The organism is Micavibrio aeruginosavorus EPB, assembly GCF_000348745.1.
Taxonomy (GTDB): domain Bacteria; phylum Pseudomonadota; class Alphaproteobacteria; order Micavibrionales; family Micavibrionaceae; genus Micavibrio; species Micavibrio aeruginosavorus_A.
The window spans coordinates 2,071,300-2,128,195 of record NC_020812.1; the positions used below are offsets into that span (position 1 = coordinate 2,071,300).

The following is a 56,896-nucleotide window of genomic DNA, read 5'->3' on the forward strand; positions in this document are numbered from 1 at the left end:
ACTGACGCAGTCCGAACTGGATGAAATCATCCGCAAGCATATGCGCTTCATCAGCGGCATACGGGGCGGTGCGCGCGCGGTCGTAAAATTCAAAGATTTATCCGGCCTGCATTTCCGCAAGGGCGATTTGTCACAGGCCGATTTCACCGGGTCCATCCTGATCAACGCCAATATGTCGAATGCGACATTCAAGGGTGTGTCGTTTTTTGCCTGTGACATGCGCGGGGCCAATTTGGAAAACGCCTGTTTCGCCCGCGCCGATTTTCGCGGCGCAACGGTCGTTGGCGCGAATTTGACCGGGGCCGATTTTGAAAAGGCCGACATGCGCGAAGGCGTTATTCTGGAACGCAACCCGACCAACAAAACATTGTCGGGCAGCATCAACAATTCCAAAGCCAAAACGATTTTCAGCGGATCGCGTTTGTCGGAAACCAACCTGTCCGGGGCCAGCGCAAATTATGCAGACTTCTCCGACGCCGATTTGTCCGGTGTCATCGTCAACGACGCCGATTTTTCCAACGCGAACTTTGAAGGCGCGAACCTGTCCGGGGCTGATTTTACGGGATCAAACCTGAAAAACGCCAACATGAAATCGTCCATTATTTCCGGCACAAAACTGGACGAAGCCGAAACGGCGGGCACAAATATGACCGACGCCCTGACCGAAGATAAAATGGGCAGCAAGCTGGAAGCGCTTGGCAAAACATTGGAACAATTACTGGAAGAACATACCGCATGGATCGCAACGGCGGGAAAATCGGGCACACGGCTGGATTTATCCGGTTATGATTTGCGCCATGTTTTGAATCTCAAAAAATTCTCGCTCACCGCCGTCAAGGCTGTGGGGGCTAACTTCCTGAATCAGGATTTACAAGGGGCCAGCCTGCAAAGCGCGGTGATGGACCGCGCTGATTTCCGCGACACGAAACTGGCCAATGCCGATTTTCGCGGCACATCGCTGAAGAACGGATTATTTTCCCGCGCCAATCTGGTCGGGGCAAATTTGTCGCCGCTGATCTTCCCCAACCCCGATGGGTCGAAGCGGTTGCAACGCGTCAACCTGTCCGGGGCCAATCTGCGCTATGCGATCCTCAGCAACGCCGTACTGGCTGATTGTCTTCTGGTCGGGGCGGATTTGTCTTACGCCGTTATGCATGATTGTGATTTGCGCAGGGCCGACCTGACGGGCGCGATTCTGGATAATGCCGATTTCCACGGTGCCCTGCTGAACGACGTGATCAGCGACCGCAAACTGGGGTAAAACCCCGGATTTTTCCGATTTTTGGGCTGACTCGTCCCGCCCCAGCCGCTAATCTGCCCCTATGCGCATTCGTCATTTGCCAGAAACACTGGTCAACCAGATCGCCGCCGGTGAAGTCATCGAGCGGCCCGCAGCCGCTGTCAAAGAACTGGTCGAAAATGCCATTGATGCCGGGGCCACATCGGTCACGATTGATTTGCGCGATGGCGGCAAAAGCCTGATCCGCATCAGCGATAACGGCATCGGCATGGCGCATGATGAACTCATCGCCTGCCTCGACCGTCACGCGACATCCAAATTAAAGGGCGACGACCTGCTGAATATTTTCACGCTCGGTTTCCGGGGCGAGGCCTTGCCCTCGATCGGCGCGGTCAGCCGCCTGAGCATCGCCAGCCGCGCGCGCGAAACCCCGAACGAAGCATGGGAAATAAAAGTTGAAGGTGGCCGCAAAGACGCCCCCACCCCACACGCCCACCCCGAAGGCACCCGCGTCGAAGTGCGCGATTTGTTTTACGCCACACCCGCCCGCCTGAAATTCCTGAAAGGCGACAAGGCCGAATATGCCGCAGTGAAGGACACCGTGATGCGCCTGGCCATGGCGTTTCCGGCGGTTGGTTTCCGCCTGACCCACAATGACGCGTTGAGCCTGTCCCTGTCCGCCGCGACACAAGGTGATTTGTGGGATCAGCGCCGTGACCGCCTCTCTGCCCTGCTCGGGGCTGACTTCGCCGCCAATACGGTGGCGATTGAGGCCGAACGCGATGGTGTCCGGCTGGAGGGCTATGCCGGCCTGCCAACATGGTCGCGCGGGACGTCGCAAAACCAATATCTGTTCGTCAATGGCCGCCCGGTGCGCGACAAATTGTTGCAAGGCGCGATGCGCGGGGCTTATGCCGATTTGCTGCCCGGTGATCGCCATGCCGTCGCCGTGCTGTTCCTCGACCTGCCCCCGACCGAAGTCGATATCAACGTCCACCCGGCCAAGGCCGAGGTGCGGTTCCGTGATTCCGCCGGGGTGCGTGGCCTGCTGGTCGGGTCGATCCGCCACACGATGATGCAGAAAGCGGGGCAAGGATCGGCCACGACATTATCCGACCGCACCTTGGCCGCATTACAATCGACCGCCAGTAACACACCGCATACGCCGTCCTATGGCACCGGCAATCTGGCCTATTCCTACACACCCGCCCCGTCTTACGGGCTGGCGGAACGCGCGTATGAAAATTATCGTCCACTCAGCCCCCTGCAACCCGCCGCGCGGTCCGAAACCGCCCCGACCATTGCGGCGCTTCAGGATCAGGATTTCCCGCTGGGCGCGGCGCGCGCGCAGATCCATGAAAATTACATCATTGCCCAGACCGCAAACGGCATGGTGATTATCGACCAGCATGCCGCGCATGAACGCCTGACCTATGAACGGTTCAAGGCGCAGGTCATGGATGCGGGCCGGATTGAATCGCAGGGATTGCTGGTCCCCGAGATCATCACGCTGGATGACACCGACATCGCCCGGTTGATGGACGCGGCGGAGCAACTGGACCAGCTGGGCCTGCGCATCGAACCGTTCGGGCCGGATGCCGTGGCGGTGCAGGCCGTGCCCGCCTTGTTGTCGGGCCGTGCGGAAATTTCCCGCCTGGTGCGCGATATTTGTGACGAACTGGCCGAACAGGGCAGCACCCAAAGCCTGGAAGACCGCATCAATGCCCTGCTCTCCACTATGGCCTGTCACGGGTCCGTGCGGTCGGGGCGGGTTTTGAATGTCGATGAAATGAACGCCCTGCTGCGCCAGATGGAAGCCACGCCCAAATCCGGCCAGTGCAATCATGGCCGACCGACCTATATTACTTTGGGATTAAAAGACATCGAACGATTGTTTGGGAGAACGTGATGAGCGAGATCGACATTCCGGATCAAAACCCGAAACATGACAAACCCGCGCCAAACAAGGACCAAAAAACGGTGACCGCCGTTTATGGCACGTTGTGCGCATCGTTCATTTTGCAACTGACGCCCCATGCGGGCGTGGCGTTGTTCTCTGGACTGTTGTTGTTGTTCACATGGGGCATGATTGGTTTCCTGCGTCGTCATGCGGATCGCGAAAGCCTTCTGGCCAACCATATGAATTTTTTGAATATCACACTGTGGGTGTTTTCTGCCCTGATCTTCGTCGCGGCAGCCATTGGCGGGTATTATATTTACACCCATTACACATTCGCCCAGTTCGGCGATCTGGCCAGCCTGATGGCCGCCGGGGACATGGAGCACCCCATGATCCGCGAACTCAAAAACCTGACGCTGGCCGTTGGGGCTCCGGGCTATCTGTATATCGTCTATCGGCTGGCCAAGGGATTGCGCCGCGCCATGGGCGGGTATCGCATCGCCCACCCGAAAAATCCGTTTTAATGCCCCAATCGATCCAGAAAGTCGCGGGCGGCGTTCAGGTCCGCACGCATGGCCGCGCGCTGTTTTTCCTGATGCGGAGCCGGGCCGTATAATTCTTCGTTATAAATTTCGGCGCGGTATAAATCTTCGACATGCGCGGCGATAAATACATCGTCCGGCGTGACCGCCCCGTCCATAAAAGCCAGCCCCAGCACAACCGACCCCGACACCACGGTGACCAATTGAAAGGCGGTAAATTCGAAGAGGTCCATTCCATCCATCGCGCGGCGGATATATTGATGCGCAGCCTCTGGCTGGCGCACGGCGGCCAAACCCGGCGTCACCGTCAATGTCACACTCGACACACGCGCAAACCAATCGCGCGCCGGGGCCCAGGCCGCGTTCTGTTGCGCGGCCAGTTCCGGCGGATCCTCCGTCTGATAGCACAGCAAATCTGTATCCAGATAGCCGGCCACCATATCCGTCATGGTTTTACGTTCATGCGCCACACGATCCAGCGCCGTGATCAGGATTTGCGTCAACGGCATGGTATCGGGAAGAATGTGATCGCCCTGCGCCGCCCATTCCGCCACAATGCCCTCACCCAATGCGCGCGTTGGGGCCACAACCATCTGCCCCGACGGGGTTTTGACAGGCTTGCCATCAAGACGAATGGAGAACCCACCGCCTTGCTCGGCCTGCGCGGTCACCATTTTATAAAACCGTTTCATGGCGCGGAATCCGTCGGTGCCGACTGTAAAATTTTCAAAAACGCACTGGCGCGCAAGGGAACGGCTTGGCCCGCCGCATCGCCCTCACTCACCTGAACGTGATCCAGCGCAGCATTCCAAAAGGAGGCCGCATTCTGCGCCGCCTTGGTCCCGGGGACAGGCGTCGCCAACGCGGCCAGCGCCGCATACAAATCTGCCAGTTCCGACGCCGCCGCATCCGCACCAGACACCCGCAATGTGCCGTGCACTTTTGCCGCATCCGCCGTCGTGTCACCCACTGTAATATCAGGGGTCATTTTAAATGAACCCAACGTCAATTCCGGTTCGCCCGCCAGACGCAGGCCGCCATTATGCCGCCCAATTTTCATCGCCCCCACGACCGGGTATCCGGTCAAGCCGAATTGCGTAATGTTCAGCACCGCACCACCCAGCAAACCCGTATCAAACCCGGTTTCCAACGATACCGGCCCGATCGATGCCGTCAAAATCGCGTCGTCACGTACCCGCCAGACGGGCTTGGCTTCATTGCCGTCATTGTGCATATCCAGGCGCATTGACACACCGTCATCACCATACATACCCGACACAACCAACGCCGATTGATCCGCATCAATCCCCACACGGTCCAGTGCAATCGCGCGATATCCGGTCGTCGCCTGATCAATACGAACGCCCTGTATATCCAACACGCGGAACCGTGTCCGTGACAGGATCAGGTCGCCGAAGCTGACCTTTAACTTCGCCGAATCCACCGTGGCCACAACAGGACCCGGCATTGGTTTTTCGGTCACGGCATCAACGCGCCCCGGCGCCCGCACGCGGCCCGCGTCAATCACCATGCCCGGAATGGGTTGGTGAAACCGGACGTCAGCCATATCAATTTCAAGAAAGGGAAAAAATGACGCGTTGTTCAACGTGCCGATCCGCACATCGTAACCGCTGGCCTGGGATAAATTCCCCTCCAGACCGACACGCAACATTGCCTTGTCACCGCCCAGCAGATACAGCGCACCAAGGCTGACCCCAATCGCCACGGCAAACACCATGAGCAATCGGAGAAAAAACCGACCCTTTGATCGTTTATTCATCGGAAGCGCTATCCTGTTGGATAATGATTTGGTCGGCGGACGGAACCGGCGTGCTTTGCACCTGCGGCATCACGCTTTCAAACTGCATCGCACCGGTTTTCATGGCGATATCGCACGGGCGGATAAACTGGCACACCTCACGGCCCAATGCGCGATCTTCGACCAAACCCCAAAACGCTGTGCGCTCGGTCAGGTAATCGGTCGATTGCGGGTCCAATGTGCTGACATCCACATCCGGCGGCAACAATGGGACAGGGGCGCAGAGCCCTTCGGCCACGCACGCATCATATTTCGCCGGATCAGACAATTCACCCGATTCAATGCGGCGCGCGGTGGACACCATGCGCACGTGAATGCGCTCAATCTCCTGCATCAGATTGATACCGAATGTCGCATTGATGGCGTCTGTCGTCTTGCATTCTTCGGGAATGGCACGGCCCACATCGGCCGGAGCGCCACATGTTTTTTCGAACGCCAGCAAACCACCCTTCGGGGCTTCCTCAACCGGTTTGTTGGTGGCCAGCACCAGGGCGGTCAAACCACCCAGCAAAACCACGGCCAAACCACCGGCAAGAAACAAATTGCGGGATGGGGACGATAGAAAATCGCTCATTTTTTACACTGCTCTTTAAAATTCATAGGGCCCTGAACAAGATCTTGGATTGAGTATAGCACCAAGGTCGTGAATGCAAAGCCTCAAAGATGAATTTAACCCATTGATATAAAAAGATTAAAACTCGACGTTGGCGAACGGATCGTGGTCGATCTGGGGCCGGAAATCAAAGGCCTTCCAGCTTTTGCGTAAATCATCGGCCAGCGGCGCGGTTACATCAATCATCCCCTTGCGGGTCGGGTGCGGCACAACAATCCGCCAGGCATGCAAATGCAACCGCGGGGCCAAATTCATGTCGTGGATCATGTTGATGCGCGCATCATCTTTTTCCGGATCGGCGTGGCCGTATTTTTCATCACCGATCAGGGGAAAACCACCTTCCGCCGCATGCACGCGGATCTGGTGCGTGCGGCCCGTGCGCGGCCAGAACATCACGAACGCGGCGGCCGGGCCGGCGCGTTCAATCACCTGAAATTCCGTGCGGGAAAATTTTCCGTTTTCGGCATCGACGATCATCATATCCTTGTACGGACCATCGCCCTTGATCAACGGCGCATCGATCACACCGTCATTCATCTGCGGTGCGGGCGCGGTCAGGGCCCAGTAATATTTGCGGATATTGCGCCCCTCAAACGCGCGGCCCAGACGCTTCGCCGTTTCGCGGTCACGCGCCAGCAACAGCACACCGGACGTATCCCGGTCCAGACGGTGGCACAGTTTCGGCTTCACCCCATCGCGATCCGCCAGATGCTCCAGCAGCCCGTCAATATGGCGCGCGATTTTCATACCGCCCTGCACCGCGATGCCCGCGGGCTTGTTCAGCGCGACGACTTCGCCATCATCATAAATCACCATGGACCGGATCAAATCCGCATCACCCGGATGCGGACGGAACCATGTGTCGGTTTTACCAACGGCCGCCCCAGACCCAGCGGGCGGCAAGCGCACCGTTTGCCCGGCGTTCAAACGCGTATCCGTTTTGACACGGCCACCATCGACGCGGATTTGCCCCTTGCGCATCAGCTTCTGCACCAGCGCATAGGGCAGGTCCGGCGCATATTTTTTCAGCCAGCGGTCCAGACGCTGCCCATCATCGCCCATTTCAACGACGATCTGGCGCACGCCGCCCGATTTTTCGTCGGAGGGGGTTTCATCAGCGGATACATCATCCATATCCTGATCGTCGGCAAATTGATCGTCGTCACTCATGACAGAATTCCTCGTACACAGGCCAGCCCGGCGACAAGCCCGGCCAGCGATAAACCAACGGAGAGCGCGACATACAACGCCGCTTGCGTGAATGCGCCACGCTCCCACAACAAAATCGTATCGGCGGAGAAGGCGGAGAATGTCGTAAACCCGCCCAAAACCCCCACCATCAAAAACGCCCGCCATGGTGCGGAGGCTTCGGCAGACAACGCGAACACACCAATCAAAACACCCATCAGCGTCGAGCCGATGACATTGCACGCCAGAATGCCCCACGGAAAACCGGATGGAACAAACGCCGCCACGCCATTATTCAGCAGATGGCGCACCACCGATCCAATCGCACCGCCCGCGGCAATGGCCAGAATGGTTTGCATTATTCATCCCCTTCCGCATTTTTGCGGGCGCGCAATTTGGCCCAGTAATCCACGCGCTTGCGCAATTCACGCTCAAATCCACGCTCGACAGGATTATAGAAGATTTCGCGCGCCATGCCGTCAGGAAAATAGTTCTGGCCGGAAAAAGCATCTGGATCATCGTGGTCATAGGCATAATTCGCCCCGTACCCCAGATTTTTCATCAATTTGGTCGGTGCGTTCAGGATATGCGCCGGGGGTGCCAGTGACCCGGTGTCCCGCGCCACCATCTTGGCGCGGTTATAGCCCTTATACACGGCGTTCGATTTCGGCGCGGTGGCCATATAGACCAAGGCCTGCGCCAATGCCAACTCCCCTTCCGGACTGCCCAGCCGTTCATATGTGTCCCACGCCGCCACGGCCTGGCTCAGCGCACCCGGATCACCCAGGCCAATATCTTCCACCGCCATACGCGTGATGCGGCGCGCGATAAACCGTGGGTCTTCGCCCCCTTCCAGCATGCGGCAGAACCAGTACAGCGCCGCATCCGCATCCGACCCGCGCACGGATTTATGCAGCGCGCTGATCAGATTGTAATGACCATCATCCTTTTTGTCGTACAACGGCGCGCGGCGATTGACGAGCGCGGTCAGCGCGGCAATGTCGAACAGATCGCCGTCCCGTGCCTGCGCGAACACCTGCTCCGCCATGGTTAAGGCATAACGTCCATCCCCATCCGCCATGGCTTTCAACGCGTCGCGTGCGGACGCATCCAACGGCAAGGCCCGCTCCATATGGGTTTCCGCCGCCTGCAACAATTTTTCAATCGCCGCATCGTCCAGACGTTTCAGGACAAAAACCTGACACCGCGACAACAACGCCGCATTCAATTCAAAGGATGGGTTTTCCGTGGTCGCGCCGATCAATGTGATCGTGCCATCCTCCACCACGGGCAGGAACGCATCCTGCTGCGATTTATTGAAGCGATGAATTTCATCGACGAAAAGGAGTGTACCCTTGCCATTCCGGCGGCGCAGGCGCGCAGATTCGAACACGCGCTTTAAATCCGCCACGCCGGAAAAGATCGCCGAAATTTGTTCGAAATGCAGATCAGTATGCCCGGCCAGAATGCGCGCCAGCGTGGTCTTGCCACAGCCCGGCGGCCCCCACAAAATCATCGACACGATCCGGTTGTTGACCACCATCCGGCCAATGGCCCCGTCCGCCCCCGTCAGGTGGTCTTGACCCGCAATCCCCGCCAATTCACGCGGACGCAACAAATCCGCCAAAGGCCGGGGGCCATGGGCTTGGGAATCGTCGGATTCCGGGGTTTCTGCGGGGTCAAACAACGTGGCCATGGGGGCAAAATACGGGGGTTTCGCCCTAAAGACAAGCTCTCATTATTGACATATTCACCGCCCAAATCGCAGGATCAATGACCCGCGTCACCGAATAACAATCTGCTGCGTCCGGCCATTGCGCTCCAGCGTGATGGCCCAAACGCCACCGCGGCCCGGGCGGGACAAGGCCTGCTTCGCATCATCGGTTGTTTCAATAACCCTGCCATTGACCTCAACCACCTTATCACCGGGGCGAACGAAGCGCGTTGCGATCGAGCGTTCCTCTACACCGATCACCACCACGCCGGCATGATCGTCACTGGCATCGCCGAAGCCCAGTTCGGACACCACCGCCGGATTCATGTTGACCAGCGTCGCCCCCGATAACGGGTTTTCACCCTTGATCAATTGCTTTTTGCGCGCCGGCTCATCCGGCGGGGCAATGGCGGCCACTTTTACATCGCGGGTTTTACCCTGACGCAGGATGGTCATATCCGCCTTGCCACCAATCTTGGTCGTGGCCATGCGATATTTCATTTCCGACGGATCGGCGATTGTGTGGCCATTCACGGCCACGATCAAATCGCCAGCCTTCACTCCGGCCTTATGCAGCGGACTGGCCGCGTGCAATTTGGCCACCAGAACGCCCGCCGGACGATCAAGGCCGAGGGATTCAGCAATATCAGCCGTTACACTCTGCGCCGTAATGCCCAGCCATGGGCGCACCACACTGCGGCGCCCATCGACGGCATTTTCTTCGGCGTCCATCACACTCATCACCATTTCGGATGGAACGGCAAAGCCGATCCCCAGCGACCCGCCGTCACGCGAATAAATGGCCGTGTTAATGCCAATCACGCCGCCATCCATCGCCACCAGCGGCCCACCGGAATTGCCGGGGTTAATGGCCGCATCGGTCTGGATAAAGAAATTAAAATCATTGATATTCAGGCTGGACCGCGCCAAGGCGGAAATAATCCCGCTGGTCACCGTCTGGCCGACACCGAACGGATTGCCGATGGCCAAAACAAGATCCCCCACCTGGGCCGTTTCACTGGCCCGCAACGGTGCGAAGGGCAGTTTTTCACCCTCTGCATCGACGCGCAAAACCGCAATGTCGGATGGTTCGTCGCGCACGCTGACCCGGGCCGGAAATTCCCGGCCATCCGCCAACACAACACGAATTTCATCCGCACCATCGATCACATGGACGTTGGTAATCACCACCCCATCCGCATCAACGATGACACCAGAACCCAGAGCATTTTCGACCTTCTGCCGCGTCAATCCCCCGCCAGAGTACGGAAACGCATCACCAAAAAACTGTTCGAAAAACGGATCGCTCATGAACGGATGGGCGCGGCGGGTGATGGTGCGACTGGTATAAATATTCACCACCGCCGGGGCCACCTTCTGCACCAGTGGCGCAAAGGACAGGTTCGCCTGCGCCTGTGATTGCGGGACAGCACGCGGCATATCCTGTGCCAAAGCCGGGGCGGACAGGCAAAGAACGGCCAATAAAGATGCAATAAAACGGGTCATAACCCTATTATTTAGAATGATCGGGGGCCCGTCTCAAGGGGGTCCTTGTCATCAGGAGCGTATAAACAGAACGGCGCGCGGGCACCTCCAAGATTCTGTAAAGAAGCGCCGAAAACGCCACACTGGCCAGAACCACAGCCATGGCCAGAAGCGGAAAGAATTTTGCATACATTTCTTCCGACAGCACCGCGTGGGCCACCAGCAGAACAACAACCATCACCGGGTAGTGCACCATATACAACGCATAGGAAATGTCCCCCAGCCAGACTGGAAAACTGCGCGCCAGCCAGGTCGCCGGCCTTTGACCCGTCGCATCCTGGGGCATCCGCGACATATCCGCACCCAAACGGATCATCCAACAAAAAATTGGGATCAAAATAATATCGGGCGTCCGCACGTGCATCAGCGCAATGGCCAGACAAGCCGCCGCGAAAAGTTGCACCCCGGCGGCCCCTAAAACAGGGCGTGTCGCAGACCAGCGGTACAAAGCGATGCCCAAAATAAAATCCGGCATAACCCGAAGGATCGAACAATCAAAACTGTATGTCGTAAAGGGCCGCGTTGGATCCATACTAAAAGACATCAGCCACACATAGGCGTACAACCCGGCGACAACAAGCAACGCACGCCCAGGGCGCAGCCCCATCATAAGAGGCAGGAGCCAAGGAAAGCACAGATATGCAAACCATTCCGCCGCAATCGACCAGGACGGCACATTAAAGGTCAAACCACCATCCATGCCCCAGCTTTGGATCATTAAAAAATTATTCAGCAAAGACAGAAACGGAAACTCACCAGGCCAAGGCCCCACAGGACCAAAACGAAACGGTGTCAACGCGACGCCAACCATAAACAGCAATGTCACGAAATGCAGCGGATAGATCCGCGCAAAACGACGCGCAATAAAATCCCCCGCCCGCATTTTGCCCGCTTGCCATTGCGGGGCATAAACATGCGTCAGGATAAAGCCGCTGAGAATAAAAAAGAAATCAACCGCCAGATATCCCTCATGCAGGAAACCCGTATAGGCCAACAGATCAAAGGGCGCGAAATAGCGAAAATGATGAATCACCACGACCATGGCCGCAAAAAATCGCAGGCTGGTCAATATTGGCAAATCTTTCGGATAGGCCGGGGCGCTGGTCATACCACCATGATACATGAATCCGCCCCAAAGCCCCGCCCCAAAAATCACAAGAAAAAAGGCCACCGAAACGGTGGCCTTTGTTTCCTTAAAACTGAAAACGGGATTATTCCGCGTCTTTTTCAGCTTCTTTTTTCTTTGCCGGGGCTTTTTTAGCAGCCGGTTTCTTTTCAGCGGCGTCTTTTTTCGGCGCAGCTTTCTTCGCAGCCAGCTTTTTAGCGGCCGGTTTTGCAGACGGGGCCTTTTTCGCCTTGGCTTCTTTCAGCTCGCCTTCTTCGCCAACTTCGTATTCGCTTGCAACGTCTTCACCCAGCATGGTCGGACCGCTGTCCTGACCTTTTGCGGATACGTCACGATCAACGAATTCGATCACAGCCATCGGAGCGGCGTCGCCATAACGGAAGCCGGCTTTCATGATGCGGATGTAACCACCGTTACGGTCTTTGTAACGATCGGCCAGAACGTCGAACAATTTACCAACTTGTACTTCGTCGCGCATGATTGCGATGGCGCGGCGACGGTTGGCCAGGCCACCTTTTTTCGCCAGCGTTACCAATTTCTCGGTGAACGGGCGCAGTTCCTTGGCTTTCGGCAGAGTCGTCGTGATCTGCTCATGCTTCACCAGTGCGGCCGACATGTTTGCGAATGTGGCTTTGCGGTGCTGGGATTTACGGCCCAATTTACGCTGTTTAATACCGTGTTTCATTTACTTCACTCCAACGTCTGCGGTCTTCCTCGGAAGAACCATTGTGTTTTCCATCGACATGCCAAAAACAAAAAGCATTGAAGACAGAGGCGGGCACCATGCCCGTTTAATGCAGGATGCCGATATCACAAGGACGCGGCATCCCACAAATTCAGATTAGAACGGCTCGTCAACTTTACGGGCCAGGTCTTCGATGTTCTCTGGCGGCCAGCCCTCAACCTGCATACCCAAATGCAGGCCCATGATGGTCAGCACTTCCTTGATCTCGTTCAGCGACTTGCGGCCAAAGTTCGGCGTACGCAGCATGTCGGCTTCGGATTTCTGAACCAGGTCACCGATGTAAACAATGTTGTCGTTCTTCAAGCAGTTTGCAGAGCGAACGGACAGTTCCAGTTCGTCAACTTTGCGCAGCAGGTTTTTGTTGAACGGCAGTTCGTGTGCTTCTTCACGGGACTCGGCTGCTTTCGGCTCTTCAAAGTTGATGAAGACTTGCAGTTGGTCCTGCATGATGCGTGCGGCATAGGCCACTGCATCTTCCGGAGAGATCACGCCGTTGGTTTCAATGTTCAGCGTCAGTTTGTCAAAGTCGGTGATTTGACCAACGCGGGCATTTTCAACGTCGTAGGATACTTTGCGAACCGGGGAGAACACGGAGTCAACCGGGATCAGGCCAACCGGCGCTTCTTCCGGACGGTTCAGCGCAGCCGGGCGGTAACCCTTGCCGGTGTTGACCGTCATTTCCATGTTCAGTTTCGCGCCCTTGTCCAGCGTGCAGATCACGAGGTCCGGGTTCATGATTTCGATGTCAGCGCCAGCTTCGATCATGCCGGCGGTCACTTCGCACGGGCCTTCAGCGTGCAAACGCATTTTCTTCGGGCCTTCAACGTGCATACGCACAGCGATTGCTTTGATGTTCAGAACGATGTCCGTTACATCTTCGCGAACGCCTTCGATGGAGGAGAACTCGTGCAGAACGCCATCAATCTGCACAGCGGTCACAGCCGCACCTTGCAGAGAGGACAGCAGAATACGGCGCAGGGCGTTGCCCAACGTCAGACCAAAACCACGCTCCAGCGGCTCGGCCACGATTTTGCCGATCGAACGGGCATCAGAGCCATGTTCGATGTCAATTTTCGACGGTTTAATCAGTTCCTGCCAGTTTTTCTGTATCAAGGTGAATCCCCTTTATCTCAACAGTCTTTCAGAATCATATCGTAACGCAAAGAGAAGACCCGGCCCCCGCGAAGCGCAGGGACCGGACCCAAATTTTATTAAACGCGACGACGCTTGCGCGGGCGAACGCCGTTGTGCGGGATCGGCGTAATGTCCTTGATCGAACGAATGGTGAAGCCAATCGACTGCAAAGCGCGCAGTGCGGATTCACGACCCGAACCCGGGCCCTTCACTTCAACATCCAGTTCTTTCATCCCGTGTTCCTGTGCCTTGCGGCCAGCTTGTTCAGCGGCAACCTGTGCAGCATACGGGGTGGATTTACGAGACCCTTTGAAACCCATCGTCCCCGAAGAGCACCAGGACACGGTGTTACCCTGTGCGTCGGTGATGGTGATGATGGTGTTGTTGAACGTCGAGTTCACGTGGACAACGCCAGAGGTGATGTTCTTACGTTCCTTACGGCGCATACGAACGCCAGCTTTTTCAGCCTTAGCCATGATCTTATGCCTCCGTTACTTATTTCTTGGTTGCTTGTTTCTTACCTGCGATCGGCTTCGCCGGACCTTTGCGCGTGCGCGCGTTGGTCTTCGTGCGTTGGCCGCGAACAGGCAAGTTACGACGATGACGCAGGCCGCGATAGCAAGCCATGTCCATCAGACGTTTAATGTTCAGGGAAATTTCACGGCGCAGGTCACCCTCGATCAGGAAACCACCGTTTTCAATTTCTTTACGGATGAGGTTCAATTCATCTTCGGTCAGTTCGTGCATGCGACGCTGAACATCGAGGCCCAGTTTTTCGCACATTTTGAACGCCGTCGTACGGCCGATCCCGTGAATATAAGTCAACGCGATTGGAACGCGTTTCTTATCGGGAACGTTGACACCAGCAATACGTGCCACTTTCTTTCTCCTTTGATTGTCGATTTCAAACCGAACCGTAAAATCCGCGAGGCCAAAACCAAGGGGACGCCGGTTCGTATACCAACCTCAAGCCGCTGATTTACAACGGAATTGAGAGTCCTTCCCACAGGGAAAGACGGGCGGAGTATAGCCATTTCCGCACCCGCGTCAATAGAAAAAGCTGTGGAAAACTGCGGTTTTTACGGCCTTTTATTGGAAAACAGATTCCCGGCAAAACCCGGTCGCCAAAACCGTCAAAAAGCGATCCAAAACCGACCTTTTGGCCCGAATCTTCTATTTATGGAAATTGTTAGGGTAAATTCAGAACCAGCTGATCACAATAGGAGCGATAGACCGCCCCCATTAACATGGCATGGGCGTTATGAACGCGCGCATGCACGTCCCGCCCCGGCTGCCGCTGCGCCTGAAAATGCGCCACCCCATCATCCCGAACCTGAGTCAGGGCCCGGGTCAATGTCGGCACATCGTGGGCCTGGCCCAGACCACCCAGAGCAATCCCCAGATTGGCCGAAACGACGATTGAAAAACTGCGCGCCAGGCTTTTGGGGTAATGGGCAATCCTGTGCAAATCCACCGGAGTCAGGGGCGCACCGTCCCGCGCCTCGATCGCCATAACATAGGCCTGCAATTCATTCGGATTGACCGCGGCCGCCACCGCGTTGAAAATCGGAGCCAAATCGGCATCATCCATCATGATTGGATCGTAGTCTTTGGCTTGGACCAATTGCGTCATTTCAAACCTCATCAAAAAATCAATCTGTGAAATAAAAAAGAGCCCCCGGATTGATCATCAGGAGGCCCTTAAAAAATTATTTTACGGGTGCTGAGCCGATGGCGCACTGGGCGCGGCCCCTGCCCCACTGCCGACCAGGATTTTATCAATCGCGGCTTCCACAACATCAATGCTGGCCATACCGTCAACAGAACGGAGCAAGCTCTTCCCCTGATAGAACGGAATGATCGGTGCCGTTTTGTTGCGGAATTCCTGCAAACGCTTACGCAGCGTTGCTTCGTTATCGTCACTGCGCACCGGCTCACCGCGCGATTGCATATCGGCGACGCGCTTGTTCAGGCGATCAACCAGAATGGCTTCATCAACCTGCAATTCAATTGCGGCCAGCAACGGGTGTCCCTTTTTCGCCAGCATCGTTTCCAACGCTGCGGCTTGCGCCACCGTGCGCGGGAAGCCGTCGAAAATCACACCCTTGGCACAATCGGCCTGTTGGATACGGTTTTCGATCATCGCGATGATGATGTCATCCGACACCAGTCCACCGGCATCCATAACGGCTTTCGCCTGCTTGCCCAAATCGGTGCCTGCGGCCACTTCGGCGCGCAACATGTCACCGGTGGAGAGCTGCTTCAGACCGTATTTGTCTTCCAGCTTTTTTGCCTGCGTGCCTTTGCCTGCGCCCGGTGGGCCCAGAAGAATCAGGTTCATCATCGACGACGGCCTCCTAATTTCGCTTTCTTCAACAACCCTTCATATTGATGGGCAATCATGTGGGAGTGGATTTGCGCAACCGTGTCCATCGTCACCGACACAACGATCAGCAAGCTGGTCCCGCCCAGATAGAACGGCATCCCGGCACGCGCCACCAGCACTTCCGGCAGCAGACAGATCAGGCACAGATACGCCGCACCGACCAACGTAATACGGGTCAGAACGTAATCCAGATAATCCGCCGTGGCCTTGCCCGGACGAATACCCGGAATGAAACCACCATATTTGCGCAACATGTCCGCATTCTCGGTCGGATTGAAAACAATCGCGGTGTAGAAGAAGCAGAAGAATGCAATCAGCAGACCATACAGCAACATATAAATCGGCGAACCGTGTTGCAGCCACTGCGCCAATGTCGCCGTGAAGTCATTGCCCGATGCACCGGAGAAACCAACGATGGTCAACGGCAACAGCAACAGGGACGACGCGAAGATCGGCGGGATAACACCGGCGGTGTTCAGCTTCAGCGGGATGTGGTTTTGTTCACCCGCCATCATGCCGTTGCCAATCTGGCGTTTCGGATATTGCACCAGAACACGGCGCTGTGCGCGCTCCATGAACACGATGAAGGTGATCACGGCAACAACCATCGCCGCCATAACGAAGAGCTCAACAAAGCTGAACGTGCCCTGACGACCCAGTTCCAGCGTGCTGGCAATCGCACGCGGCAATTCCGCCACGATACCGGCGAAGATGATCAGCGAGATACCGTTACCAATACCACGCGCAGTAATTTGTTCACCCAGCCACATCAGGAACACGGTACCACCGACAATGGTGATAACGGTCGAGATACGGAAGAACATGCCCGGATCAATCACGGCGGAGCCGCTGGCACCCTGCATGCTTTCAAGACCGACAGCCAGACCATAGGCCTGCACCGTTGCCAGCATCACCGTCAGGAAGCGGGTATATTGGTTGATCTTGGCGCGGCCGCTTTCGCCTTCTTTCTTCATCGCTTCCAGCTTCGGCGACATGGACGACGCCAACTGCATGATAATCGAAGCCGAAATGTACGGCATAATGTTCAACGCAAAAATCGTCATACGCTGGAGCGCACCACCGGAGAACATGTTGAACATGTCCAGAATGCCGCCGCCCTTTTGCGTGAAGATTTCAGCCCACACATGCGGGTTGATCCCCGGGACCGGGATGTATGTCCCCAGCCGGTAAACCAGCAGGGCCAGAATCACAAACAGCAAACGTTTTTTCAGCTCGGTCGCTTTTGCAAGCGCACCCCAATTGGCATTTTTTGCAAGCTGTTCTACGGCAGATGGCATCGCTTCAAACCTTGATCAATACGATACAAAACACGAAAGAGCGCGGAGCCCAAAAGGGGCGCGCAGACCCTTAAAGGTTTAGAGAAAACAGGAGGCCGATACAAGCCCTAAGCATGGAGGATCACAGTCTTTTTCCCGTCCCGTCGGTCAAAAGACGCGCGGCGCACGGGCACGCCATAAAAAAGAAAAAGCCCGGTGGATTTCTCCAACCGGGCTTCTATCTCTTTCAGCGCTCCGACGGAGCAGCCAATTATTTCTTCTTCTTCGCCTTGCCGCTTTTCTCGCCGGTGGCTTTTTTGCCAAACGGCTTCGGCTCGAATACGGAGATTTCGACTTTACCGCCGGCCTTCTCAACAGCTTTCACAGCCGCATCGGTCGCACCGGACAGTTTCAGGTCGATTTTGGATTTCAGCGTGCCTTTGGCCAGCAGACGAACGCCGTCTTTGCTGCGGCGGATCACACCGGCTTTCACCAATGCTTTCTCGTCAACAACGCCTTTAACATCCAGAATTTTGGAGTCGATGGCTTCCTGCAGGCGGGCCAGCGTCACTTCCGCGTAATCTTTCGCGAAAATGTTCACGAAACCACGCTTCGGCAGACGACGGTACAGAGGCATCTGACCACCTTCGAAGCCTTGGATCGAAACGCCGGTACGGGCTTTCTGACCTTTTACGCCACGGCCGCAAGTCTTGCCTTTGCCGGAGCCGATGCCACGGCCGACGATCATGCGGCGCTTAACGGAACCCTCTTGGGGTTGCAGCTCATTGAGTTTCATCGTTAGAACCTTTCCTTCACAGAAAGACGAGCCAATTAGGCGACGTCTTCAACTTTCACCAGGTGTTGTACCGCATTGATCATGCCACGCACGGACGGAGTATCTTCCAGTTCGCGGGAGCGGTTGATCTTGTTCAGGCCCAGGCCTTTCAGCGTGGCTTCCTGATAGTCATAGCGACCGGCAGCACTGCGGATCTGCGTCACGCGCACCATTTTACCGGACTTTGCGGCCTTTTTCGGGGCAGCCTTTTTCGCTTTTTCCTCAGACATCGGATCGGTCCTCTATATTAAACGTATATCGACTTATTCTTCTTCAGCTGCGGCAATCGCTTGCTCAGCGGCACCACGGGCAGCTTCACGGCTGGCAACGATGTCACCAACTTTTTTGCTGCGACGGGAAGCAACCTGACGCGGGCTTTGCATGCCTTTCAGGGCAGCGAAGGTCGCGTTCACCATGGTGTACGGGTTGTTGGAACCAATTTTCTTGGCCACAACGTCCTGAACGCCCAGGGCTTCAAAAATCGCACGCAGCGGACCACCTGCGATGATACCGGTACCCGGAGGGGCGGAGCGCAGGAATACGCGACCGGCGCCATCACGGCCAGCAATATCGTGGTGCAGTGTGCGGGCTTCACGCAGCGGCACGCGGATCATGGCGCGTTTGGCCTGATCGGTGGCTTTGCGGATTGCATCGGGAACTTCGCGAGCTTTGGCACTGCCGAACCCAACGCGGCCTTTGCCATCACCAACAACGACCAGAGCAGCGAAACCGAAACGGCGACCACCCTTTACCACTTTGGCAACGCGGTTGATGCCAACCAGGCGCTCGATCAGCTCGGACTCTTCACGCTCACGCGGTTCACCGCTGTTGCGGTCATCGCGGCGTTTGCCACCCTTGCCATCACGATCGCGGCCACCGCGTTCGCGTTTGTTGTCAGACGGTGTTGCTGTTGCTTCTGCGCTGGACATGTTTAATCCTTAGCTCCTCAATAAATCCTTAGAATTCCAAACCGGCTTCACGGGCACCGTCAGCCACAGCCTTAACACGGCCATGATAAACGTAGCTGCCACGGTCGAATTGAACCAGCGTAACGCCAGCTTTCTTCGCGCGCTCAGCAACCAGAACGCCCACTTTGTGAGCTGCTTCTTTGTTGCCGCCGTTTTTCAGCTTCAGCTCTTTGTCCATCGACGATGCTGCCGCCAGCGTAACGCCGCGCACATCATCAATCACCTGGGCATAGATGCCTTTGCCGGTGCGATGCACAGACAGACGCGGACGGGCCAGCTTTTGCCCGGAACGTGCTACGTTAACCTGACGCAGCTTGTTGCGCGTCCGGAACGTGCGGCGTTGTTGTGTTGTCAAACCCTTGGCCATGATACGGTCCTCTTGCCTCTAATTCTTACTTCTTCTTGCCTTCTTTACGCAGGATCTGCTGACCCTCGTAACGGATACCTTTGCCTTTGTACGGCTCTGGCGGACGGTAGGAGATGATCTCCGCAGCAACCTGACCGACTTTTTGTTTGTCGATACCGGAAATGCTGATTTTCGTTTGCTTTTCTACGGCAACTTTAATGTCGCTCGGAACTGCATACTGAATGTCGTGGCTGTAACCCAGTTGCAGAACCAGCGTGCTGCCCTGCAGGTTTGCACGATAACCAACACCCTGGATGTCCAGGTTCTTGGTATAGCCTTCGCTCACGCCCACAACCATGTTTTTGATGTGGTTGCGGAAAGTCGGCCACAGCATGCGCAGTTTACGCTCTTCCGACAGCGGCGCCAGAACGACTTGCTTGCCGCCCTCTTCCAACTTTACGGACACAGCTTCGTGTACGGTCAGGCTCAGCTCACCGAGCTTGCCTTTTACCTTCACGTCCTGGCCTTTTACTTCGACGGTTACACCATCGGGAACGATCACGGGGTTTTTGCCAATCCGGGACATCGCTTCAACCTTTCAAAATTAGAAGATGCGGCAGAGAATTTCGCCGCCAACGTTCTGTTCACGGGCTTCGTGGTCGGCCATAACACCATTCGGTGTCGACACAACAGCGATACCCAGACCGTTGTAAACGCGCGGAATTTCCGTCACTTTCACGTAAACACGACGACCCGGCTTGGACACACGGCTGATCTCTTGGATCACCGGCTGGCCCTGGTCATATTTCAGTTCGATCTGCAGCTCAGCATGGCCGCGATCGTTTTTCGTTTCGCTCCAGCCACGGATGTAGCCTTCGCGTTTCAGAACGTCCAGAACCCGTCCACGCAGTTTCGACGCAGGGCAGGTAATAACCTCTTTCTTTGCGCCTTGACCGTTACGGATGCGGGTCAGCATATCTCCAAGTGGATCGCTCATTGACATCGTTTGTTCTTCCTTCTTAAAAAAACTTCGTTTGGTCCTGTGCGGCCCCTTATAAAAAGGACCAGCCGCTGGTTACCAGCTCGACTTCGTCACACCGGGCAGCTCGCCACGGGATGCCAGAAGACGCAGTGCATTTCGGCACAGATTGAACTTGCGATAGTTGGAACGCGGACGACCGGTCAGCGCGCAACGGTTGCGAACACGGTTTTTCGCCGAGTTACGCGGCAGTTCCGCAAGTTCCAGAACAGCCTTGAAACGATCTTCCGGCGATGCCGCGCGATCGCTGATCTGGGCTTTCAGCGCAGCACGTTTGGTTGCATAACGCTTAACCAATTTGCGGCGTTTGTCGTTCCGGATCACTGAACATGTCTTAGCCATAGGCCTTATCCTCCAAGTATCTCAATCGTATTAGTTGCGGAAGGGCATCATGAAACCGCGCAGAAGCTCTTTTGCTTCTTCGTCGGATTTCGCCGTGGTGCAGATGATGATGTCCATCCCGCGCATTTGATCAACTTTATCGTAGTCGATCTCGGGGAACACGATCTGCTCCTTCAGGCCCATCGCATAGTTACCGCGACCGTCAAAGCTGCGGCCATTAATGCCACGGAAGTCGCGAACGCGCGGCAGCGCAATCGTAACCAGACGGTCCAGGAATTCATACATGTGCGCACGACGCAGGGTCACTTTGCAACCGATCGCCATATCTTCACGAATTTTGAAGGAGGCGTTCGCTTTGCGAGCGTGCGTGATCAGCGGCTTCTGGCCGGAGATGCGCGCCATGTCGTTCACAGCGTTTTCAATGTGTGCGCGGTTGGTCGTGGCTTCGCCTACGCCCATGTTCAGAACGATTTTATCCAGACGCGGGATCTGCATATCGTTCTTGTAACCGTATTTTTGTTTCAGCGCCGGTTTGATGTCTTTTTCGTACATCACCTGGAAACGGGGCTTCGTTGTCATCGCCGTATCCTTCATCACTTATTTATCAAGAGTTTCGCCGGAGCGTCGTGCTACGCGGACCTTTTTACCGTCCTTCAGGGTCGTGTAACCCACTCGAGTCGGCTTGTTCGACTTCGGATCAATCAGAGCCACGTTAGAAGCGTGGATCGGCATTTCCTTGGTCTCGATACCACCTGCACTCGTCGCCGACGGCTTCGTGTGTTTTTTCGCCAGGTTGATACCTTGAACCAGAACGCGGTTGTCTTCCGGGAATACCTTCAGAACTTCGCCGGTTTTGGTCTTGTCTTTACCAGTCAGAACGACGACTTTGTCGCCCTTTTTGATTTTCAATTTTGCGTTGCTCATTACAGCACCTCTGGCGCCAAAGAAATAATTTTCATGTAGCCCTTGCCACGCAGCTCACGGGTCACGGGGCCAAAGATACGGGTACCAATCGGCTCGCCCTGCTTGTTGATCAGCACAACAGAGTTGCTGTCAAAGCGGATTTTTTCACCGTTGGCGCGCTTCAGACCATGGGCCGTGCGCACGATAACCGCGCGGTGAACATCACCCTTTTTAACGCGGCCGCGCGGAATGGCGTCCTTTACCGAAACAACGATGATATCACCGATATTCGCGGAGTTGTGGTGAGACCCGCCCAGTACTTTAATGCACTGAACGCGTTTCGCGCCGCTGTTATCGGCTACATCGAGTTCTGATTCCATCTGGATCATGATCGTTCTGCCTTCTTTAATCGTTCAAACTTGGTCGTTTCAATTCGCCTTATTAGGCGTCTTTTTTCTTGGCTGCGGTTTTCTTCGCGGCCGGTTTCTTTGCTGCGGCGGTTTTCGCGCCAGCTTTCGCCGGAGCTTTTTTCGCCTTCGGCTCAGCAGCGGCCTTTTCGGTCACTTCCGGAGCTTGACGGGTCGCGGCATCGCCCAGACCTGCCACCACGCGCCAGGATTTGCGCTTGGAGATAGGACGGCATTCCTCGATCTGCACGCGGTCGCCGACTTTATACATATTCTGCTCGTCATGTGCAGCATATTTATCGGATTTCCGGATGTATTTTTTGTACACCGGGTGCATCGTGCGGCGTTCGACCAGAACCGTAACGGTTTTGTCCATCTTGTCGCTGACGACGTTGCCTTCCAGAATGCGACGTGGCATGTATTTGCTCCTTACCTACGTATCTCTATTAAGCGGCTTTGGTCTTTTTCGCGGATTTCGGGCTTTTCGCCTTTGCCGCGGTCGGACCGCCTTTTTGTTGTTCTAAAACCGTCTGAATACGGGCGATATCGCGGCGCAGGCCACGGATTTGTGCCGTATTGGACAGTTGGCCGCCAGCCTTCTGGAAACGCAGGGTCATTTGCTGCTGTTTCAGGTCAACAAGCATCTTTTTCAGCTCGTCGGCGGTTTTGCCTTTAATGTCTTCCGCTTTCATATCGCGTCTCCTAACACTCGGCCCGGGGCTTATTCGCCAATACGGGCAATGAATTTCGTTTTAACCGGCAGTTTGGCCGCAGCCAGGCTCAGAGCCTCGCGTGCTACATCTTCCGGTACACCGTCCAGTTCGAACAGGATACGGCCCGGTTTTACCCGTGCGGCCCAGAATTCCGGGGCGCCTTTACCGGAACCCATCCGCACTTCCAGCGGCTTTTTGGATACCGGGACGTCCGGGAATACGCGGATCCAGACTTTACCCTGACGTTTCATCGCACGGGTGATCGCACGACGGGCTGCCTCGATCTGACGCGCGGTCAGACGATCCGGATCCAGGGTTTTCAGGCCATAAGAGCCGAAAGCCAGAGTCGCACCGCTGGTGGCCAGACCGTGGATACGGCCTTTATGCTGTTTGCGGTATTTTGTCTTTTTCGGTTGCAGCATCGTCTTCGCTCACATCTTCAATCGTTCAAATTCAGTCATTAACCACGCGGGGTAGAAGCCGGGGTCGTTTCAGTGCGCTTGTCGCGGGCCAGCGGATCATGCTCCAGGACATCGCCCTTGTAGATCCATACCTTCACACCGATGATCCCGAAGGTCGTCAATGCTTCGGCAAAGCCGTAATCCAGATCAGCACGCAGTGTGTGCAGAGGCACGCGGCCTTCGCGGTACCATTCGGTACGTGCGATGTCAGCACCGCCCAAACGACCGGATACGTTAACACGGATCCCCTGGCCACCCAGACGCAGTGCGCTTTGTACGGCGCGCTTCATTGCACGACGGAAGGACACGCGGCGCTCCAGCTGTTGGGCAATGCCCTCAGCAACCAGCTGTGCGTCAACTTCCGGCTTGCGGATTTCAACAATGTTCAGCGAAACATCGGAACCACCGCGGATCGACAGATCCTTACGCAGTTTCTCAATGTCGGCGCCTTTTTTACCGATGATCACACCCGGGCGAGCCGCGTGAATCGTTACTTTCGTGTTCTGGGCAGCGCGTTCGATGATGACTTTGCTGATGCCTGCGGCTTTCAGCTTGTCTTTCACGTATTCGCGCAGCTTCAGATCCTCAACCAGCCGATCGGCATAGTTGCGGTCGGAAAACCAGCGGGAATCCCAGGTGCGGTTGATACCGACGCGGATACCGATAGGATTAACCTTCTGACCCATAACCTTATTGCTCCTTCAAATCTCTTTTATATGCGCTCTGTTTATTCGCTTAGTCGGCGTCGCGCTGACGCACAACGATGGTCAAGTTGCTGAAAAACTTCTCAACCGGACCTACGCGACCACGTGCACGGGCACGGAAGCGGCGCATTTTCACCGATTTGCCAACGGTGGCTTCGGCAACATACAAACGGTCAACATCCAGATTGTGGTTGTTTTCCGCATTTGCCACGGCAGCTTTCAGCACTTGCTGTACATCGCGTGCGGCATGCTTCGTGGAAAATTCCAGGTCAACCAGCGCCTTGGCCGCGCTTTTGCCGCGGATCATTTGCGCAACCAGGTTCAGCTTACGCGGGCTGGAGCCCACATATTTGGCCATGGCCTGAGCTTCGTTGGCTGCTGCGCGCCGTTTATTTGCATCCTGTCCCATTGGGTTCGTCCTTTACTGCTTTCAATCGCTTATCAGCTAATTACTTGCCGGCTTTTTTATCGGCGCTGTGACCCTTGTAGGTACGGGTCGGCGCGAATTCGCCCAGCTTGTGGCCGATCATTTGGTCGGTCACCAGAACGGGCAGGAATTTCTGACCGTTGTGTACACCGAAGGTCAGACCTACCATGTTCGGCAGAATCGTGGACCGACGGGACCAGGTTTTAATCACTTCTTTTTTGCCGCTGCTGCGCACATTTTCCACTTTTTGCAGAACGTGGCGATCAACAAACGGACCTTTCCAGACTGAACGTGCCATAGTCTAAGCTCTCCTAAAACCTTACTTCTTGCGACGACGGATAATGAATTTATCGGTCGCTTTGTTCTTACGGGTTTTTGCACCTTTGGTCGGTTTGCCCCACGGCGTAACCGGGTGACGACCACCCGAGGTACGGCCTTCGCCACCACCCAACGGGTGATCGACCGGGTTCATAACAACGCCGCGAACGTGCGGGCGTTTACCGCGCCAGCGGGTACGGCCGGCTTTACCATCATTGGTGTTGAAGTGATCCGGGTTGGACACTGCACCAACGGTGGCCATGCATTCCTGACGAACAACACGCAGTTCACCAGAAGCCAGTTTAATCTGGGTGTAACCTTGGTCACGACCAACAACCTGAGCATAGGTCCCGGCGGAGCGAGCCATCTGGCCGCCTTTGCCTGGTTTCAGTTCAACGTTGTGAACGATCGTACCAACCGGCATGCTTTTCAGCATCATCGCGTTGCCCGGCTTCACGTCGGTCTTCTCGCCGGCAACAACTTTGTCGCCCACTTTCAGACGTTGCGGAGCAATGATGTACGCCATTTCGCCGTCAATGTACTTGATCAGAGCGATATAGGCTGTGCGGTTCGGGTCATATTCCAAACGCTCAACCGTGGCTTCCATGTCCCACTTACGACGCTTCCAGTCGATCACGCGGTAGCGGCGCTTGTGACCACCGCCACGTTGCCATGACGTAATGCGACCATAATTGTTACGGCCACCGGTCTTGTTCAGACCTTCGGTCAGGGAGCGCTCCGGCTTGCCCTTCCACAGCTGGCTACGATCAGTGATGATCAGCTCGCGTGTGCTCGGGGTCACGGGATTGAATTTTTTCAGTGCCATCAGTTTAGCCCTTTGCTCTCAATCTCTTCATTCAACCAATTACGCGGCGGTGCCGACGTCGATGGTTTGACCTTCTTCCAACGTGACGATCGCTTTCTTAGCGTCGCTACGGCGGCCCAAACGGCCACGGAAAACTTTGTTTTTACCTTTTTGGATCGAGGTGTTCACACCCTTCACCTTCACTTCAAAGACAGCCTCAACAGCTTCTTTGATAGCCGGTTTCGTCGCGGTCATCGGCACGCGGAACGTGATTTGACCGTGTTGGGAACCCATGGTGGCTTTTTCAGTGATCAGCGGCGTGCGTACGATGTCGTACATCCATGCAGCAATTTTCACGTCTTTTTTCGCCTTCGTTGCCATTGTCTTGATCCCTCTATCTTATTTGCTCAGACGCGCGGTCAGGTTGGCCACGGCATCCTTGGTCAAAACCAGCGTGTCACGACGCAGAATGTCATACACGTTTGCGCCTTGGCTCGGCAGAACATCAATACGCGGCAGGTTATCCGTCGCGCGGGAGAAGTTCGCATCCACCTCGTCGCCACAAACGATAACAGCGGAGGTCAGGCCCAGAGCCTTCATCGCCTCAGCCATCGGCTTCGTTTTGTGGGTGTCAGCAATAGCTTGATCCAGAACGATCAGCTTGCCAGCCTTTGCCTTTGCAGACAGCGCGGTTTTCAGAGCCAGCGCACGTACTTTTTTCGGCAGATCCGTCGCGTGGGAGCGCGGGGTCGGTCCGAAAATCACTGCACCACCGCGCATTTGCGGGGAACGCAGGGAGCCCTGACGACCATTACCGGTGCCCTTTTGCTTGAACGGCTTCTTACCCGTACCGCTCACTTCACCAATTTCCTTGGTGTCGTGCGTACCGGCGCGACGCTTGTTCAGCTGGAAATGAACCATCCGGTGCAGGATGTCATTACGCACGCTCATGCCAAAGATTGCATCGTCCAGATCAATCTGGCCGACCTCTTTGTTCTGCAAATTCTTGACCGCAACCTTCATGGTTCCACGTCCTTCTATAAATGCTTCTATTCGTTATTCAGCCGGAGCTGCTTCTTCTGCCGGGGCGGCTTCAACAGCCGGAGCTGCCTTTGCTGCGCCTTTCAGGGCTGCCGGTTTCGGCAGATCGGCCGGAGCCGGAACCTTAACGGCATCTTGAATGCGGACCCATTGACCATCCGTACCCGGAACCGAACCCTTAACCAGGATCAGACCGTCTTCGATATCAACAGCAACCACTTTCAGATTCTGTGTCGTTACTTGCTCAGCCCCCAAGTGACCGGCCATCTTCTTGTTTTTGAAGACTTTACCCGGATCTTGACGCTGACCGGTGGAACCGTGGGAACGGTGCGACACGGATACACCGTGTGTTGCACGCAGACCGCCGAAGTTCCAGCGCTTCATCGGACCAGCAAAACCTTTACCGGTCGTGATGCCCGTTACGTCGACCAGCTGACCAGCAACGAAGTGGCTTGCGCAGATTTCTGCACCAACTTCGATCAGGTTTTCCGGAGAAACGCGGAATTCCGCAACTTTTTTCTTCGGCTCAACCTTGGCTTTCGCGAAATGGCCACGCTGGGCTTTCGCCGTGCGCTTTACCTTTGCAACGCCAGCACCCAACTGAACAGCCGTGTAGCCGTCTTTGTCTTCGGTGCGAACAGCCACAACCTGGCAGCCATCGATTTTCAGCACAGTCACAGGAATGCTACGGCCTTCTTCGTCGAAGATCCGGGTCATCCCCTCTTTGCGTGCAATCAGACCAGTTCTCATTGTCTTCGTCCTCTTGTGATCCAGTGTCAGCGCTTATTAAGCGGCCTGACCAATCTTAATCTCAACATCAACGCCAGCGGCGAGGTCGAGTTTCATCAGCGCGTCAACCGTTTGCGGGGTCGGATCGACGATGTCGATCAGGCGCTTGTGCGTGCGCATTTCGAACGCTTCCATCGACTTCTTGTCGATGTGCGGCGAACGCAGAACGGTAAACCGTTCAATACGCGTCGGCAGAGGAACCGGACCGCGAACGCGGGCGCCGGTACGCTTGGCCGTATTGACGATCTCACCCGTGGACTGATCCAGAACGCGGTGGTCGAAAGCCTTCAGGCGGATGCGAATGGTTTGCGTATCCATAGTTCGGTTCCTTTACCTTAATTACTTAATAATCTTGCCAACAACGCCGGCACCGACGGTGCGGCCACCTTCGCGGATAGCGAAGCGCAGACCTTCGTTCATCGCGATCGGGCAGATCAGTTCGACTTCGAAGTTTACGTTATCGCCAGGCATAACCATTTCCGTGCCAGCCGGCAGGGATACGATGCCCGTCACGTCCGTCGTACGGAAGTAGAACTGCGGACGGTAGTTCGTGAAGAACGGCGTGTGGCGGCCACCTTCGTCTTTCGACAGAATGTAAGCTTCAGCCGTGAAGTTCGTGTGCGGGGTAATCGAACCCGGGGCGCACAGAACCTGACCACGCTCAACGTCTTCACGCTTCGTACCACGCAGCAGAGCGCCGATGTTGTCACCAGCTTCACCGCTGTCCAGCAGTTTGCGGAACATTTCAACGCCCGTTACGGTCGTTTTTTGCGTCGGGCGAATACCAACGATTTCGATCTCTTCGCCAACTTTCACGATACCCTGCTCAACACGGCCCGTAACAACGGTACCACGGCCAGAGATCGAGAATACGTCTTCAACCGGCATCAGGAACGGCTTGTCCTTCGGACGGGCCGGGGTCGGGATGTAAGCATCAACAGCTTCCATCAGAGCCTGAATGGCTTTCTCACCGATTTCCGGATCGCGTTTTTCCAAAGCGGCCAGAGCGGAGCCCTTCACCACCGGAATGTCGTCGCCCGGGAATTCGTATTTGGACAACAGTTCGCGGATTTCCATTTCAACCAGATCCAGCAATTCTGCATCGTCAACCTGGTCAACTTTGTTCATGAACACAACGATCGCCGGAACGCCAACCTGACGAGCCAACAGAATGTGTTCGCGCGTCTGCGGCATCGGGCCGTCAGCAGCAGAGCACACCAGAATAGCACCGTCCATCTGTGCCGCACCCGTGATCATGTTCTTCACATAGTCAGCGTGGCCCGGGCAGTCAACGTGCGCGTAGTGGCGGTTCGCGGTTTCATATTCAACGTGCGACGTGGAAATCGTGATACCACGGGCTTTCTCTTCAGGAGCTTTGTCAATCTGGTCATATGCCAGCGCTTCCTTCGAAAACTGCTGCGTAATCGCGGCCGTCAACGTCGTCTTACCATGGTCAACGTGACCAATCGTGCCGATGTTTACGTGCGGCTTATTCCGCTCAAACTTACCCTTTGCCATCTTTTTTTCCTCTTCAAAACCTAATCAGGTTGTTTCGTCAGTTTCTGTTGTCGTCAGGCGGTGATTAAGCCACCAGTTTTTTCTTCACTTCTTCGGCTACGTTCGGCGGTACCGGCGCATAGTGATCGAACACCATGCTGTACTGCGCGCGGCCTTGGGACATGGAACGCAGGTTATTGATGTAACCGAACATATTGCCCAGCGGCACGCTCGCCATAATAACCTTCGCGTTACCGCGATCTTCCATTGCGTTGATCTGGCCACGGCGGCTGTTCAGATCGCCGATAACGTCACCCATATATTCTTCCGGGGTCACAACTTCGACTTTCATCACAGGCTCCAGCAATTGCGGGCCAGCAGCAGCCATGGCTTCCTTGAACGCTGCACGGGCAGCGATTTCGAAGGCCAGAGCCGAGGAGTCAACATCGTGGTATCCACCGTCGATCAGACGGACTTTGAAGTCCACGACCGGGAAACCAGCGATAATACCGGTGTCTTTTGCACCCATCAGGCCCTTTTCAACGCCCGGGATGTATTCTTTCGGAATTGCACCACCAACGATTTCGTTCGTGAATGCATAACCGGCACCGGCTTCCTGCGGCTCGAACACGGCTGTCATCTTAGCGTACTGACCCGAACCACCCGACTGTTTCTTGTGGGTGTAGGTGATTTCGTGCGCTTTGGTGATCGTTTCGCGGTAAGCAACCTGCGGCGCGCCGATGTTGGCTTCCACTTTGAATTCGCGCTTCATGCGATCAACCAGAATTTCCAGGTGCAGTTCGCCCATACCTTTCAGGATGGTCTGACCGGATTCATGGTCCACCGATACACGGAAGGACGGATCTTCGGAAGCCAGACGTTGCAGAGCAACACCCATTTTCTCTTGGTCGGCTTTGGATTTCGGCTCAACCGCAATCTCAATAACCGGTTCCGGGAATTCCATACGCTCCAGAACGATCGGCTTGATCGAATCGCACAGCGTGTCGCCCGTGGTCGTGTCTTTCAGACCAACCAGCGCAACGATGTCACCAGCTTCTGCGTATTTGATTTCTTCGCGGTTGTTGGCATGCATCAGCAACATACGGCCGATACGTTCTTTTTTGTCCTTCACAGAGTTCAGAACATAAGAACCGGATTCCAGTTTACCGGAGTAAATACGAGCGAAGGTCAAGGAACCAACGAACGGGTCGTTCATCACTTTGAAAGCCAAAGCGGAGAACGGCGCGTCATCAGACGGCGGACGGGTGTCCGGATCGTCGGAACCGACTTTTTTACCTTTTACATCACCCACATCCAGCGGGGACGGCAGGTAACGGATCACAGCGTCCAGCAGCGGCTGAACACCTTTGTTTTTAAAGGAAGAACCGCACATCATCGGAACCAGTTTCCCGGTGATGGTGCCCTTGCGGATGCAAGCGCGCAGCGTTTCGATGTTCGGCATTTCGCCGTTCAGATACGCTTCCATTGCAGCGTCGTCCATCTCAACAGCCATTTCAATCAGGCGGTCGCGATATTCTTCAGCTTTTGCTTGCAGGTCAGCCGGGATGTCAACAACTTGGAACGTTGCACCCAGAGATTCGCTGTCCCAGATGATCGCCTTCATGTCGATCAGGTCAACGATACCAGCGAAGTCGCTTTCAATACCGATCGGCAAGGTCAGAACCATCGGCTTGATGCCCAGACGTTTCTGAACGGTGTCGATGCAGAAATAGAAGTCTGCGCCGATTTTGTCCATTTTGTTCGCGAAAATGATACGCGGAACTTTGTACTTGTCGCCCTGGCGCCATACGGTTTCCGTTTGCGGTTCTACGCCTTGGTTACCGTCCAGCAAGCAGACGGCACCGTCGAGAACGCGCAGGGAGCGCTCAACTTCAATCGTGAAGTCAACGTGACCCGGGGTATCGATGATGTTAATACGATATTTTTCACCGTCGTCCGGACCCGTCCAGAATGCAGTGGTCGCAGCAGAGGTAATGGTAATACCACGCTCTTGCTCCTGCTCCATCCAGTCCATGGTCGCGGCACCGTCGTGCACTTCACCGATTTTGTGCGATTTGCCTGTGTAGTACAGGACGCGCTCGGTGGTCGTGGTTTTACCGGCATCAATGTGTGCCATGATGCCAATATTGCGGTAGCGGCCGATCGGTGTTTCGCGTGTCATAATCTTAAGATCCAAAATCCGGTATTAGAAACGATAGTGAGCAAAGGCTTTGTTAGCGTCTGCCATTTTGTGGGTGTCTTCGCGTTTTTTCACGGCGGCACCACGGTCATTCCAGGCTTCGATCATTTCAGCAGCCAGGCGATCCGTCATGGTGTTTTCACCACGGGCACGGGCGTAAGCGATCAACCAGCGAATGGCCAGAGCCAGCTGACGATCAGCGCGAATTTCGCAAGGCACTTGGTACGTCGCACCACCAACACGGCGGGACTTCACTTCAACCTGCGGCTTCACTTTGTCCAGAGCGGTTTTGAAGAACGCAATAACTTCGTTGTCATTGGCCAGTTTCTGCTTAACGCGAACTTGGTCCAGAGCACCGTAAACAATGCGCTCGGCAACCGACTTCTTACCGTCTTCCATGACCATGTTGATGAACTTGGACAGAACCAGATCACCGAACTTCGGGTCCGGGAGGATTTCGCGTTTTTCTGCTGCGTGACGACGTGACATTCTATTTCAGCTCCTGAAAAATTATTTCGGACGTTTCGCGCCGTAGTGCGAACGGCTCTTCTTACGGTCTTTAACGCCCTGGGTATCCAGCGCACCACGGATGATGTGGTAACGAACACCCGGCAAGTCTTTCACACGACCACCGCGCACCAGCACGACGGAGTGTTCTTGCAGGTTGTGACCTTCACCCATGATGTAAGCAATGACTTCGATCCCGGTGGTCAGACGAACTTTAGCCACTTTACGCAAAGCGGAGTTCGGCTTCTTCGGGGTCGTCGTATAAACGCGCGTGCAAACGCCACGTTTTTGCGGATTGCCCTTCAGAGCCCGGTTTTTCTTCCGCACTACTACCTTTTCGCGCGGCTTACGGATCAATTGCTGTATGGTTGGCATGTTTAGCCCTTCAAAAATTGTATCGTTTGTTTTCCAGATGGTTGGCTTCAAAAACCAGCGCCCTTACGTTTTCGGAAGGTCACCCATGCCTGCGTCCCGGTGGTGGGCCGCTTTGCGGGTGCCTTATAAATCGTGGCGCGTCGCTTTTTATTCCTCTTTTTTCACCGAAACCGGCGAAAAAATCTGAGCTGCGTTTAACCCGCTTTCCATCGAAAAACCTAGGAAAACAGCGGCCTACAGCCAGCCCATCCGTATGCGAACGCGCGGAATATACATTCGACCCCCGGAACCGTCAAGCAATTGTTTACGAAATCCTCAAGATTTTTATGGTGTATCGCTGTTTTTTTACACAGCGAGTCATGACCCGTGCAAACCGAGTCATTTTGAACCATAAAAAAACGGCTCAAACGAGCCGTTTTCTTGCTTCCCCTGCCCCATGTGCGCCCGGGTTGACCCCGGTGCCTGATTATTGCTTTAGAAACCCGTTTTGTACCCTGAACAACGCGCCGGAAGCGGTTGATCGTTGTTTTATTGTTGAAGCCAATCGTATGCCATAAGATTGTTACGGCGCAAGCATCGAGGATGAAATTTTATTGCTTATTTATGGAATCGGGTCGCGCGCCCCGCGCACCCTATATGAAGTGCAGCAAAACCCGCACAAAAACGGACCATAAAAAAACGCCCGGACATCGGTCCGGGCGTTTTTAATCTTTAAGCGTGGCAGGGCTTAGCCGTTTGCGGCCTTGTCCATCCCGGCATCATCACCCATGGCCGGCATATCGGCGTGGGCCAGAGCCTCGGCCTCTTGCTGGGCGGCGATGGCCAACTGGTCACGCTGGGCAGCCAGTTTCTTGACCTGGTTGATATAGGAACCGGTACCCGCCGGGATCAGACGCCCGACGATCACGTTTTCCTTCAACCCGTTCAGGGTGTCCATCTTGCCTTGCGTGGCCGCCTCGGTCAGAACGCGGGTCGTTTCTTGGAACGAAGCCGCAGAAATGAACGATTTGGTTTGCAGAGAGGCCTTGGTGATACCCTGCAGGATCGGCTTACCCGTCGCCGGGATCTTGCCGGCTTCGATGTATTTCTGGTTGGTGATTTCGAACTCATCACGGTCAACCTGTTCGCCAACCAGGAAGGTGGTGTCACCCGGGGTCAGGATCTCGGTTTTCTGCAGCATCTGGCGAACGATCACCTCGATGTGCTTGTCGTTGATCTTAACACCCTGCAGACGGTAAACGTCCTGGATTTCCTGGGTCAGGTAGTCGGACAAAGCCTCAACCCCCATAACGTCCAGAATATCGTGCGGCACCATCGCCCCGTCCAGCAACGCATCACCGCGGCGGACGAAGTCACCTTCGTGTACTGCCAGGTGGCGGCCTTTCGGGATCAGGTATTCACGGGCTTCAGCCTGCGCATCCGCCGGTTTCACGATCAGACGACGCTTGGACTTGTAGTCCTTGCCGAATTCCACCTGACCATCGATTTCGGAAATAATCGCGAAATCTTTCGGCTTACGGGCTTCGAACAATTCGGCCACGCGCGGCAGACCCCCGGTAATATCGCGGGTCTTGGATGTTTCACGCGGGATACGACCGATAATGTCACCTGCGCGGACTTCCGCACCGTTTTCAACCGACAGAATGGTATCAACGGACAGATAGTAGTTCGCCGGCAGACCGTTCGGCAGGGTAATAACCTTACCCTTGGCATCCAACAGGGATACACGCGGTTTCAGCGTGCCGCCCTTCGGCTGGGAGCGCCAGTCGATAACGACTTTGGACGAAATACCGGTTGCCTCGTCGGTTTTTTCCGAGATCGACAGACCTTCGACCAGGTCGTAATAGTGCGCCACACCGTCCTTTTCCGTCAGGATTGGGATGGTGTACGGGTCCCACTCGGCCAATTTCTGGGCCGGCTTGACCTTGTCACCTTCGTTCACCAGCAAACGGGAACCGTACGGCAGGCGTTGAGCCAGCTTTTCGTTACCCTTGGCGTCGCGAACAACAACCTCGGTGTTACGACCCATAACGATCGTTACGCCTTCGGAGTTCTTCACAACGTTGTGGTGACGGATTTCAATCGTGCCTTCAACCGGAGCTTCGACAGAGGATTTTTCCGCACCACGCTGGGCCGCACCACCAATGTGGAACGTACGCATGGTCAGCTGTGTACCCGGCTCGCCGATCGACTGCGCGGCCATAACGCCGACAGCTTCACCAACGTTCACCGGTGTACCGCGGGCCAGGTCACGGCCATAGCACTTGCCGCAAACGCCGATCGCGCTTTCACAGGTCAGAACCGAACGAACCAGAACGCTGTCAACGCCAGCGGTTTCGATCATTTCAGCTTTCACTTCGTCGATCAGATCGCCCTGAGCCACCAGCATTTCACCGGACAGCGGGTTTTTCACATCGACAGCCGCCGTACGACCCAGAATACGCTCGCCCAGGTTGACGATAACGTCCGCACCGCTCATCACAGCGCGCATCGTTACGCCTTTGTCCGTACCGCAATCGTGTTGGGTGATAATTGCATCCTGTGCAACGTCAACCAGACGACGGGTCAGGTAACCGGAATTTGCCGTTTTCAACGCCGTATCCGCCAGACCCTTACGGGCGCCGTGGGTGGAGTTGAAGTATTCCAGAACCGACAGACCTTCCTTAAAGTTGGAGATAATCGGCGTCTCGATAATTTCGCCTGACGGCTTCGCCATCAAACCACGCATACCGGCCAACTGACGGATCTGAGCTGCGGAACCACGAGCACCCGAGTGGGCCATCATGTAAACCGAGTTCATCGTACCGTCGGCGTAGCTGGAAATGCCCTTCATCATGGCGTCGGCCACGTCATCCGTGCATTTCGACCAGATATCGACGACTTTGTTGTACTTTTCGCCTTTGGTAATCAGACCGTCTTGGTATTGACGCTCGAATTCCTTGACCTTGTCTTCGGCTTCTTTCACCAAAGCTTCCTTTGCGACCGGGATAATCATGTCATCCTTACCGAAGGAAATACCGGCCTGGCACGCGTGACGGAAGCCCAGCTTCATCATACGATCGCAGAAGATCACCGCCTCTTTCTGGCCGCCATGGCGATAAACCATGTCGATCAGGTTCGAAACTTCTTTCTTCGTCAGCGATTGGTTGATCAGGCTGAACGGCAGTTCCGGATGACGCGGGAACAATTCCGAAATCATCATACGGCCCGGCGTGGAATCAACGATCAGCGTTACCGGCTGGTTGTTTTCATCAACGGTGTGGTAACGGCACTTGATTTTCGCATGCAGGGACAGGTGACCTTCCGCGATGGCGTGTTGGATTTCGCCAACACCACGGAAAATCATGCCTTCGCCCTTTTGCTTGTCCAGTGCGATCGACAGGTAATACAGACCCAGAACAATATCCTGTGACGGAACGATAATCGGTTTACCGTTGGCCGGGGACAGAATGTTGTTCGTGGACATCATCAGGCAGCGCGCTTCCAGCTGCGATTCAATCGACAGCGGAACGTGAACGGCCATCTGGTCACCGTCGAAGTCAGCGTTGAACGCCGTGCAGACCAGCGGGTGCAGCTGAATCGCTTTACCTTCGATCAGGGTCGGTTCAAACGCCTGGATGCCCAGACGGTGCAGGGTCGGTGCGCGGTTCAGCATAACCGGGTGTTCGCGGATAACCTCTTCCAGGATATCCCAAACTTCCGGACGCTCTTTTTCCACCATACGCTTGGCGGCTTTCACTGTGGTGGCCAGGCCATACAGTTCCAGCTTGTGGTAAATGAACGGTTTGAACAGCTCCAGAGCCATTTTCTTCGGCAGACCGCACTGGTGCAGCTTCAGTTCCGGACCAACGGTAATAACCGAACGGCCAGAATAGTCGACGCGTTTACCCAGCAAGTTCTGACGGAAGCGACCTTGCTTCCCTTTCAGCATGTCGGACAGCGATTTCAGCGGGCGCTTGTTCGCACCGGTGATCACGCGGCCACGACGGCCGTTGTCGAACAGCGCGTCCACAGCTTCCTGCAGCATACGCTTTTCGTTACGAACGATAATGTCCGGAGCGCGCAGTTCGATCAGGCGCTTCAGACGGTTGTTACGGTTGATCACGCGACGATACAGATCGTTCAGGTCGGACGTTGCGAAACGGCCACCATCCAGCGGAACCAGCGGGCGCAGTTCCGGCGGCAGAACCGGAACGACATCCATAATCATCCATTCCGGACGGGTGCCGGATTCGAGGAAGGATTCGATCAGTTTCAGACGCTTGACCAGCTTCTTACGCTTGGCTTCGGAGGAGGTTTCACGCAGATCTTCCTCAACCTTGATTTTCTCTGCATCCAGATCAATCGCAGTCATCAGTTTTTTCAGCGCTTCGGCGCCAATACCGGCTTCGAAGCTTTCGTCGCCGTACTGATCCTGAGCATCCATGAACTCCTCTTCCGTCAGCAATTGCAACGGTTTCAGAGGGGTCATGCCCGGCTCGAGAACGATGTACGATTCGAAATACAGAACCTTTTCCAGCTCTTTCAAAGTCATGTCCATCATCAAACCGATGCGGGACGGCAGGGACTTCAGGAACCAGATGTGCGCAACCGGCGATGCCAGTTGGATGTGGCCCATGCGCTCACGGCGAACTTTGGTCAGCGTGACTTCAACGCCGCACTTTTCGCAGATGATGCCTTTGAACTTCATGCGTTTGTATTTACCGCAAATGCACTCATAGTCCTTGATCGGACCAAAGATGCGGGCGCAGAACAAACCGTCTTTTTCCGGTTTGAATGTGCGGTAGTTGATGGTTTCCGGCTTTTTCACTTCACCAAAGGACCAGGACAGGATCTGTTCCGGGCTGGCGATCGAGATCCGGATGGAGTCAAAAGACTGCGGTCCGGTCGGCTGGCCAAAGAGATTCATCAGTTCATTCATCGTGCAACTCCCGTAAGGGCTAAAAAATCGTTCGTATCTCGGTCAAAAACCCGGTCGCGGACAACGCCGCGACCGGTGTGGCAAGGGTTAGTTGCCGCTGTTCTTCATATCGACGTTCAGACCCAGGGCCTTCAGTTCTTTCACAAGAACGTTGAAGGATTCCGGAATACCGATTTCGAAATTGTCTTCGCCGCGAACAATCGCTTCGTAGACTTTCGAACGGCCAGCCACGTCGTCCGACTTGACGGTCAGCATTTCCTGCAGGGTGTAGGCTGCGCCATACGCTTGCAGGGCCCAGACCTCCATCTCCCCGAAACGCTGGCCACCGAACTGGGCTTTACCGCCCAACGGCTGCTGCGTAACCAAGGAATACGGACCAATGGAACGTGCGTGGATCTTGTCATCGACCAAGTGGTGCAGTTTCAGCATGTAGATGTAACCAACGGTCACGTTACGGTGGAAATATTCACCCGTACGACCGTCAATCAAACGCACCTGACCCGATGTGTTCAAACCAGCTTTTGCCAGCAAGGTGTCGATATCGGCTTCAACTGCGCCGTCAAAGACCGGCGTTGCCATCGGCACGCCACCGCGCAGGTTGTTCGCCATTTCGACCAGATGCTGATCGCTCAGTTTGGTGACTTTTTCTTCGTATTCCTTGTCGCCATAGACGCCCTTCAGATGCTCTTTCAGCTTCTTCACGTCGCCATCGGACGGAGCCTTGCGGTCCGCGAAGGAATCGATCAGTTGACCAATCTGCTTGCCGAGGTTGGCAGACGCCCAGCCCAAGTGGGTTTCCAGGATCTGACCAACGTTCATACGGGACGGAACACCCAGCGGGTTCAGCACGATATCAACCGGCTGGCCATCTTCGGTGTACGGCATGTCTTCGGCAGGAACGATGCGGGACACCACACCTTTGTTCCCGTGACGACCGGCCATTTTGTCACCCGGCTGCATTTTACGCTTCACGGCGATGAAGACTTTAACCATCTTCATCACGCCCGGGGGCAGTTCGTCACCGCGTTGCAGTTTTTCAACTTTGGATTCGAAACGGGCCTTCAGATCATCGACAGCGTCGTCGAAGGTCTTCGACATGGCTTCGATTTCTTCCATGCGGGTTTCGTTTTCAACGCCAATTTGACGCCACAGGCCACGGCTGATGGAGTCCAGATCGGATTGCTTGATCTTGGAACCCTTTGCCAGGTCCAGTTGCTTCGGCGCAGCGGCCAACGTCTGACCAACCAGCATTTCAGCAAGGCGGGCATAGAAGCCGCCTTCCAGAATGGAGCGTTCGTCATCACGGTCTTTGGCCAATTGTTCGATTTCAGCCCGTTCGATCGACAGTGCACGGGCATCTTTATCGACGCCGCGACGGTTGAACACGCGAACTTCAACGATCGTACCCGTTACCCCCGGCGGTACACGCAGGGAGGTGTCTTTTACGTCAGCCGCTTTTTCACCGAAGATTGCGCGCAGCAATTTTTCTTCCGGGGTCATCGGTGATTCACCTTTCGGTGTCACTTTACCAACCAGAATGTCGCCCGCCTGAACTTCGGCACCGATGTGTACGATACCGGCTTCGTCCAGGTGTTTCAGCGCTTCTTCACCAACGTTCGGAATGTCGCGGGTGATTTCTTCGGTGCCCAGTTTCGTATCACGGGCCATCACTTCAAATTCCTCGATGTGGATCGAGGTGAAGATGTCTTCGGCTACGATACGCTCGGACAGCAGGATGGAGTCTTCGAAGTTGTAACCGTTCCACGGCATGAACGCGACCAGCACGTTGCGGCCCAGAGCCAGTTCACCGAACTGGGTCGACGGACCGTCAGCGATAATGTCGCCGGCCTTGATCTGGTCGCCAACTTTCACCAGCGGCTTCTGCGTGATGCAGGTCGACTGGTTGGAACGCTGGAACTTCGACAGTTTGTAGATGTCGACGGTCGGCTCGTCCGCGCGGGTCATTTCCGTGGCACGGATAACAACGCGGGTTGCGTCAACCTGAACCACGATACCGGAACGGCGGGCCGTTACAGCAGCGCCGGAGTCACGCGCGACGGCGGCTTCCATACCCGTACCAACCAGCGGCGCATCGGAGCGCAGCAGCGGAACGGCCTGACGTTGCATGTTCGAACCCATCAGAGCGCGGTTGGCGTCGTCGTTTTCCAGGAACGGGATCAGCGCCGCAGCAACGGACACGATCTGTTTCGGGGACACGTCGATCATGTTGATCGTATCCGGCGTCGCCATCAAGTTTTCACCAGCCTGGCGGCAGGAAACCAGGTCATCCAGGAACTTGCCATCTTTGCTCAGCGGGGTGCTGGCCTGGGCAATGGTGTATTTGGCTTCTTCCATGGCGGACATGTAAACGACTTCATCCGTCACTTTGCCATCAACAACGCGGCGGTACGGGGATTCAATGAATCCGTACTGGTTGACGCGGGCAAAGGTAGCCAGAGAGTTGATCAGACCGATGTTCGGACCTTCCGGTGTTTCAATCGGGCAGATACGACCATAGTGGGTCGGGTGAACGTCACGCACTTCGAAACCGGCGCGTTCGCGGGTCAGACCACCGGGGCCCAACGCGGACAGACGGCGCTTGTGCGTAATTTCGGACAGCGGGTTGGTTTGGTCCATAAACTGGGACAACTGGCTGGAACCGAAGAATTCACGCACCGAAACCGCAACCGGCTTCGCGTTGATCAAATCGTGCGGCATGTAGTTGTCGATATCGACAGAGGACATACGCTCGCGGATTGCGCGTTCCATACGCAGCAAGCCAACACGAACCTGGTTTTCCATCAATTCGCCAACGGAACGCACACGACGGTTACCGAGGTTGTCGATATCGTCGATTTCGCCCGCGCCGTCTTTCAGACCGTGCAGATATTTCAGGATCGCCAGAATGTCATCCTTGCGCAGAACGCGAACGGTGTCTTCCGCATCCAGGTTCAGGCGCAGGTTCATCTTCACGCGACCAACAGCCGACAGATCATAACGCTCAGCGTCGAAGAACAGGCTGTCGAACAGAGCTTGGGCCGATTCAACTGTCGGCGGCTCACCCGGGCGCATGACGCGGTAAATGTCGATCAACGCTTCTTCGCGCGTATCGCACTTATCGGCCAACAGGGTGTTGCGGACATACGGGCCCACGTTCACGTGGTCGATGGCCAGAACCGGAATATCGGTCACACCGGACTTGTCGAAGGCTTTCAGCTCTTCTTCCGTGATTTCATGACCAGCTTCGAAGATCACCTGGCCGGTTTTCGCATCAAAGATGTCTTCCGCCAGATATTGGCCGATCAGCTGGGCGTCTTCGACCAGCATGTCTTTCAGGCCTTTTTCTTCCAGTTGCTTGATCACGCGCGCGGTGATTTTCGTACCGGCATCCAGAACCGATTTCCCGGTTTTCGCGTCGATCAGGTCGTGGTCCAGCTTGACGCCACGCATACGGGCACCGTCAAATGCTGTTTTCCAGCCTTTTTTCTCTTTCGAATACGTCACAACGCCGTAGAACGTGCGCAGGATTTCTTCGTTGCTCATCCCTTGAACCATCAGCGGATCAACCGGCTGATCATTCTCTTCGCACTTGGCGCGGTAATCGGCCGTCATAGAGGAGTCCAGCGCACGCAGCAGCGTGGTCACCGGCAATTTACGACGACGGTCGATACGAACATACATCAAGTCTTTCGCATCGAATTCGAAGTCCAGCCAAGACCCGCGATACGGGATCACGCGGGCAGCGAACAGATATTTACCGGACGCGTGGGTCTTGCCACCATCGTGGTCAAAGAACACACCCGGGGAACGGTGCATCTGGGACACGATCACACGCTCGGTTCCGTTGACGATGAACGTACCGTTCTTCGTCATCAACGGCATATCCACCATGTAGACGTCTTGTTCCTTAATGTCGCGGATGGAGCGCAGGCCCGTGGTTTCATCAATATCAAACACGGACAGGCGCAGCGTCACACGCAGCGGCGCCGCATAGGTCATGCCACGCTGCTGGCATTCGTCGGTGTCGTATTTCGGCTCTTCCAGCTCGTAACGCACATAGTCGATCTCGGCCTTGTCCGCGAAGTCTTTAATCGGGAACACGGTCGAGAACACTTCCTGAAGACCCTGCATTTTGCGGTCTTCCGGCTGTACGTCGGCCTGCAGGAACGCCTCATAGGACTGGCGTTGAATTTCGATCAGGTTCGGCATGGCCGCCACTTCGCGGATTTTCGCGAAAGAACGGCGGATACGCTTACGGCCCGTGAAGCTGTCAACAGCATCAGCCGGGCGGGTAATCACCACAGGCGGGCGATAGAGTGATGGGGGTTTGGACGGCGCAGTCGTTGCGGCTTTCTTGGTCGTGCTTTTGGCTTTAGCGGCCATAACTTTTGTCTTTTTATTCATTGGGGAATTTTTTTCAGAATTGGTGTTTTCAGCAGTCATTGTGCTTTCCTTCGCCCATCAGTTTGCCCGCGGATGGCCTGATTCACCCGCTGACGTCATTGTCCAAAACGTGCCCAAAAGGACATCACCGCCATCACCCTTCCCATGCGCCCGGAAGGTTGAAGCGGTTGAAAAGATTGTATTTTTACCTGGCTCGTGTCAGTGCGTTCACGCTGGCCCCGGGTTAAAAATGCCCCAAAAACAAGGGACTGTGGGCGGATATATGGCGGATGGCGGGGACCAAGTCAAGCGGTTTTTCCACAGAAACCCTCCGCCCACCCCCTGCAGCGAAGAAATCATTATGAAAAGATTTGGCCGCGTGCTATGACGCAAAAAAATTTTAAACGCATGGCTTCATACAGGGATTTTACAGATTATGGATTGGACCAAGACGTGGCTCAGCCTCCGCAACAAATGGAACGACGTGGCCTATCGCATCGCCAGCCCGATGGGCCGCGCAGAGATTTGCCTGGCCGATGCGGTCAAGGCCCTGGTCCAGTTTGAAGCCGAAGGCACGGAAGAGCCCCTGATCGAAATCACCCAGAACTACCTGACCATTGAAAAAAGCACGCCGGATCAAGCCTTTGGCCTGACCGAAGCCATGATGAATCTGAGCGAAACCTATGGCAATTTATTTGGAAAAAGCAAGGAACTTCAATTGCTTACCAATATGCGCGACAATTCTCCGGACCAGGTTTCGCGTCTGTGGCTGCAAATCAATGCCCGCATGGGCCAAATCGCCCAACAAGCGCGACGGGAACGCCGCGAGAGCAAAACCGACGACCCCGCCCTGTTCGGCGCCTGGATTAAGACCATGACCCAGATCCAGGGCATCATGCAGGACGAAGGCATGAAGGGCCTGTTCGCGGATTTCAACCCACCGCAAATGAAAGGCATCCCCACCGCCGCCAGCCTGCCCAGCCGCATGAGCGCGAAGGATGTTGCCGTCTTCTGCATGCGCTACCGCTTCTTCGCCCCGCCGCAGGCCGATTTGCCGAACACGCCGTATCTCTAAGCCCTGAAAAAAATTCAGGCCATGAAAAACCCCCCGTCCTTGCGGATCGGGGGGTTTTCTATTCAGCAGTGAACCGAAATTATTTCAGTTCAACTTTACCGCCAGCAGCTTCGATCTTTTTCTTGATCTCTTCTGCGTCAGCCTTAGCAGCGCCTTCTTTCAGCGGCTTCGGTGCACCTTCAACCAGGTCTTTTGCTTCTTTCAGACCCAGGCCGGTGATGGCGCGAACTTCTTTAATCACGTTGATTTTGTTTGCACCGCCGTCGGTCAGAACAACATCAAAGCTGTCCTTCTCTTCAACCGGAGCAGCACCAGCGCCAGCAGCGGCAACCGGAGCAGCGGCGGAAACGCCCCACTTTTCTTCCAGCATTTTCGCCAGATCGGCTGCTTCCAGCACGGTCAAAGCGGACAGGTCGTCTACGAGTTTCTCAAGATTAGCAGCCATTTTCGTTCTCCTATAAAAAAGCTGATTTAATTTTCAGTATTAGGCTTGGTCTTTGGTTGCGTATGCGTTGGTCACGCGGGCCAATTGAGCGCCCGGTGCCTGCAACAGGCCAACCAGTTTGCCACGCAGGCCATCCAGAGACGGCAAAGTGGCCAGGTACTTGATCTTCGCCAGATCCATCACGCCGTCCGTGCTTGCACCTGCAACGATTTCCAATTTGCCATCGGTTTCTTTGGAAAAAGCGTGCGCAACACGAGCCGCCACAACGGGGTCTTTCGACGTTACGATACCGATCGGGCCTTTCAGCGAAGCGACCAGACCTTCGAATTTCGTACCAACCAAGGCACGTTTCGCCAGCGAGTTCTTTACGATCTTCACGCTGCCGCCTTCATCACGCAGGCTCTTACGGAATCTGCGATCTTGCTCAGCACTGGTGCCCTTGTTTTGGGTCAAGATCACCAGGTTGGCGTCTTCAAAACGCAGTTTCGTTTCAGCAACGATCTGCGCTTTTTCGATCATTTGTGCTTTTTGGGCATGATCCATGGGTTTTCTCCCGGGTTAAAAACAACAAAGGGATGCACCGCATCCGATACATCCCGCCAAAACCTTGATCATGGAAAAACAAAAAGACGCATAATGCCGGAAACCCGACTTTATGCAACGTCTTGAAATTCCCATCTATGCTGGATTTACAATGGGTTAACCCCAGAAACCGGCAGTCTTGGACAGGTGGGATATGTCGCCATACCCCGTATGCCGGGCGGTTATAGGGGAAAAACCGCATATACGTCAAGGTCTTTAAGGCCTTTCATACGAAAAATCTTGACCCCGAAGCCCTTGGCATTATAGAAAACCACTCAACAACGGCAACCTTCAATCCTTAAGGATAAAACAGCCATGGCGAACACAGCCACCCAAGAATGCACCTATTCCATCGAGGCCCTGACTCTGGCCTTCACAACGGCCCATAAAAAGAACCCGAACGGTGCAGACCAGTTTGTTCTGGGCTGGCTGAAAGCCAACGATCAACGCGGCGCCATGCTGGTCAAAACCGAAGGTGAGCTTAAATTGGAAGCAAACCACACGCTCTACGCCAAAATTCACGCCGGCAAAGCCCACGCACGCTAAGCCTGACGAAACGCAATAAAGAACAAGGGCGCGACCACATGGTTCGCGCCCTCTTCTTTTCCTGTGACGTCGCCACGGGCCCTATGCGCAAACCCTATACAGGACGCGGACCATTGGCCCGATAGGGCTCCGACAACGGGGCCCAGCCCAGCGCCTTGGCCGTTTGGGCCAGCCCATAAATTTCAACCAGCGTATCATTGGACGCGTTCCGCGCGAAATCCTGACGCAGGCGGATCATCTGGGACCAGGTTTGGGCCAGCGGATCACTGCAATGATCCATCACCGCCAGATCCGTATCATCAAACGCATGGGCCGCATGGTTGGCCATGACGTTGTTGCCACCCGGACCAATCCGGTTATTCCAGATCGCAATGCCGGCGGAATAAATCCGCTGGGCGGCCTCTGCAGCAGCCAAGTGCAGTGTTTTGTAACGGGTCTTGTCAAATCCATACATCGCTCACGTCTCCTTCGTTTGTTACACCAGATAAAGAAGAAGCCCCGCCTCAGTCATTTTCTGGGGCGGGGCTTCTCGAACACTTACATCATCGCTTAGGCGGCTTTGCCTGCGGATGTTTCCGCGGCCACGCTGCTCAGGTCGATTTTCATGCCCGGGCCCATCGTCGTGGACAGGGTCACTTTCTTCATGTAGTTGCCGCGTGCGCCAGCCGGCTTCGCGCGTTGGATCGCGGTGATGAACGCTTTCACGTTATCAACCAGCTTGCCTTCGGCGAAGGATGCTTTGCCAACACCAGCCTGCACGATACCTTCTTTGTTCGCACGGAACTCGATGGAACCACCTTTTGCGGCTTCAATTGCTTTCGCAACATCCATCGTCACGGTGCCCAGTTTCGGGTTCGGCATCAGGCCTTTCGGACCCAGAACGCGCGCCATACGGCCCATCAGGCCCATCATGTCCGGCGTTGCGATACAACGGTCGAAGTTGATGTTGCCAGCCAGAACCTGTTCAACCAGGTCCTCTGCGCCAACGATGTCGGCACCGGCTTTTTTCGCTTCTTCGGCTTTTGCGTCTTTGGCGAAAACAGCAACGCGAACTTTCGCGCCCGTACCGTGCGGCAGCTCAACCATGCCACGGACCATTTGGTCAGCGTGACGCGGATCGATGCCCAGGTTCAGAGCGATTTCGAACGTTTCGTCGAATTTGCGGGCTTTTGCGGCGTTCTGCAGAACCTTCACGGCGTCTTCTACCGTGTAGGATTTCGTGCGATCGAACAGAGCCAGAGCGGCTTTCATTTTCTTGCTCATGATCATTAACCTCCAACCACTTCAACGCCCATGGAACGTGCAGAACCTTCGACCATGCGCATTGCGCCTTCGATGTCCTTCGCGTTCAGGTCAACCATTTTCAGTTCGGCAATTTCTTTCACCTGTTTACGGGTGACTTTGCCAACGGTCGGACCTTTGCCCACGGTACCGGAACCCGACTTGATGCCAGCGGCTTTCTTGATCAAGAAAGTCATCGGCGGGGTTTTGGTGATGAAGGTAAAGGAGCGGTCTTGATACACCGTGATCACAACCGGAATGGGCATGCCCTTTTCCAGCTTTTCTGTCTTGGCGTTGAACGCCTTACAGAATTCCATGATGTTTACGCCATGTTGACCCAGCGCCGGACCGATCGGCGGCGACGGGTTAGCGGAGCCAGCCGCTACCTGGAGCTTAATATAGCCAGTAATCTGCTTTGCCATTGTTTTCCTCCGTTTTTCAAAAGCAAACGGGTCCGTGGTACGGCCGGGTGAATGGTCTTGAAAACCACCCTACAGCCTCCCACGATCCACGCCCCCGGCCCGCAAAACGGACCAAAGGACGGCGCACCATAGGGATTCCACCTTATGAAATCAAGCAAAAAGAGGGGGCAAAAAGAGCGGGAATTACTTCACCAGACGCATACCGGAGCGCACGCGTGCCCGGCCCGTTTCCGCCGAAGAAGCGGAGGGCAGCGCGGTCCAGTCCTGATCCTTGAGCGACCCAAGGCTATCCAATTGAATTTCAATGATTTTTGCAACTTTACGGTCCGCAACCGCGTCAGAACCAGCCAAATGAACCGCCACAGCCCGGGCCAGATCTTCGCCCAACGTCACAACCCCTGCCCCGTCATCCCGCGCATCATCACCGCGCAGGCTGATGGTCCAGCGCCCCTGATCAGGGTGGAACCCACGAAACCCGGCGCACACCGGGGCTTTCAACGCTTGAATCTGGGCGCACATATCCCGCACGCGGGCGAATTCGAGAGAGAGGGGTTTTGACATCACGCTTCCTGTTCTTTTGACGGCTTTTTTAAGAGCCTAGCATCGGCACCCCACCGACGCAAAGATAAAGAAAAACACCCCGTCCAGATGGATCGGGGTGTTTTTGAAAACTCTTCGACGCCGAAAAATTAGGCGATTTTTTCCACCTGCGTGAATTCCAGTTCCACCGGGGTCGCGCGGCCGAAGATGGACACGGACACTTTCAGGCGGCCCTTCTCTTCATCGATGTCTTCAACAACACCGTTGAAGGATGCGAACGGACCTTCGGCCACTTTCACTTCTTCGCCGATATCGAACATCACGCTCGGGCGCGGACGCTCAACGCCCTCTTGGATTTGTTTCAGCAGGCGTTCGGCCTCTTTCTCGCTGATCGGGGACGGACGGTTGCCGGCGCCCAGGAAACCCGTCACTTTCGGCGTATCTTTCACCAAGTGCCAGACTTCGTCGCTCATATCCAGTTTGGCCAGAACATAGCCCGGGAAGAATTTGCGCTCGGCGTTGACCTTCTGGCCACGGCGCATTTCCATCACTTCTTCGGTCGGAACCATGATTTGTTCCACGCGATCTTCCAGACCGTGTTTCTTTGCCTTTTCCATCAGGGATTCGGCAACTTTGTTCTCAAAACCGGAATAGACGTGCAACACATACCAACGTTTTGCCATTTCAATCTCTCTTCGTTTTTGGTGTTCGTTTAAATCTGTTTCAAAACTGTCCGTTGGACCTAACCACCGAGGCCAATGATAAATTGCACCAGGAAGGCAATGATCTGGTCGGCGGTAAACAGGAAGATGGCCGCAATCGTCACCATGATAAACACGGCGATCGTGCTGACCGTGGTTTCCTTGCGGGTCGGCCAGGTGACCTTTTTCATTTCGGCCTTCACTTGGCGGAAATATGCAACAGGGTTCAATTTTGCCATTTCAATCAATCCTTTAAGCGCAGTTTAACGCGGATCTTTTCCACCACAGGTTCGTATCGCGGCGGGGCCGTTTTCGAAGAACCAGATTGTCGGGGAGATAAGATAAGGATTTTTAGCCCAAGCGCAGTCGGATTGCCAGTGAAAAATAGCGTCCACCAGGCCCGCCCGCACTTTTCTCTGTTATTCATAAGCCGATCAAGGCATAAAATGGCCCCATACCCGCACAGCGTGAGGCAACACCCCGAATGGGCTTTTTGATTGGCAATATCGACATTCCGGACCCCGTGTTTCTGGCGCCCATGTCGGGCATCAGCGACCTGCCCTTTCGCCGGTTGGTCAAACGCCATGGCGCGGGCCTCGTCTTTTCGGAAATGATCGCCAGCCGCGCCACGTTGCAGGAAGAAACCCAATCCCTGCGCATCAATGCCGATAATTACGCCGAAGAATTCCCCATGGCCGTGCAACTGGCCGGATGCGAACCCGACATCATGGCCGAAGCCGCCAAAATCAATGTCGGGCGCGGCGCCGCCATTATCGACATCAATTTCGGCTGCCCGGTGAAAAAGATCGTCAAAAAATTCGCGGGCTCGGCCCTGATGAAGGATGAACCACTGGCCTGCGCCATTATGGAGGCCACGGTAAAGGCCGTCACCGTTCCCGTCACGGTCAAGATGCGGCTGGGCTGGGACGACGACAACCTCAACGCCCCGCGCCTGGCCAAAATGGCCGAAGATGTTGGCGTACAAATGGTCACCGTCCATGGCCGCACACGGTGCCAGATGTACAAGGGCGAAGCGAATTGGGATGCCGTACGTGCGGTCAAGGACGCCGTCAAAATTCCCGTGGTGATCAACGGCGATATCCTGACCCCCGAAGACGCACAGGCCGCCCTGCAAGCCTCGGGCGCGGATGGCGTAATGATCGGGCGCGGCAGTTGCGGCAAGCCATGGGTTTTAAAACAAACGATGGATTACCTGCGCACCGGCACCGCCAGCGCCGCGCCACCAGACGCCGAACGCCTGCGCATCATTCGGGACCATTACGACGCCATCATTGATTATTACGGCGAATTCAAAGGCGTCGCCATCGCCCGCAAGCATTTGTCGTGGTACGCCACCGACATGCAAGGCGCCTCCGAATTCCGCGACCGCATCAACAAGGAAAAAGACCCCACCATCGTCCGCCGGATGGTGGATGAGCAGTTTGCGGCGTAAGATTTTCGGCTGAATTGTCTGAGAAAAATGGCAGGGCCCGCGTGCGCTTGCACGCAGACATAAATAAGGGCTCGAACCCCACGCGTCCGCGCGGTTGCGCGCCATAACAATGGTGGGCGCGTGCTTATAAACGCGAGTGTTCGGCTGTCTTAATGGAGAAAATGGCAGGGGCAGAAGGGCTCGAACCCTCGACCTACGGTTTTGGAGACCGTCGCTCTACCAACTGAGCTATACCCCTGTACCAATCAGGGCCCTTTTTAATCATATCCGGGCCGGGATTTCCAGTGAAAATTATACACTATACGGGTCCGCCCATACAAAAACCCCCGGTCATGCCGGGGGTTTTGTTAACGGATGCGATGAAGCTTAGATATTGTACTTCATCTTGTCGCCGAGTTTCAGGCCACGCTCCGCCGCACTGGTGGGCATGGAGATCGTTGCGGATACGGTCCCTTCCGGGCTGACCGAGTGGATCACAACCGGGTGGCCCCACAGGCTGTACAGATGTTTCAGCACGCCCTTGGTGTTTTCTTCGTGCAGCGGGCGATATTTAAACATCTTGTGCTGCAGGGTCAGGCTGCGGTCACCGCGGTAGTTGTAACCAGCCACCTCGATCGCCGGCTCGCGCTCGGCCAGACGGTATTGGGCAGCCAGACGTTCGGCAATCACCTTGTACCCATCCGGGTTTTGGACCGCGTCAACGACTAGGAATTCCTCCAGCTCGTCATCATGGATGTTGAACATACCCATGTCGCGGATCACTTTCGGGGACAGGAACTGTTCGATGAAGCTTTCATCTTTGAAATTCTGCATCGCCCATTTCAGCGTCGGCAGCCATTCCTTGCCGGCGATGTCCGGGAAATATTCACGGTCTTCGTCCGTCGGGTTTTCGCACATGCGCTTGATGTCTTGGTAAATCGCAAAGCCCAGCGCATAGGGGTTCCAGCCGCTGTAATACGGGCTGTCGAATTCCGGTTGGAACAAAACGCCGCAATGCGATTGGACGAATTCCATCGACATACCATCGTCGATCAAATCCATTTCGTGCAGATCATTCATGATCGTGTAGTGCCAGAAGCTGGCCCAGCCTTCGTTCATCACCTGGGTCTGGCGCTGCGGATAGAAATATTGGGACAGGTCGCTGACCCGGCGCAACAAATCACGCTGCCACTCCTGCAAATGCGGGGCATAGGCCGCAACATAACGCAGCAGGTTTTCTTCCAGATCGGCGGGGAAGTGTTGTTTTTCACCGTTATCATTCGCGGCGTTGTTAAACGCATCACGGAAGATCGGGCTGTCCATCAACGGGTTGACGTTTTGCTGACGGATTTCTTCCAGTTGGGCACGACGGGCCGCTTCTTCCTGCGGGGTGCGGCGTTGCGGCTTGTTATAACGGTTTACGCCATAATTTTGCAGCGCGTGCGCGGCATCCAGAACCTTTTCAACTTCTTCCTGGCCATACTTGTCTTCATAGCGCAGGACGGCTTCGCACATTGCGGCCTGATCCGCCAAAATGTTCCGCGGTTTTGTAAACTGCTTGAACATATGGTTGCCCTTGAAGAAGGAATTGTGGCCATAGCTGGCGTGGGCAATCACCAGCATCTGCATGGTTTTGGTGTTGCTGTCCATGCAATAGGCAATCGCCGGATCGGTGTTAATGACGATCTCGTACGCCAGACCGGAACGCCCCTGATTATAGGACTTCCCTTCCTGTTCGCGCTGCATGCCAAAGGACCAGTGCGGATAGCTTTCCGGCAGACCAACGGATGCGTACAGATCCAGCATCGTTTCCGCGGAAATAATTTCAATGCGGTTTTTATAGGTATCCAGGCCATATTTATCATGGGCCAGAATGGAAATGACCTTGTCCGCCAGCTCAATCCAGTTGCGCGGAATATCTTTATCCTCGGCTCCCGGGACCAACTGCAATTTATAGTCCCAGTCATCCGCCTTTTTAAAGACGTCGCGACCATCGACATAATTGCTCAGCAATTCGTCAATTTTTTGTGCCGGGGTCAGAACCTGTTCTGTTTTCTTTTTTTCTTTTGCCATCTTTTAACTCTTTTATCGTGCAGCGTTTTTAACGTTCAGCCGAATTGGCAATTAAACCATGTCCAACGAGGCCGGGCGCAAATTCGCGCTGACATTCGTTCCAGCACTGCGGCGTTGGAAAAATTCACGGAAGATCGGGAAAATTTCCTGACGGTTGCGGATCTGCCCCATCCAGAATTGATCCGGGTGCTTGGCCTGAATTTCCGCATACATGTGCCACAGATTCTGGTGATCGCGCGGCGTAATTTCCGTGTAGAAATAGGCCTGCATATCCTTCAACAGATCTTCGATCATCGGTTTGCACGCACGGGTATCGTCGGCCCAGTTGTCGCCGTCCGATGCTTGTGCGCCATAGATGTTCCAGTTGCCGTCACCATAACGCTGGTCAATGATTTGACGCGTCAATTGCAACGCCGAAGACACCGTCGTGCCGCCGGTTTCGCGACCATAGAAGAATTCCTTCTCGTCCACTTCCTTCGCTTCGGTGTGGTGGCGCACGAAAACGATGTCCGTTTTCAAATAGTGGCGCTTCAGGAAGCGGTAGAGCAGGAAGTAGAAAATCTTCGCCTGATCTTTGTGTTCCTGCGTCATCGAACCGGATACGTCCATGATGCAAATCATCACAGCCTTGGAATTCGGCAACGGCTTTTTCGTATCAAAACGATATTTCAGGTCGGTGGATTCGTTCCAGGCGGCCGCGTTTCTCAGACCCGGCGCCAGTTTTTTGATCTCGGCGTCTATTTCAGCCATGCGCTTGGAATCGTTCGGCTCAACCGCCGCACCAAATTCAGCGCTCAACTTCACGATCTGTCCCTTGATCCCGCGAATACGCTGGGCCATCGGCATTTCGGTCGGTTTCACCACTTTCACCTTGGCGGGGTCCGCTGGCGGGACGTAATCCGGCGCGTAAGCGCGCAGGATTTCGCGCTTTTCCTGCAGCAACGCCAGCATTTTGCGGTTGGCGTTCGCGCTCATACCCATGACGCGGCCCAGTTTTTCCGACTTGGAACGCGCCAGATCCAATTTGCTGTGCGGACCGGAGGACACGATACCGGCGCGCTGACGTTTATATTTCGTCAGGTCGGCTTCGCGTTTTTCTTCCAGGTTCGGCAATTCCAGATCGTCGAACAGATATTTCAGGAATTCTTCTTCAGACAAATGGAAGGTGAAATCATCTTCACCGCCACCATTCTGGCCAGCACCCTCGCCATTGCCACCGCTGCCGCCGCCATTCGGGCGACGGAAACGCTCACCACCAATAAATTCCTTGTTGCCCGGGTGAACGATATCGTTGATACCGCCCTGACCGTGGCTGATGTGCGGCTGTTTCAAATCGCGTTTGGGGATACTGACATCCGTGCCACCCGCCCCAATGTCGGTGACGTTGCCATCGCTGATCGCGCGATCGACAGCCTTTTTGATGTAACCTTTGTAACGCTCACGAAAACGGCGGCGACTGGCGGTTGTTTGCCCGCTGGATTGACCACGACGGTCGATGATCTCGCTCACAGCTCTTCTCCCTGAAGAATTTTTTTATTGTTTACGCTATGCAACGCGGTTTAGGCGAAATAAGCAAGCTTTTTCACGGCGTTCCATCGGAATAGACACAGCGCGGAACACCCTCCCCAATGGGTTTGTATTCCGCGCTGCACCAGATTCGAGTTTAGATCAGGTCGTAAAATTAACCCAATGTCGGCTTGCTCTTGCGCACGCGGGAATACCATTCGGTCAGAACGCGTGTCTGCGCCTCGGTATAACCTTTTTCGCCCATGCTCTTCACAAACTCTTCGTGACGCTCCTTGGCCTTCTTATCCGCTTTAGCGGTGTAAGAGATCACCGGCAGGATGTCTTCCATGCTGGTAAACATGCCTTTTTCGATCACGTTGGCCAACGGTTTGTACGATGTCCAGGCCGGGTTTTTGCCGCCATTGTTGGCGCGCGCCCGCAGGACATAGTTCACGACTTCGTTACGGAAGTCTTTGCCGTTCATGATGCCAGCCGGTTTTTCGAACTTTTGCAGCTCTTCTTCCAGATCTTCACGGGACATCGTCAGGTTCGTTTCCTGGTCACGGTAATCATGATCCTGGATCCAGTGATCTGCATACAGAACGTACTGGTCGAACTTGTTCTGGCCAAATTCCTTGTAGCTCTGGATATAGGCCGTGCTGATCTCACGACCAACAAAGTCGACATATTTCGGCAGCAGGAATTCCTTGATCAGGTTGATATAGCTTTTTGTCGTCTCGTCACCAAGCTGCTCTTTCTTGATGCGATCTTCCAGAACATTCATCAGACGGATCGGATCGGCGCTGACTTCGTCACTGGCTTCGTTGAAGACTTTGGACAGGGTTTTGAACGCCCAACGGGTGTCAGAACCATTCATGCCTTCTTCGATGCCGGCTTCGTCACGATAATCCGTGTACGGCTTCGCTTTTTTGTCGGTCTCTTTCAGGTTTTCACCGTTATAGACGCGCATTTTGGAATAAACGGTCGAGTGGGCCGTCGGCTTCAGACGGGTCATAACGGACCATTCAGCCAGCATTTCCAGCGTACCCGGCGCAACCGGAGCCTTGGCCAGAGCACTGTTTTTCAACAGTTTCTGGTAAATTTTCAGCTCTTCGTCAACGCGCAGCGTGTACGGCACGCGTACCAGATAGGTACGAGCCAGGAAGGCTTCGTTCTCTCTGTTGCTGCGGAATTTTGCCCATTCGGATTCGTTCGAGTGAGCCAGAATGATACCGTTGAACGGGATCATCCCGATGTTTTCCGGGCTGGAGAAGTTGCCTTCCTGCGTTGCGGTCAGCAACGGGTGCAGCGTCTTGATCGGCGCCTTGAACATTTCAACGAATTCCATGATACCGCGGTTACCTGTGCACAGGCCGCCGGAGTATGCGAAGGAACGCTGATCTTTCTGGGAGTACATTTCCAGTTTACGAACATCGGTTTTACCAACCAATGCGGAAATGTCCTGCGTGTTTTCGTCAGCCGGTTCAGTTTTGGAGATACCAACCTGATCCAGCTTGGACGGCCAACGCTTCACCACTTTGAATTTGGACATATCGCCGCCAAATTCTTTCAGTTTCTGCACGGCCCACGGGGACATAATGCCCTTCATGTAGCGGCGTTCAATGCCATAGGTTTCCTCCATGACGTCGGCCAGCGTGCCGCTCCCAACACGCTTGCTCGGATCAAACAGACCCAGCGGGTCTTCGTTGACCGGGGAGTATTCCAGAACCGTTTTGCCAGTTTTTTCACCAGCATCATCCAGCTCGTCGACTTCAGCGGCCAACGTGTAGAACGGCTCTTGCTCCATCAGCTCTTTCAAGCGTTCAGCCAGAGAGGATTTCGCGCTACCAACCGGGCCCAGCAAATACAGAATCTGCTTGCTTTCTTCCAGGCCCTGCGCAGCGGCTTTCAGGAATTTTGTGATTTCGGAGATCGTGTCTTCCATACCGTAGAAGTCGGAGAATGCCGGGTAGACATTCAGAACACGGTTGCTGAAAATACGGGACAGTTTCGGGTCCGCGCTGGTGTCCAGCTTTTCCGGCTCGCCAATCGCCTTCAACAGGCGCTCGTGCGCGTTGGCGTAAGCCCATTTATCTTGTTTGCAAAGTTCGAGATATTCGCTCAGGGAAATCGGAGCATCTTGCTGCTTGTTGACATAATCTTCTTGGAGTTGCCCCAAGATCCCAATGGATTCGTTACTCGACATAGCATTCTCCCTGCTTCTGGTCGTTTTTTTAAATTCGCTCTTCTTTGCATAAGCGTCATTTACCTAATTTCATTACAAACAACGTGTCAACAAGAAATTGTTCAGAAATTATTAACCACTCACCAGATTCGTTTTTGCGGCGCGGGGCGTAAAAACAGGAATCGGCAGGAATGCTGGGCCCGGGCATAAAGGTAAAAAAATCCCCACCGTTTGCGCGGTGGGGATTTTCTATTTTTCGATCGGTTGATCGTGAAAGATTACTTAATAATCTTGCCAACAACGCCGGCACCGACGGTGCGGCCACCTTCGCGGATAGCGAAGCGCAGACCTTCGTTCATCGCGATCGGGCAGATCAGTTCGACTTCGAAGTTTACGTTATCGCCAGGCATAACCATTTCCGTGCCAGCCGGCAGGGATACGATGCCCGTCACGTCCGTCGTACGGAAGTAGAACTGCGGACGGTAGTTCGTGAAGAACGGCGTGTGGCGGCCACCTTCGTCTTTCGACAGAATGTAAGCTTCAGCCGTGAAGTTCGTGTGCGGGGTAATCGAACCCGGGGCGCACAGAACCTGACCACGCTCAACGTCTTCACGCTTCGTACCACGCAGCAGAGCGCCGATGTTGTCACCAGCTTCACCGCTGTCCAGCAGTTTGCGGAACATTTCAACGCCCGTTACGGTCGTTTTTTGCGTCGGGCGAATACCAACGATTTCGATCTCTTCGCCAACTTTCACGATACCCTGCTCAACACGGCCCGTAACAACGGTACCACGGCCAGAGATCGAGAATACGTCTTCAACCGGCATCAGGAACGGCTTGTCCTTCGGACGGGCCGGGGTCGGGATGTAAGCATCAACAGCTTCCATCAGAGCCTGAATGGCTTTCTCACCGATTTCCGGATCGCGTTTTTCCAAAGCGGCCAGAGCGGAGCCCTTCACCACCGGAATGTCGTCGCCCGGGAATTCGTATTTGGACAACAGTTCGCGGATTTCCATTTCAACCAGATCCAGCAATTCTGCATCGTCAACCTGGTCAACTTTGTTCATGAACACAACGATCGCCGGAACGCCAACCTGACGAGCCAACAGAATGTGTTCGCGCGTCTGCGGCATCGGGCCGTCAGCAGCAGAGCACACCAGAATAGCACCGTCCATCTGTGCCGCACCCGTGATCATGTTCTTCACATAGTCAGCGTGGCCCGGGCAGTCAACGTGCGCGTAGTGGCGGTTCGCGGTTTCATATTCAACGTGCGACGTGGAAATCGTGATACCACGGGCTTTCTCTTCAGGAGCTTTGTCAATCTGGTCATATGCCAGCGCTTCCTTCGAAAACTGCTGCGTAATCGCGGCCGTCAACGTCGTCTTACCATGGTCAACGTGACCAATCGTGCCGATGTTTACGTGCGGCTTATTCCGCTCAAACTTACCCTTTGCCATTTCTAGTCTCTCCTAAGTTTTTGGAAATGTTAAAATAGCGCGGCACCCTATCGACATTGGCGGAAACGGACGCCTCCAGCGCATTAGGTTGAGGGTTTAAGAAAGTTGACGCGCCGTGTCAACTGGTTTTAACGCCACGGTTTTTATGGATCTTTTTCATGGTTTTTCATAGGGCGCGGCCGCAACGCCCCCATAACCATAATTCACCGGGCCCTCATCCAACGGACCCCTAGACGAAGCTCTTCAAGGCGATCAGCAACGCCGCGCAGCCCACCACCCCCAGCCCGGACCAGATATCGCCGTTATTCCGGCGCCCAATCGCGGCATAAACCGCCAGAATAATGACCGCATCCAGCAATTTGACCGCCGGGACATAGGCCGGGTTATCCGCCGCATAATAGGCATAAAGACTGAGCAGCACCGCCGCCGCCATGACCGCACCGATCAGCAACCCGCCCCGCATCGTCGATGGCGCAAAAAAGACCCCCGCTGCGATGGGGCGACGGATCAGGCCATAGGTGCCCAGCAGCGTGATCATCATCAAACCTTCAACAAAAACATAGGCATAGGGCCCCTGCTCAATCGCCGCATTCTGGGTGGTCAGTTTGGCCAGCAGCGGGCCAATCGACGCCGCAAACAGCACGAACCACACCGCCCGCAACGCCCCCATCGACACCGGGCATTTGCGCAGATTGCTGGCACAAAAGGCCCACAGCGCCATGACCACCGCAATCCCCGCAAAGACCCACGGTTGACCCAGATAGGTGTGCAGCAAATCCGGGTCAATCACGAACCAGAGCAGAAAACTGATCAGGATGGAGGACGGCAAAACCCGGCTGACCGCCCCGGCCCCGGCCTGCGGAATCCCACGAAAAAACACCACATCACTGATTGACCACAGCACCGCCCCGATCCCCAGAAAGAGATAGAACAAAGGCTGGGTCGGCAATCCGTTGATCAGGACGAAGGGCAAAGTGACGCAGACACAGGCAATTTTGCACCAGATGGCCAGGGCATAGCCATCCACCCGCAGCCGTTCCTGCAACAGCATCAAAACCGCCGACAAAATTGCTGCGCCGCAACCAAAAAGAACCCAAGCGGGCATAAGAAAGGGGAAAGCCATAATGCGCCGGAACCGCCCACCAAAAGATCTTTAAGAACAAGGCATTATACAGAATAAAGCCCAAGCCGGAAACCAAAAATAAAGGCTTCCTATGGGACAATCTCAATACATGCCTCAGGGAGAAATGATACTATCTTATTCCTGAGTACCCAACCTGCGTAGTGAGTGAAGGTTACACCGAATGTCGCACCCCCGTTTGCATCTCCCCCTTATTGCCGGATTGTTTGCCGTGTCTGGCCTGTTCCTGACCACGGCCCTGCCAGCCCATGCGGACACCCCGACCAGCGCGCTGGTGTCCGAGGACTTGATCAGTGAAAT

At 55.1% G+C, this 56,896-nt stretch carries 60 protein-coding genes, 1 tRNA gene and 2 pseudogenes (2 of these 63 running past the window's edge); 7 read left to right on the plus strand and 56 right to left on the minus strand.

Going from position 1 to position 56,896, the window contains the following annotated elements:
* From A11S_RS09695 to A11S_RS09705, 3 genes are all read left to right on the plus strand, one after another.
* Positions 1-1,261 carry the 3' portion of a pentapeptide repeat-containing protein gene (locus A11S_RS09695; protein ID WP_015468346.1) on the plus strand. Its footprint begins 20 nt before the window's first position, so 1,261 of the gene's 1,281 nt are visible here — the last part of the coding sequence; its start codon lies beyond the left edge, outside the window; it ends in the stop codon at positions 1,259-1,261.
* A gap of 61 nt (positions 1,262-1,322) precedes the next feature.
* Complete coding sequence (gene mutL, locus A11S_RS09700; RefSeq protein ID WP_015468347.1) at positions 1,323-3,149, plus strand: DNA mismatch repair endonuclease MutL; 1,827 nt, start codon at positions 1,323-1,325, stop codon at positions 3,147-3,149.
* Positions 3,149-3,664, plus strand: coding sequence for a hypothetical protein (locus A11S_RS09705; RefSeq protein WP_015468348.1), 516 nt, complete (start codon positions 3,149-3,151; stop codon positions 3,662-3,664). Before mutL ends, A11S_RS09705 begins: the two co-directional genes overlap by 1 nt.
* On the opposite strand, the gene A11S_RS09710 is transcribed toward A11S_RS09705, so the two are convergent.
* The 42 genes and pseudogenes from A11S_RS09710 to rpoB form a co-directional block, all read right to left on the minus strand.
* Positions 3,661-4,374 (minus strand): ATP12 family chaperone protein, encoded by a 714-nt coding sequence (locus A11S_RS09710; RefSeq protein WP_015468349.1) that lies wholly within the window; start codon positions 4,372-4,374, stop codon positions 3,661-3,663. The genes A11S_RS09705 and A11S_RS09710 overlap by 4 nt on opposite strands.
* Positions 4,371-5,462 carry an AsmA family protein gene (locus tag A11S_RS09715; protein WP_041802684.1) on the minus strand — a complete coding sequence of 364 codons (1,092 nt, stop codon included), beginning with the start codon at positions 5,460-5,462 and terminating at the stop codon, positions 4,371-4,373. The genes A11S_RS09710 and A11S_RS09715 overlap by 4 nt, the downstream gene beginning before the upstream one ends.
* Positions 5,455-6,075, minus strand: coding sequence for a hypothetical protein (locus tag A11S_RS09720; RefSeq protein ID WP_015468351.1), 621 nt, complete (start codon positions 6,073-6,075; stop codon positions 5,455-5,457). The genes A11S_RS09715 and A11S_RS09720 overlap by 8 nt, the downstream gene beginning before the upstream one ends.
* A 117-nt stretch (positions 6,076-6,192) precedes the next feature.
* Positions 6,193-7,284, minus strand: a complete 1,092-nt coding sequence (locus tag A11S_RS09725) for an RluA family pseudouridine synthase (RefSeq protein ID WP_015468352.1) — start codon at positions 7,282-7,284, stop codon at positions 6,193-6,195.
* The gene (gene crcB, locus A11S_RS09730) at positions 7,281-7,661 is read right to left on the minus strand and encodes a fluoride efflux transporter CrcB (RefSeq protein ID WP_015468353.1); all 381 of its coding nucleotides are present in this window, start codon (positions 7,659-7,661) and stop codon (positions 7,281-7,283) included. Before crcB ends, A11S_RS09725 begins: the two co-directional genes overlap by 4 nt.
* Positions 7,661-8,998 carry a replication-associated recombination protein A gene (locus A11S_RS09735; RefSeq protein ID WP_015468354.1) on the minus strand — a complete coding sequence of 446 codons (1,338 nt, stop codon included), beginning with the start codon at positions 8,996-8,998 and terminating at the stop codon, positions 7,661-7,663. Before A11S_RS09735 ends, crcB begins: the two co-directional genes overlap by 1 nt.
* Before the next feature lie 87 nt (positions 8,999-9,085).
* Positions 9,086-10,522, minus strand: a complete 1,437-nt coding sequence (locus A11S_RS09740) for a Do family serine endopeptidase (RefSeq protein ID WP_015468355.1) — start codon at positions 10,520-10,522, stop codon at positions 9,086-9,088.
* Between the two features lie 7 nt (positions 10,523-10,529).
* The gene (locus A11S_RS09745; RefSeq protein ID WP_148285135.1) at positions 10,530-11,669 is read right to left on the minus strand and encodes an acyltransferase family protein; all 1,140 of its coding nucleotides are present in this window, start codon (positions 11,667-11,669) and stop codon (positions 10,530-10,532) included.
* Positions 11,670-11,985: 316 nt separating this feature from the next.
* Positions 11,986-12,372 (minus strand): annotated as a pseudogene (rplQ, locus tag A11S_RS12090) (50S ribosomal protein L17); the annotation flags it as partial.
* A 156-nt stretch (positions 12,373-12,528) separates the two neighbouring features.
* A complete protein-coding gene (locus tag A11S_RS09755; protein WP_015468358.1) occupies positions 12,529-13,545 on the minus strand; it encodes a DNA-directed RNA polymerase subunit alpha in 1,017 nt (338 codons plus the stop codon).
* A gap of 98 nt (positions 13,546-13,643) precedes the next feature.
* Positions 13,644-14,042: a 30S ribosomal protein S11 gene (gene rpsK, locus A11S_RS09760; RefSeq protein WP_014103640.1), complete on the minus strand. Its 399-nt coding sequence runs from the start codon at positions 14,040-14,042 to the stop codon at positions 13,644-13,646.
* Between the two features lie 19 nt (positions 14,043-14,061).
* On the minus strand, positions 14,062-14,445 hold the full coding sequence (gene rpsM / locus A11S_RS09765; protein WP_014103641.1) for a 30S ribosomal protein S13: 384 nt from the start codon (positions 14,443-14,445) through the stop codon (positions 14,062-14,064).
* A gap of 310 nt (positions 14,446-14,755) precedes the next feature.
* A complete protein-coding gene (locus A11S_RS09770) occupies positions 14,756-15,199 on the minus strand; it encodes a hypothetical protein (protein WP_015468361.1) in 444 nt (147 codons plus the stop codon).
* An 81-nt stretch (positions 15,200-15,280) separates the two neighbouring features.
* On the minus strand, positions 15,281-15,907 hold the full coding sequence (locus A11S_RS09775; RefSeq protein ID WP_041803159.1) for an adenylate kinase: 627 nt from the start codon (positions 15,905-15,907) through the stop codon (positions 15,281-15,283).
* Positions 15,907-17,250, minus strand: a complete 1,344-nt coding sequence (secY, locus tag A11S_RS09780) for a preprotein translocase subunit SecY (protein ID WP_015468363.1) — start codon at positions 17,248-17,250, stop codon at positions 15,907-15,909. The genes A11S_RS09775 and secY overlap by 1 nt, the downstream gene beginning before the upstream one ends.
* 250 nt (positions 17,251-17,500) lie before the next feature.
* Positions 17,501-18,025: a 50S ribosomal protein L15 gene (gene rplO, locus A11S_RS09785; protein WP_041802687.1), complete on the minus strand. Its 525-nt coding sequence runs from the start codon at positions 18,023-18,025 to the stop codon at positions 17,501-17,503.
* 35 nt (positions 18,026-18,060) lie between these two features.
* Positions 18,061-18,294: a 50S ribosomal protein L30 gene (rpmD, locus tag A11S_RS09790; protein ID WP_015468365.1), complete on the minus strand. Its 234-nt coding sequence runs from the start codon at positions 18,292-18,294 to the stop codon at positions 18,061-18,063.
* 33 nt (positions 18,295-18,327) lie between these two features.
* Positions 18,328-18,993 carry a 30S ribosomal protein S5 gene (gene rpsE, locus A11S_RS09795; protein WP_015468366.1) on the minus strand — a complete coding sequence of 222 codons (666 nt, stop codon included), beginning with the start codon at positions 18,991-18,993 and terminating at the stop codon, positions 18,328-18,330.
* Positions 18,994-19,021: 28 nt separating this feature from the next.
* Positions 19,022-19,399 (minus strand): 50S ribosomal protein L18, encoded by a 378-nt coding sequence (gene rplR, locus A11S_RS09800; protein ID WP_015468367.1) that lies wholly within the window; start codon positions 19,397-19,399, stop codon positions 19,022-19,024.
* Between the two features lie 25 nt (positions 19,400-19,424).
* A complete protein-coding gene (gene rplF / locus A11S_RS09805) occupies positions 19,425-19,964 on the minus strand; it encodes a 50S ribosomal protein L6 (RefSeq protein WP_015468368.1) in 540 nt (179 codons plus the stop codon).
* An 18-nt stretch (positions 19,965-19,982) separates the two neighbouring features.
* The gene (gene rpsH, locus A11S_RS09810; protein WP_015468369.1) at positions 19,983-20,381 is read right to left on the minus strand and encodes a 30S ribosomal protein S8; all 399 of its coding nucleotides are present in this window, start codon (positions 20,379-20,381) and stop codon (positions 19,983-19,985) included.
* 72 nt (positions 20,382-20,453) lie between these two features.
* Complete coding sequence (gene rpsN, locus A11S_RS09815) at positions 20,454-20,759, minus strand: 30S ribosomal protein S14 (protein ID WP_041802690.1); 306 nt, start codon at positions 20,757-20,759, stop codon at positions 20,454-20,456.
* A 30-nt stretch (positions 20,760-20,789) separates the two neighbouring features.
* Positions 20,790-21,338 carry a 50S ribosomal protein L5 gene (gene rplE / locus A11S_RS09820; RefSeq protein WP_015468371.1) on the minus strand — a complete coding sequence of 183 codons (549 nt, stop codon included), beginning with the start codon at positions 21,336-21,338 and terminating at the stop codon, positions 20,790-20,792.
* An 18-nt stretch (positions 21,339-21,356) separates the two neighbouring features.
* A complete protein-coding gene (rplX, locus tag A11S_RS09825; RefSeq protein WP_014103653.1) occupies positions 21,357-21,683 on the minus strand; it encodes a 50S ribosomal protein L24 in 327 nt (108 codons plus the stop codon).
* The gene (gene rplN / locus A11S_RS09830) at positions 21,683-22,051 is read right to left on the minus strand and encodes a 50S ribosomal protein L14 (RefSeq protein ID WP_014103654.1); all 369 of its coding nucleotides are present in this window, start codon (positions 22,049-22,051) and stop codon (positions 21,683-21,685) included. Before rplN ends, rplX begins: the two co-directional genes overlap by 1 nt.
* A gap of 181 nt (positions 22,052-22,232) precedes the next feature.
* A pseudogene (rpsQ, locus tag A11S_RS12095) lies at positions 22,233-22,487 on the minus strand (30S ribosomal protein S17); the annotation flags it as partial.
* A 28-nt stretch (positions 22,488-22,515) separates the two neighbouring features.
* Positions 22,516-22,761 carry a 50S ribosomal protein L29 gene (gene rpmC / locus A11S_RS09840; RefSeq protein ID WP_014103656.1) on the minus strand — a complete coding sequence of 82 codons (246 nt, stop codon included), beginning with the start codon at positions 22,759-22,761 and terminating at the stop codon, positions 22,516-22,518.
* Positions 22,762-22,790: 29 nt separating this feature from the next.
* On the minus strand, positions 22,791-23,204 hold the full coding sequence (rplP, locus tag A11S_RS09845) for a 50S ribosomal protein L16 (protein ID WP_015468372.1): 414 nt from the start codon (positions 23,202-23,204) through the stop codon (positions 22,791-22,793).
* Between the two features lie 38 nt (positions 23,205-23,242).
* Positions 23,243-23,929, minus strand: coding sequence for a 30S ribosomal protein S3 (rpsC, locus tag A11S_RS09850; protein ID WP_014103658.1), 687 nt, complete (start codon positions 23,927-23,929; stop codon positions 23,243-23,245).
* Positions 23,930-23,978: 49 nt separating this feature from the next.
* Entirely contained in the window at positions 23,979-24,356 is a 378-nt protein-coding gene (gene rplV, locus A11S_RS09855) for a 50S ribosomal protein L22 (protein WP_014103659.1), read from the minus strand.
* A gap of 40 nt (positions 24,357-24,396) precedes the next feature.
* A complete protein-coding gene (gene rpsS / locus A11S_RS09860; protein WP_014103660.1) occupies positions 24,397-24,672 on the minus strand; it encodes a 30S ribosomal protein S19 in 276 nt (91 codons plus the stop codon).
* Between the two features lie 21 nt (positions 24,673-24,693).
* Positions 24,694-25,518, minus strand: coding sequence for a 50S ribosomal protein L2 (rplB, locus tag A11S_RS09865; protein ID WP_015468373.1), 825 nt, complete (start codon positions 25,516-25,518; stop codon positions 24,694-24,696).
* A gap of 39 nt (positions 25,519-25,557) precedes the next feature.
* Positions 25,558-25,878, minus strand: coding sequence for a 50S ribosomal protein L23 (locus A11S_RS09870; RefSeq protein ID WP_015468374.1), 321 nt, complete (start codon positions 25,876-25,878; stop codon positions 25,558-25,560).
* Between the two features lie 18 nt (positions 25,879-25,896).
* The gene (gene rplD, locus A11S_RS09875) at positions 25,897-26,520 is read right to left on the minus strand and encodes a 50S ribosomal protein L4 (protein ID WP_015468375.1); all 624 of its coding nucleotides are present in this window, start codon (positions 26,518-26,520) and stop codon (positions 25,897-25,899) included.
* A 33-nt stretch (positions 26,521-26,553) separates the two neighbouring features.
* Complete coding sequence (rplC, locus tag A11S_RS09880; RefSeq protein ID WP_015468376.1) at positions 26,554-27,288, minus strand: 50S ribosomal protein L3; 735 nt, start codon at positions 27,286-27,288, stop codon at positions 26,554-26,556.
* 36 nt (positions 27,289-27,324) lie between these two features.
* A complete protein-coding gene (gene rpsJ / locus A11S_RS09885) occupies positions 27,325-27,645 on the minus strand; it encodes a 30S ribosomal protein S10 (RefSeq protein WP_014103665.1) in 321 nt (106 codons plus the stop codon).
* A 21-nt stretch (positions 27,646-27,666) separates the two neighbouring features.
* On the minus strand, positions 27,667-28,845 hold the full coding sequence (tuf, locus tag A11S_RS09890) for an elongation factor Tu (RefSeq protein ID WP_015468377.1): 1,179 nt from the start codon (positions 28,843-28,845) through the stop codon (positions 27,667-27,669).
* 64 nt (positions 28,846-28,909) lie between these two features.
* Positions 28,910-31,006: an elongation factor G gene (fusA, locus tag A11S_RS09895; protein ID WP_015468378.1), complete on the minus strand. Its 2,097-nt coding sequence runs from the start codon at positions 31,004-31,006 to the stop codon at positions 28,910-28,912.
* A gap of 24 nt (positions 31,007-31,030) precedes the next feature.
* Positions 31,031-31,513: a 30S ribosomal protein S7 gene (gene rpsG / locus A11S_RS09900; RefSeq protein WP_015468379.1), complete on the minus strand. Its 483-nt coding sequence runs from the start codon at positions 31,511-31,513 to the stop codon at positions 31,031-31,033.
* 21 nt (positions 31,514-31,534) lie between these two features.
* Complete coding sequence (gene rpsL, locus A11S_RS09905) at positions 31,535-31,906, minus strand: 30S ribosomal protein S12 (protein WP_041794054.1); 372 nt, start codon at positions 31,904-31,906, stop codon at positions 31,535-31,537.
* Positions 31,907-32,633: 727 nt separating this feature from the next.
* Positions 32,634-36,827, minus strand: a complete 4,194-nt coding sequence (gene rpoC / locus A11S_RS09910) for a DNA-directed RNA polymerase subunit beta' (RefSeq protein WP_015468380.1) — start codon at positions 36,825-36,827, stop codon at positions 32,634-32,636.
* An 87-nt stretch (positions 36,828-36,914) separates the two neighbouring features.
* Complete coding sequence (gene rpoB / locus A11S_RS09915) at positions 36,915-41,270, minus strand: DNA-directed RNA polymerase subunit beta (protein ID WP_015468381.1); 4,356 nt, start codon at positions 41,268-41,270, stop codon at positions 36,915-36,917.
* A 376-nt stretch (positions 41,271-41,646) separates the two neighbouring features.
* Between rpoB and A11S_RS09920 the strand changes: the two genes are divergently transcribed.
* Complete coding sequence (locus A11S_RS09920; protein WP_015468382.1) at positions 41,647-42,285, plus strand: hypothetical protein; 639 nt, start codon at positions 41,647-41,649, stop codon at positions 42,283-42,285.
* Between the two features lie 79 nt (positions 42,286-42,364).
* Here A11S_RS09920 and rplL read toward each other — a convergent pair whose 3' ends face one another.
* Entirely contained in the window at positions 42,365-42,730 is a 366-nt protein-coding gene (gene rplL / locus A11S_RS09925) for a 50S ribosomal protein L7/L12 (RefSeq protein ID WP_015468383.1), read from the minus strand.
* A gap of 39 nt (positions 42,731-42,769) precedes the next feature.
* Positions 42,770-43,273 carry a 50S ribosomal protein L10 gene (gene rplJ / locus A11S_RS09930; protein ID WP_015468384.1) on the minus strand — a complete coding sequence of 168 codons (504 nt, stop codon included), beginning with the start codon at positions 43,271-43,273 and terminating at the stop codon, positions 42,770-42,772.
* A gap of 354 nt (positions 43,274-43,627) precedes the next feature.
* Between rplJ and A11S_RS09935 the strand changes: the two genes are divergently transcribed.
* On the plus strand, positions 43,628-43,858 hold the full coding sequence (locus tag A11S_RS09935; protein ID WP_015468385.1) for a hypothetical protein: 231 nt from the start codon (positions 43,628-43,630) through the stop codon (positions 43,856-43,858).
* A 94-nt stretch (positions 43,859-43,952) separates the two neighbouring features.
* Here the strand turns inward: A11S_RS09935 and A11S_RS09940 are convergent, their stop codons facing one another.
* The 6 genes from A11S_RS09940 to secE form a co-directional block, all read right to left on the minus strand.
* Entirely contained in the window at positions 43,953-44,312 is a 360-nt protein-coding gene (locus A11S_RS09940; protein ID WP_015468386.1) for a hypothetical protein, read from the minus strand.
* Between the two features lie 95 nt (positions 44,313-44,407).
* Entirely contained in the window at positions 44,408-45,127 is a 720-nt protein-coding gene (gene rplA / locus A11S_RS09945) for a 50S ribosomal protein L1 (RefSeq protein WP_015468387.1), read from the minus strand.
* Entirely contained in the window at positions 45,127-45,561 is a 435-nt protein-coding gene (gene rplK / locus A11S_RS09950) for a 50S ribosomal protein L11 (protein ID WP_041794060.1), read from the minus strand. The genes rplA and rplK overlap by 1 nt, the downstream gene beginning before the upstream one ends.
* A 183-nt stretch (positions 45,562-45,744) precedes the next feature.
* The gene (locus A11S_RS09955; protein ID WP_015468388.1) at positions 45,745-46,122 is read right to left on the minus strand and encodes a hypothetical protein; all 378 of its coding nucleotides are present in this window, start codon (positions 46,120-46,122) and stop codon (positions 45,745-45,747) included.
* 128 nt (positions 46,123-46,250) lie between these two features.
* On the minus strand, positions 46,251-46,784 hold the full coding sequence (gene nusG, locus A11S_RS09960; RefSeq protein WP_014103685.1) for a transcription termination/antitermination protein NusG: 534 nt from the start codon (positions 46,782-46,784) through the stop codon (positions 46,251-46,253).
* 59 nt (positions 46,785-46,843) lie between these two features.
* On the minus strand, positions 46,844-47,041 hold the full coding sequence (gene secE / locus A11S_RS09965; protein WP_015468389.1) for a preprotein translocase subunit SecE: 198 nt from the start codon (positions 47,039-47,041) through the stop codon (positions 46,844-46,846).
* Between the two features lie 245 nt (positions 47,042-47,286).
* Between secE and dusB the strand changes: the two genes are divergently transcribed.
* Positions 47,287-48,255: a tRNA dihydrouridine synthase DusB gene (dusB, locus tag A11S_RS09970; RefSeq protein WP_015468391.1), complete on the plus strand. Its 969-nt coding sequence runs from the start codon at positions 47,287-47,289 to the stop codon at positions 48,253-48,255.
* Between the two features lie 162 nt (positions 48,256-48,417).
* On the opposite strand, the gene A11S_RS09975 is transcribed toward dusB, so the two are convergent.
* The 6 genes from A11S_RS09975 to A11S_RS10000 form a co-directional block, all read right to left on the minus strand.
* Positions 48,418-48,493, minus strand: a tRNA-Trp gene (locus A11S_RS09975).
* Between the two features lie 128 nt (positions 48,494-48,621).
* The gene (locus A11S_RS09980; RefSeq protein ID WP_015468392.1) at positions 48,622-50,307 is read right to left on the minus strand and encodes a SpoVR family protein; all 1,686 of its coding nucleotides are present in this window, start codon (positions 50,305-50,307) and stop codon (positions 48,622-48,624) included.
* A gap of 51 nt (positions 50,308-50,358) precedes the next feature.
* A complete protein-coding gene (locus tag A11S_RS09985) occupies positions 50,359-51,816 on the minus strand; it encodes a YeaH/YhbH family protein (protein ID WP_015468393.1) in 1,458 nt (485 codons plus the stop codon).
* 172 nt (positions 51,817-51,988) lie between these two features.
* Positions 51,989-54,019: a PrkA family serine protein kinase gene (locus A11S_RS09990; protein WP_015468394.1), complete on the minus strand. Its 2,031-nt coding sequence runs from the start codon at positions 54,017-54,019 to the stop codon at positions 51,989-51,991.
* Between the two features lie 257 nt (positions 54,020-54,276).
* On the minus strand, positions 54,277-55,455 hold the full coding sequence (gene tuf, locus A11S_RS09995; RefSeq protein WP_015468377.1) for an elongation factor Tu: 1,179 nt from the start codon (positions 55,453-55,455) through the stop codon (positions 54,277-54,279).
* A 229-nt stretch (positions 55,456-55,684) separates the two neighbouring features.
* Positions 55,685-56,560, minus strand: a complete 876-nt coding sequence (locus A11S_RS10000) for a hypothetical protein (RefSeq protein WP_015468396.1) — start codon at positions 56,558-56,560, stop codon at positions 55,685-55,687.
* 199 nt (positions 56,561-56,759) lie between these two features.
* On the opposite strand from A11S_RS10000, the gene A11S_RS10005 reads away from it, so the two are divergent.
* Positions 56,760-56,896, plus strand: partial view of a hypothetical protein gene (locus A11S_RS10005; protein ID WP_015468397.1) — the beginning only. It continues 658 nt past the right edge of the window; the window shows 137 of its 795 coding nt (coding positions 1-137); the start codon lies at positions 56,760-56,762; the stop codon falls past the right edge of the window.

Excerpts from the sequence above, each read along its gene's own strand:
- mutL (WP_015468347.1), top strand. The coding sequence starts at position 1,323 with ATGCGCATTCGTCATTTGCCAGAAACACTGGTCAACCAGATCGCCGCC.
- A11S_RS09705 (WP_015468348.1), top strand. The coding sequence starts at position 3,149 with ATGAGCGAGATCGACATTCCGGATCAAAACCCGAAACATGACAAACCC.
- A11S_RS09710 (WP_015468349.1), bottom strand. The coding sequence starts at position 4,374 with ATGAAACGGTTTTATAAAATGGTGACCGCGCAGGCCGAGCAAGGCGGT.
- A11S_RS09715 (WP_041802684.1), bottom strand. The coding sequence starts at position 5,462 with ATGAATAAACGATCAAAGGGTCGGTTTTTTCTCCGATTGCTCATGGTG.
- A11S_RS09720 (WP_015468351.1), bottom strand. The coding sequence starts at position 6,075 with ATGAGCGATTTTCTATCGTCCCCATCCCGCAATTTGTTTCTTGCCGGT.
- A11S_RS09725 (WP_015468352.1), bottom strand. The coding sequence starts at position 7,284 with ATGAGTGACGACGATCAATTTGCCGACGATCAGGATATGGATGATGTA.
- crcB (WP_015468353.1), bottom strand. The coding sequence starts at position 7,661 with ATGCAAACCATTCTGGCCATTGCCGCGGGCGGTGCGATTGGATCGGTG.
- A11S_RS09735 (WP_015468354.1), bottom strand. The coding sequence starts at position 8,998 with ATGGCCACGTTGTTTGACCCCGCAGAAACCCCGGAATCCGACGATTCC.
- A11S_RS09740 (WP_015468355.1), bottom strand. The coding sequence starts at position 10,522 with ATGACCCGTTTTATTGCATCTTTATTGGCCGTTCTTTGCCTGTCCGCC.
- A11S_RS09745 (WP_148285135.1), bottom strand. The coding sequence starts at position 11,669 with ATGACCAGCGCCCCGGCCTATCCGAAAGATTTGCCAATATTGACCAGC.
- rpsK (WP_014103640.1), bottom strand. The coding sequence starts at position 14,042 with ATGGCTAAGGCTGAAAAAGCTGGCGTTCGTATGCGCCGTAAGGAACGT.
- A11S_RS09770 (WP_015468361.1), bottom strand. The coding sequence starts at position 15,199 with ATGACGCAATTGGTCCAAGCCAAAGACTACGATCCAATCATGATGGAT.
- A11S_RS09775 (WP_041803159.1), bottom strand. The coding sequence starts at position 15,907 with ATGAACCTGATTCTTCTGGGCCCACCGGGCGCAGGCAAAGGCACGCAG.
- secY (WP_015468363.1), bottom strand. The coding sequence starts at position 17,250 with ATGCCATCTGCCGTAGAACAGCTTGCAAAAAATGCCAATTGGGGTGCG.
- rplO (WP_041802687.1), bottom strand. The coding sequence starts at position 18,025 with ATGAAACTCAATGAGCTGCAACCCCAAGAGGGTTCCGTTAAGCGCCGC.
- rpmD (WP_015468365.1), bottom strand. The coding sequence starts at position 18,294 with ATGTCTGAGGAAAAAGCGAAAAAGGCTGCCCCGAAAAAGGCCGCAAAG.
- rpsE (WP_015468366.1), bottom strand. The coding sequence starts at position 18,993 with ATGTCCAGCGCAGAAGCAACAGCAACACCGTCTGACAACAAACGCGAA.
- rplR (WP_015468367.1), bottom strand. The coding sequence starts at position 19,399 with ATGGCCAAGGGTTTGACAACACAACAACGCCGCACGTTCCGGACGCGC.
- rplF (WP_015468368.1), bottom strand. The coding sequence starts at position 19,964 with ATGTCCCGGATTGGCAAAAACCCCGTGATCGTTCCCGATGGTGTAACC.
- rpsH (WP_015468369.1), bottom strand. The coding sequence starts at position 20,381 with ATGTCAATGAGCGATCCACTTGGAGATATGCTGACCCGCATCCGTAAC.
- rpsN (WP_041802690.1), bottom strand. The coding sequence starts at position 20,759 with ATGGCTAAGACATGTTCAGTGATCCGGAACGACAAACGCCGCAAATTG.
- rplE (WP_015468371.1), bottom strand. The coding sequence starts at position 21,338 with ATGACAACGAAGCCCCGTTTCCAGGTGATGTACGAAAAAGACATCAAA.
- rplX (WP_014103653.1), bottom strand. The coding sequence starts at position 21,683 with ATGAGCAACGCAAAATTGAAAATCAAAAAGGGCGACAAAGTCGTCGTT.
- rplN (WP_014103654.1), bottom strand. The coding sequence starts at position 22,051 with ATGATCCAGATGGAATCAGAACTCGATGTAGCCGATAACAGCGGCGCG.
- rpmC (WP_014103656.1), bottom strand. The coding sequence starts at position 22,761 with ATGAAAGCGGAAGACATTAAAGGCAAAACCGCCGACGAGCTGAAAAAG.
- rplP (WP_015468372.1), bottom strand. The coding sequence starts at position 23,204 with ATGCTGCAACCGAAAAAGACAAAATACCGCAAACAGCATAAAGGCCGT.
- rpsC (WP_014103658.1), bottom strand. The coding sequence starts at position 23,929 with ATGGGTCAGAAGGTTAATCCTATCGGTATCCGCGTCGGTATCAACCGC.
- rplV (WP_014103659.1), bottom strand. The coding sequence starts at position 24,356 with ATGGGACAGGATGCAAATAAACGGCGCGCAGCAGCCAACGAAGCTCAG.
- rpsS (WP_014103660.1), bottom strand. The coding sequence starts at position 24,672 with ATGGCACGTTCAGTCTGGAAAGGTCCGTTTGTTGATCGCCACGTTCTG.
- rplB (WP_015468373.1), bottom strand. The coding sequence starts at position 25,518 with ATGGCACTGAAAAAATTCAATCCCGTGACCCCGAGCACACGCGAGCTG.
- A11S_RS09870 (WP_015468374.1), bottom strand. The coding sequence starts at position 25,878 with ATGGCAACGAAGGCGAAAAAAGACGTGAAAATTGCTGCATGGATGTAC.
- rplD (WP_015468375.1), bottom strand. The coding sequence starts at position 26,520 with ATGAAGGTTGCGGTCAAGAATTTGCAGAACAAAGAGGTCGGCCAGATT.
- rplC (WP_015468376.1), bottom strand. The coding sequence starts at position 27,288 with ATGAGAACTGGTCTGATTGCACGCAAAGAGGGGATGACCCGGATCTTC.
- rpsJ (WP_014103665.1), bottom strand. The coding sequence starts at position 27,645 with ATGGATACGCAAACCATTCGCATCCGCCTGAAGGCTTTCGACCACCGC.
- tuf (WP_015468377.1), bottom strand. The coding sequence starts at position 28,845 with ATGGCAAAGGGTAAGTTTGAGCGGAATAAGCCGCACGTAAACATCGGC.
- fusA (WP_015468378.1), bottom strand. The coding sequence starts at position 31,006 with ATGACACGCGAAACACCGATCGGCCGCTACCGCAATATTGGCATCATG.
- rpsG (WP_015468379.1), bottom strand. The coding sequence starts at position 31,513 with ATGTCACGTCGTCACGCAGCAGAAAAACGCGAAATCCTCCCGGACCCG.
- rpsL (WP_041794054.1), bottom strand. The coding sequence starts at position 31,906 with ATGCCAACCATACAGCAATTGATCCGTAAGCCGCGCGAAAAGGTAGTA.
- rpoC (WP_015468380.1), bottom strand. The coding sequence starts at position 36,827 with ATGAATGAACTGATGAATCTCTTTGGCCAGCCGACCGGACCGCAGTCT.
- rpoB (WP_015468381.1), bottom strand. The coding sequence starts at position 41,270 with ATGACTGCTGAAAACACCAATTCTGAAAAAAATTCCCCAATGAATAAA.
- A11S_RS09920 (WP_015468382.1), top strand. The coding sequence starts at position 41,647 with ATGGATTGGACCAAGACGTGGCTCAGCCTCCGCAACAAATGGAACGAC.
- rplL (WP_015468383.1), bottom strand. The coding sequence starts at position 42,730 with ATGGCTGCTAATCTTGAGAAACTCGTAGACGACCTGTCCGCTTTGACC.
- rplJ (WP_015468384.1), bottom strand. The coding sequence starts at position 43,273 with ATGGATCATGCCCAAAAAGCACAAATGATCGAAAAAGCGCAGATCGTT.
- A11S_RS09935 (WP_015468385.1), top strand. The coding sequence starts at position 43,628 with ATGGCGAACACAGCCACCCAAGAATGCACCTATTCCATCGAGGCCCTG.
- A11S_RS09940 (WP_015468386.1), bottom strand. The coding sequence starts at position 44,312 with ATGTATGGATTTGACAAGACCCGTTACAAAACACTGCACTTGGCTGCT.
- rplA (WP_015468387.1), bottom strand. The coding sequence starts at position 45,127 with ATGATCATGAGCAAGAAAATGAAAGCCGCTCTGGCTCTGTTCGATCGC.
- rplK (WP_041794060.1), bottom strand. The coding sequence starts at position 45,561 with ATGGCAAAGCAGATTACTGGCTATATTAAGCTCCAGGTAGCGGCTGGC.
- A11S_RS09955 (WP_015468388.1), bottom strand. The coding sequence starts at position 46,122 with ATGTCAAAACCCCTCTCTCTCGAATTCGCCCGCGTGCGGGATATGTGC.
- nusG (WP_014103685.1), bottom strand. The coding sequence starts at position 46,784 with ATGGCAAAACGTTGGTATGTGTTGCACGTCTATTCCGGTTTTGAGAAC.
- secE (WP_015468389.1), bottom strand. The coding sequence starts at position 47,041 with ATGGCAAAATTGAACCCTGTTGCATATTTCCGCCAAGTGAAGGCCGAA.
- dusB (WP_015468391.1), top strand. The coding sequence starts at position 47,287 with ATGGGCTTTTTGATTGGCAATATCGACATTCCGGACCCCGTGTTTCTG.
- A11S_RS09980 (WP_015468392.1), bottom strand. The coding sequence starts at position 50,307 with ATGGCAAAAGAAAAAAAGAAAACAGAACAGGTTCTGACCCCGGCACAA.
- A11S_RS09990 (WP_015468394.1), bottom strand. The coding sequence starts at position 54,019 with ATGTCGAGTAACGAATCCATTGGGATCTTGGGGCAACTCCAAGAAGAT.
- tuf (WP_015468377.1), bottom strand. The coding sequence starts at position 55,455 with ATGGCAAAGGGTAAGTTTGAGCGGAATAAGCCGCACGTAAACATCGGC.
- A11S_RS10000 (WP_015468396.1), bottom strand. The coding sequence starts at position 56,560 with ATGCCCGCTTGGGTTCTTTTTGGTTGCGGCGCAGCAATTTTGTCGGCG.